This is a genomic window from Paenibacillus albicereus, assembly GCF_012676905.1.
GTDB classification, from domain to species: domain Bacteria; phylum Bacillota; class Bacilli; order Paenibacillales; family Paenibacillaceae; genus Paenibacillus_O; species Paenibacillus_O albicereus.
Genome location: NZ_CP051428.1, coordinates 402,500 through 460,170 on the forward strand (window position 1 = coordinate 402,500; position 57,671 = coordinate 460,170).

46 protein-coding genes and 2 riboswitches (2 of these 48 running past the window's edge) are annotated in these 57,671 nt (G+C 66.8%); of the genes, 29 read left to right on the top strand and 17 right to left on the bottom strand.

Features of this window, described 5'->3' with window-relative positions:
• The 4 genes from HGI30_RS01830 to HGI30_RS01845 form a co-directional block, all read left to right on the top strand.
• A protein-coding gene (locus HGI30_RS01830) for a glycosyl hydrolase (protein ID WP_168906131.1) crosses the window boundary here: on the top strand, positions 1–2,122 show its final stretch. The gene continues 2,174 nt to the left of window position 1, outside the view; the window shows 2,122 of its 4,296 coding nt (coding positions 2,175–4,296); the start codon falls outside the window, past its left edge; its stop codon occupies positions 2,120–2,122.
• A gap of 269 nt (positions 2,123–2,391) precedes the next feature.
• Positions 2,392–3,156 (top strand): SDR family oxidoreductase, encoded by a 765-nt coding sequence (locus HGI30_RS01835; protein WP_168909665.1) that lies wholly within the window; start codon positions 2,392–2,394, stop codon positions 3,154–3,156.
• 390 nt (positions 3,157–3,546) lie between these two features.
• Positions 3,547–3,762 (top strand): DUF6953 family protein, encoded by a 216-nt coding sequence (locus tag HGI30_RS01840; protein ID WP_407945028.1) that lies wholly within the window; start codon positions 3,547–3,549, stop codon positions 3,760–3,762.
• Between the two features lie 304 nt (positions 3,763–4,066).
• Positions 4,067–4,267: a cold-shock protein gene (locus tag HGI30_RS01845; RefSeq protein WP_028599355.1), complete on the top strand. Its 201-nt coding sequence runs from the start codon at positions 4,067–4,069 to the stop codon at positions 4,265–4,267.
• 127 nt (positions 4,268–4,394) lie between these two features.
• Here HGI30_RS01845 and HGI30_RS01850 read toward each other — a convergent pair whose 3' ends face one another.
• From HGI30_RS01850 to HGI30_RS01865, 4 genes are all read right to left on the bottom strand, one after another.
• Positions 4,395–5,528, bottom strand: coding sequence for a Fic family protein (locus tag HGI30_RS01850; RefSeq protein WP_168906132.1), 1,134 nt, complete (start codon positions 5,526–5,528; stop codon positions 4,395–4,397).
• A 69-nt stretch (positions 5,529–5,597) separates the two neighbouring features.
• Positions 5,598–6,395, bottom strand: coding sequence for an energy-coupling factor transporter transmembrane component T family protein (locus tag HGI30_RS01855; protein WP_168906133.1), 798 nt, complete (start codon positions 6,393–6,395; stop codon positions 5,598–5,600).
• Positions 6,392–8,359 (bottom strand): ABC transporter ATP-binding protein, encoded by a 1,968-nt coding sequence (locus HGI30_RS01860; RefSeq protein WP_168906134.1) that lies wholly within the window; start codon positions 8,357–8,359, stop codon positions 6,392–6,394. Before HGI30_RS01860 ends, HGI30_RS01855 begins: the two co-directional genes overlap by 4 nt.
• A 4-nt stretch (positions 8,360–8,363) precedes the next feature.
• On the bottom strand, positions 8,364–8,981 hold the full coding sequence (locus tag HGI30_RS01865; RefSeq protein ID WP_168906135.1) for an ECF transporter S component: 618 nt from the start codon (positions 8,979–8,981) through the stop codon (positions 8,364–8,366).
• Between the two features lie 260 nt (positions 8,982–9,241).
• Positions 9,242–9,351, bottom strand: a riboswitch (TPP riboswitch).
• Between the two features lie 151 nt (positions 9,352–9,502).
• Here HGI30_RS01865 and HGI30_RS01870 point away from each other — a divergent pair.
• Positions 9,503–10,435 carry an aldo/keto reductase gene (locus HGI30_RS01870; RefSeq protein ID WP_168906136.1) on the top strand — a complete coding sequence of 311 codons (933 nt, stop codon included), beginning with the start codon at positions 9,503–9,505 and terminating at the stop codon, positions 10,433–10,435.
• A 314-nt stretch (positions 10,436–10,749) separates the two neighbouring features.
• On the opposite strand, the gene HGI30_RS01875 is transcribed toward HGI30_RS01870, so the two are convergent.
• Positions 10,750–11,217, bottom strand: coding sequence for a VOC family protein (locus HGI30_RS01875; RefSeq protein WP_168909667.1), 468 nt, complete (start codon positions 11,215–11,217; stop codon positions 10,750–10,752).
• Positions 11,218–11,459: 242 nt separating this feature from the next.
• Here HGI30_RS01875 and HGI30_RS01880 point away from each other — a divergent pair, with 242 nt between their 5' ends.
• From HGI30_RS01880 to HGI30_RS01900, 5 genes are all read left to right on the top strand, one after another.
• Entirely contained in the window at positions 11,460–12,113 is a 654-nt protein-coding gene (locus tag HGI30_RS01880; RefSeq protein ID WP_168906137.1) for a helix-turn-helix transcriptional regulator, read from the top strand.
• A complete protein-coding gene (locus tag HGI30_RS01885; protein ID WP_235680287.1) occupies positions 12,103–13,239 on the top strand; it encodes an alanine racemase in 1,137 nt (378 codons plus the stop codon). The genes HGI30_RS01880 and HGI30_RS01885 overlap by 11 nt, the downstream gene beginning before the upstream one ends.
• 16 nt (positions 13,240–13,255) lie before the next feature.
• Positions 13,256–14,887, top strand: a complete 1,632-nt coding sequence (locus tag HGI30_RS01890; RefSeq protein ID WP_168906139.1) for an N-acyl-D-amino-acid deacylase family protein — start codon at positions 13,256–13,258, stop codon at positions 14,885–14,887.
• A 129-nt stretch (positions 14,888–15,016) separates the two neighbouring features.
• Positions 15,017–15,481, top strand: coding sequence for a RidA family protein (locus HGI30_RS01895; RefSeq protein ID WP_168906140.1), 465 nt, complete (start codon positions 15,017–15,019; stop codon positions 15,479–15,481).
• Positions 15,482–15,802: 321 nt separating this feature from the next.
• Positions 15,803–16,549 carry a glucose 1-dehydrogenase gene (locus tag HGI30_RS01900; RefSeq protein WP_168906141.1) on the top strand — a complete coding sequence of 249 codons (747 nt, stop codon included), beginning with the start codon at positions 15,803–15,805 and terminating at the stop codon, positions 16,547–16,549.
• Positions 16,550–16,765: 216 nt separating this feature from the next.
• Here HGI30_RS01900 and HGI30_RS01905 read toward each other — a convergent pair whose 3' ends face one another.
• The gene (locus HGI30_RS01905) at positions 16,766–17,404 is read right to left on the bottom strand and encodes a TetR/AcrR family transcriptional regulator (RefSeq protein ID WP_168906142.1); all 639 of its coding nucleotides are present in this window, start codon (positions 17,402–17,404) and stop codon (positions 16,766–16,768) included.
• A 288-nt stretch (positions 17,405–17,692) separates the two neighbouring features.
• Here HGI30_RS01905 and HGI30_RS23520 point away from each other — a divergent pair, with 288 nt between their 5' ends.
• From HGI30_RS23520 to HGI30_RS01930, 5 genes are all read left to right on the top strand, one after another.
• Positions 17,693–19,036, top strand: coding sequence for a BclA C-terminal domain-containing protein (locus HGI30_RS23520; RefSeq protein ID WP_168906143.1), 1,344 nt, complete (start codon positions 17,693–17,695; stop codon positions 19,034–19,036).
• Positions 19,037–19,223: 187 nt separating this feature from the next.
• Complete coding sequence (locus HGI30_RS01915) at positions 19,224–19,910, top strand: response regulator transcription factor (RefSeq protein WP_168909668.1); 687 nt, start codon at positions 19,224–19,226, stop codon at positions 19,908–19,910.
• Positions 19,907–21,412: a sensor histidine kinase gene (locus HGI30_RS01920; protein ID WP_168906144.1), complete on the top strand. Its 1,506-nt coding sequence runs from the start codon at positions 19,907–19,909 to the stop codon at positions 21,410–21,412. Before HGI30_RS01915 ends, HGI30_RS01920 begins: the two co-directional genes overlap by 4 nt.
• Positions 21,413–21,602: 190 nt before the next feature.
• Positions 21,603–22,184 (top strand): PH domain-containing protein, encoded by a 582-nt coding sequence (locus HGI30_RS01925; RefSeq protein WP_168906145.1) that lies wholly within the window; start codon positions 21,603–21,605, stop codon positions 22,182–22,184.
• Positions 22,174–23,991, top strand: a complete 1,818-nt coding sequence (locus HGI30_RS01930; RefSeq protein ID WP_168906146.1) for a PH domain-containing protein — start codon at positions 22,174–22,176, stop codon at positions 23,989–23,991. Before HGI30_RS01925 ends, HGI30_RS01930 begins: the two co-directional genes overlap by 11 nt.
• Before the next feature lie 156 nt (positions 23,992–24,147).
• On the opposite strand, the gene HGI30_RS01935 is transcribed toward HGI30_RS01930, so the two are convergent.
• Both HGI30_RS01935 and HGI30_RS01940 read right to left on the bottom strand, forming a co-directional pair.
• On the bottom strand, positions 24,148–24,777 hold the full coding sequence (locus HGI30_RS01935; RefSeq protein WP_206109998.1) for a GNAT family N-acetyltransferase: 630 nt from the start codon (positions 24,775–24,777) through the stop codon (positions 24,148–24,150).
• 313 nt (positions 24,778–25,090) lie between these two features.
• Positions 25,091–26,929 (bottom strand): ABC transporter substrate-binding protein, encoded by a 1,839-nt coding sequence (locus HGI30_RS01940; protein ID WP_168906147.1) that lies wholly within the window; start codon positions 26,927–26,929, stop codon positions 25,091–25,093.
• A 126-nt stretch (positions 26,930–27,055) separates the two neighbouring features.
• Between HGI30_RS01940 and HGI30_RS01945 the strand changes: the two genes are divergently transcribed.
• The 3 genes from HGI30_RS01945 (at position 27,056) to HGI30_RS01955 (ending at position 28,889) form a co-directional block, all read left to right on the top strand.
• Positions 27,056–27,232 carry a hypothetical protein gene (locus HGI30_RS01945; RefSeq protein ID WP_168906148.1) on the top strand — a complete coding sequence of 59 codons (177 nt, stop codon included), beginning with the start codon at positions 27,056–27,058 and terminating at the stop codon, positions 27,230–27,232.
• Positions 27,207–27,392 (top strand): hypothetical protein, encoded by a 186-nt coding sequence (locus HGI30_RS01950; protein WP_168906149.1) that lies wholly within the window; start codon positions 27,207–27,209, stop codon positions 27,390–27,392. The genes HGI30_RS01945 and HGI30_RS01950 overlap by 26 nt, the downstream gene beginning before the upstream one ends.
• 303 nt (positions 27,393–27,695) lie before the next feature.
• The gene (locus HGI30_RS01955; protein WP_168906150.1) at positions 27,696–28,889 is read left to right on the top strand and encodes a S8 family serine peptidase; all 1,194 of its coding nucleotides are present in this window, start codon (positions 27,696–27,698) and stop codon (positions 28,887–28,889) included.
• A gap of 149 nt (positions 28,890–29,038) precedes the next feature.
• Here the strand turns inward: HGI30_RS01955 and HGI30_RS01960 are convergent, their stop codons facing one another.
• Positions 29,039–30,469 (bottom strand): MDR family MFS transporter, encoded by a 1,431-nt coding sequence (locus HGI30_RS01960; RefSeq protein ID WP_168906151.1) that lies wholly within the window; start codon positions 30,467–30,469, stop codon positions 29,039–29,041.
• Positions 30,470–30,604: 135 nt separating this feature from the next.
• Here HGI30_RS01960 and HGI30_RS01965 point away from each other — a divergent pair, with 135 nt between their 5' ends.
• Positions 30,605–31,282, top strand: coding sequence for a helix-turn-helix transcriptional regulator (locus HGI30_RS01965; RefSeq protein WP_168906152.1), 678 nt, complete (start codon positions 30,605–30,607; stop codon positions 31,280–31,282).
• Between the two features lie 134 nt (positions 31,283–31,416).
• Here the strand turns inward: HGI30_RS01965 and HGI30_RS01970 are convergent, their stop codons facing one another.
• Positions 31,417–32,670, bottom strand: a complete 1,254-nt coding sequence (locus HGI30_RS01970; protein ID WP_168906153.1) for a mannitol-1-phosphate 5-dehydrogenase — start codon at positions 32,668–32,670, stop codon at positions 31,417–31,419.
• A 61-nt stretch (positions 32,671–32,731) separates the two neighbouring features.
• Positions 32,732–33,391, bottom strand: a complete 660-nt coding sequence (locus tag HGI30_RS01975; protein WP_168906154.1) for an HAD family hydrolase — start codon at positions 33,389–33,391, stop codon at positions 32,732–32,734.
• 146 nt (positions 33,392–33,537) lie between these two features.
• A riboswitch (cyclic di-AMP (ydaO/yuaA leader) is annotated at positions 33,538–33,692 on the bottom strand.
• Positions 33,693–34,370: 678 nt separating this feature from the next.
• Here HGI30_RS01975 and HGI30_RS01980 point away from each other — a divergent pair.
• The 5 genes from HGI30_RS01980 to HGI30_RS02000 all read left to right on the top strand — a co-directional run bounded on the left by HGI30_RS01980 (position 34,371) and on the right by HGI30_RS02000 (position 37,980).
• A complete protein-coding gene (locus HGI30_RS01980; RefSeq protein ID WP_168906155.1) occupies positions 34,371–34,784 on the top strand; it encodes a phage holin, LLH family in 414 nt (137 codons plus the stop codon).
• 137 nt (positions 34,785–34,921) lie between these two features.
• Positions 34,922–35,281, top strand: a complete 360-nt coding sequence (locus HGI30_RS01985; protein ID WP_168906156.1) for a transcriptional repressor — start codon at positions 34,922–34,924, stop codon at positions 35,279–35,281.
• Between the two features lie 213 nt (positions 35,282–35,494).
• Positions 35,495–36,259, top strand: coding sequence for an AraC family transcriptional regulator (locus tag HGI30_RS01990; RefSeq protein ID WP_168906157.1), 765 nt, complete (start codon positions 35,495–35,497; stop codon positions 36,257–36,259).
• Positions 36,260–36,348: 89 nt separating this feature from the next.
• On the top strand, positions 36,349–36,630 hold the full coding sequence (locus HGI30_RS01995) for a GNAT family N-acetyltransferase (protein WP_168906158.1): 282 nt from the start codon (positions 36,349–36,351) through the stop codon (positions 36,628–36,630).
• Between the two features lie 258 nt (positions 36,631–36,888).
• Positions 36,889–37,980, top strand: a complete 1,092-nt coding sequence (locus HGI30_RS02000; protein WP_168906159.1) for a BTAD domain-containing putative transcriptional regulator — start codon at positions 36,889–36,891, stop codon at positions 37,978–37,980.
• Positions 37,981–38,099: 119 nt separating this feature from the next.
• Here HGI30_RS02000 and modB read toward each other — a convergent pair whose 3' ends face one another.
• Positions 38,100–38,798 carry a molybdate ABC transporter permease subunit gene (gene modB, locus HGI30_RS02005; protein WP_206110000.1) on the bottom strand — a complete coding sequence of 233 codons (699 nt, stop codon included), beginning with the start codon at positions 38,796–38,798 and terminating at the stop codon, positions 38,100–38,102.
• Positions 38,795–39,700: a molybdate ABC transporter substrate-binding protein gene (gene modA / locus HGI30_RS02010; RefSeq protein WP_168906160.1), complete on the bottom strand. Its 906-nt coding sequence runs from the start codon at positions 39,698–39,700 to the stop codon at positions 38,795–38,797. The genes modB and modA overlap by 4 nt, the downstream gene beginning before the upstream one ends.
• Positions 39,701–39,849: 149 nt before the next feature.
• On the opposite strand from modA, the gene HGI30_RS02015 reads away from it, so the two are divergent.
• Together HGI30_RS02015 and HGI30_RS02020 are read left to right on the top strand one after the other, a co-directional pair.
• Positions 39,850–40,908: a substrate-binding domain-containing protein gene (locus tag HGI30_RS02015; protein ID WP_168906161.1), complete on the top strand. Its 1,059-nt coding sequence runs from the start codon at positions 39,850–39,852 to the stop codon at positions 40,906–40,908.
• 255 nt (positions 40,909–41,163) lie between these two features.
• The gene (locus HGI30_RS02020) at positions 41,164–42,621 is read left to right on the top strand and encodes an MFS transporter (protein WP_168906162.1); all 1,458 of its coding nucleotides are present in this window, start codon (positions 41,164–41,166) and stop codon (positions 42,619–42,621) included.
• Here HGI30_RS02020 and HGI30_RS02025 read toward each other — a convergent pair.
• The 3 genes from HGI30_RS02025 to HGI30_RS02035 all read right to left on the bottom strand — a co-directional run bounded on the left by HGI30_RS02025 (position 42,608) and on the right by HGI30_RS02035 (position 46,830).
• The gene (locus HGI30_RS02025; RefSeq protein ID WP_168906163.1) at positions 42,608–43,273 is read right to left on the bottom strand and encodes a hypothetical protein; all 666 of its coding nucleotides are present in this window, start codon (positions 43,271–43,273) and stop codon (positions 42,608–42,610) included. The genes HGI30_RS02020 and HGI30_RS02025 overlap by 14 nt on opposite strands.
• A gap of 746 nt (positions 43,274–44,019) precedes the next feature.
• Entirely contained in the window at positions 44,020–45,018 is a 999-nt protein-coding gene (locus tag HGI30_RS02030; protein ID WP_168906164.1) for a TRM11 family SAM-dependent methyltransferase, read from the bottom strand.
• Positions 45,019–45,252: 234 nt separating this feature from the next.
• Entirely contained in the window at positions 45,253–46,830 is a 1,578-nt protein-coding gene (locus HGI30_RS02035; RefSeq protein WP_168906165.1) for a CAP domain-containing protein, read from the bottom strand.
• Positions 46,831–47,917: 1,087 nt separating this feature from the next.
• On the opposite strand from HGI30_RS02035, the gene HGI30_RS02040 reads away from it, so the two are divergent.
• The 3 genes from HGI30_RS02040 (at position 47,918) to HGI30_RS02050 (ending at position 55,826) form a co-directional block, all read left to right on the top strand.
• Positions 47,918–53,368: an S-layer homology domain-containing protein gene (locus tag HGI30_RS02040; protein WP_168906166.1), complete on the top strand. Its 5,451-nt coding sequence runs from the start codon at positions 47,918–47,920 to the stop codon at positions 53,366–53,368.
• Positions 53,369–53,682: 314 nt separating this feature from the next.
• Positions 53,683–54,366, top strand: a complete 684-nt coding sequence (locus HGI30_RS02045) for a response regulator transcription factor (protein WP_168906167.1) — start codon at positions 53,683–53,685, stop codon at positions 54,364–54,366.
• Positions 54,363–55,826, top strand: coding sequence for a HAMP domain-containing sensor histidine kinase (locus HGI30_RS02050; RefSeq protein WP_168906168.1), 1,464 nt, complete (start codon positions 54,363–54,365; stop codon positions 55,824–55,826). The genes HGI30_RS02045 and HGI30_RS02050 overlap by 4 nt, the downstream gene beginning before the upstream one ends.
• A 193-nt stretch (positions 55,827–56,019) precedes the next feature.
• On the opposite strand, the gene HGI30_RS02055 is transcribed toward HGI30_RS02050, so the two are convergent.
• Positions 56,020–57,671: the 3' portion of a family 43 glycosylhydrolase gene (locus HGI30_RS02055; RefSeq protein WP_168906169.1), read on the bottom strand. 826 nt of this gene lie beyond the right edge of the window; the window shows 1,652 of its 2,478 coding nt (coding positions 827–2,478); its start codon lies beyond the right edge, outside the window; its stop codon occupies positions 56,020–56,022.

Sequence of the window (57,671 nt, forward strand, 5' to 3'; positions counted from 1 at the left end):
GAAGATGAAGACATCCGGCAACGCGACGCCGGACTTCTACACCCGGCTGACCGCCGCCCTCCAGTCCGATCCGGACGCCAAGCGGATGGCCTACATGCTCACCTGGGCGAACTTCGGCGATACGTCCACCTACGTCCCGTATCCGCGCGCCGAGGGCGAGCCGAACGAGATGCTGCCGGACTTCATCCGCTTCTACGAGGAGCCGTACACGCTGTTCGCGCAAGGCGTCCGGCATGCCTACGACCGCAGCGTCCAGGCGGCGGAAGAAAAGCCGTTCGTGCATGTCGCCTCGCCGACGAACCAAGCGACGGTCCGCACGTCCAGCTACAAGGTGCGGGTGCGCGTGCTGCACGCGGACGGAGCCCGCGTCGTCATGACGGCGGACGGCATGGCGCAGGAGCAGCCGCTGGCGCTGAATCCGGCGACCGGCTTCTATGAGGGAGACTGGCCGATCGACGGCCGGCTGAACGGCACGGCGGCGAGCGTGACGGTGCGGGTCTACGTGGCGGACGGCAGCCTGCTGCAGGAGGAGCGCAAGACGGTGGCGGTGAAGATTCCGGAAGCGCTGCTGGGCGAGTACACGTTCGACGATGGACTGGAAGGAGCGTCGAGCGGCGGCGGCTGGAAGGCCGAGGTCGGAGAGGCGCAGCGGGCGGAGTGGGACGGAGGAGGCGCGCTCAAGGTCGACGTCGGCGGCCTCGACCCGGCCGAGACGTGGCAGGAGATCAAGCTGCAGCTGAACGGCGCCGCGGCCAAGCTTGGCCTGACGGACATGAGCCAGGTCCGCCGCGTCAAGCTGGATGCGTACATCCCGCTGGAGCTGGGCACGGCGAGCGGCGGCGAGGCGAAGATCCAGGCGTTCGGCATGCTGCCGCCCGACTTCGAGGCGAAATACGGCATGGGCACGACGCAGGTCCGTTTGAACGAGCTGCCGACGGTGACGGTCGGGCAGCAGGTGTACGCGCATTACGCGCCGGAGTTCGACCTGACCGATCTCGCCAAGCTCCAAGCATCGCAGGAGCTGTACGTCTCGCTGGCGGGCAGCGGCCTGTCTGGCGCGGGCAGCATCTATATCGACCGCATCGGCCTGTACAGCATGTTCGTCGACGCCTCGCTCGATCCGGCGTCGGTCGATGACTTCGAGGGCTACATGGGACAGAACGAGGCGCTGGCGACCAAATTCGTCCATGCCGGCGGCGACAGCGCCTCGGCGTCGTTGGATTCCGCGCGCAAGAACGGCGGCGGCTACGGCCTGAAATACAGCTACACGCTCGGCTCGAGCGGCTACGCGGGCATCACCAAGTCGATGGGCGGCGCCGACTGGTCGGGCTCCAACGTCCTCCGGTTCTGGTACCAGCCGGACGGCAAGGGGCAGAAGCTCGTCATGCAGATCAACGCCTCCGGCAAGACCTACGAGTACTACCCGGACACGACGGGCACCGAGCCGCAGCTCGTCGTGGCGCCTTTCCGCGACTTCCAGCCGGCCAACGGCGCGACCGGGACGCTGACGCGGCTGAATCTCAAGAGCGTGAACGCCTTCTCGATCTATACGAACGCGGTGCCGGACGGCCATCAGCTGTCGAGCGCGATGTACTTCGACGACATCCGGGCGCTGACCGATCCGGACGCCGGCACGGTGCCGAGCGGAGAAGGCGGAGCCGGCCTGCCGAAAGGCGTGCTGCAGAACTTCGAGCAGTCGCTCGGCGGCTGGGCAGCGGGCGGGAACGACATCGGCCTCGGGGCGGCTGCGCTTGCTGCCGATGGCGGCGGCCAGGCGCTGGCGGTGACGATCGGCTCCAGCCCGGAGGCCGGCAAGAACGGCGAGATCGCCCGCGTCGGCGCGCTCGATCTGAGCAGCGGCTCCAAGCTGCGGCTGCGCGCCCGCATCGAGGGCGGCAGCGCCTCGGCGCAGCTGTTCCTCAAGCATGGCGGCGGCTGGTCCTGGGCGGCGGCGGACGGCAAGCCGCTGACGAGCGAGTACCAGTGGTACGAGATCGATCTGGACGGCCCGGACAGCTACGGCAAGCCGATCGACAAGTCGTTCCTGCAGGCGATCGGCCTGCAGGTGTACGACGCGACCGGCGGCGGCACGGTGTACGTCGACGACGTGACGCTGGAGTAGCAGCGACCGGAATTTTGCGGCGGACGCCGGATTGCCGCAGGCCGAGCAAGGGTAGGAGCTCCCTTGCTGGAGCCGGCGCGGCAGCAAGTCATGCCAGAAACGGGACGAGGCGGATAGGGATTCCGTCTCGTCCCGTTTTGCTTTTCAGCCGGTACGTCCGCCATCCGCTCCCCCTTCGCGCGGCGATGACACCGCAACATCGCGCTGCGCTTCTCCTGATATAACGGAACAGCAAGGCGACCAACCGAACGAAGGAGAGGATCACGATGATGAACAGGCTGGAAGGAAAGACCGCGCTCGTCACAGGAGCAAGCCGGGGCATCGGCCGTGCGATCGCGCTGCGGCTGGCGAGGGAGGGGGCGCTGACCGTCGTCCATTACGGCAAAAGACGCGAGGAAGCCGAGCGTGTCGTGGAGCAGATCGGCCGCGAAGGCGGCCGTGCGCTGGCCGTCGGCGCCGATCTCGCCACGGTGGGCGGCATCCGGGGAATGTTCGAGCAGCTGGATCGGGACCTGGGGGCGGACACCGGATCCGTCCGGTTCGACATCCTCGTCAACAATGCCGGCATGGGGCTGATCCAAGCGATGCAGGAGACGACGGAGGCATCGTTCGACCAGGTGATGAGCCTGAACGCGAGGAGCCCCTTCTTCGTAGCGCAGCACGCGGTGCCCCGTCTGAACGACGGCGGACGGGTCATCAATCTGTCGTCGTTCGTGACGAAGGCCGCATCGCCGAGCGTGTTCGCCTACAGCATGAGCAAGGGAGCCGTCGATACGTTCACGCTGGCTCTGGCAAAGGAGCTGGCGCCGCGCGGCATTACGGTGAACGCCATCCAGCCAGGCGTCATCGATACCGAGATGAATGCCGTCATGCTTCAGGATACGGGAGGGCGGGCGTATGCCGCCGGCCTGTCCGCCTTCGGCCGCTGGGGCGAGCCGGAGGACGTGGCGGACATCGCCGCGTTCCTCGCTTCTTCCGACAGCCGCTGGGTAACGGGGCAGCTTCTCGACGCGAGCGGCGGCTCCGCTCTGTAGGGGCGCGAACCCTCAGGGAGCGGCACGACTCTCGCGGCACCCGTCCGGTCGGGCCGGCCCGGATGGCTGCCCGGCGCCAACGCTCTCTCGCGCGGCTCTTCCCGATTCAAGCAAGCGTCGCCGATTTCGTGTAGGATGGAGGAAAGAAACCGGCGCGCCCGTCTGTCGGAGCATGGCGGGGCGGTAGAGCGCGCTGCGGGAGGTTGCGGCATGAACGAGAGCAAGAAGGAAGAGGCCGTCGTGAGGCTGGACGGGCTGGCCGTCGTCAGCGGCGATGGGGCAGCCGAGGCTGCGGAAGACTCGGCGGCAGAAGGTCGGGGAGAAGGAACAGGCCAGGAAGGCTCCACGGAGAAAAGTCCGGTTAAGGAAAGCCGGAGCAAAGAAGGCGAGATCGCCGAGTGGATGGTGGAGACGATCCGCGACAGGGGCATGCTCCGCCAGGAGGAGGCGATCGCCCATGTGCGCGCCGTCTACGGCGAGGCGTACGTGTTCGTCAACGAGGCGGGCAACGCCTCGCTGGAGAAGGAGGTCAAGAAGGCGTTCCGCAAGCTCCATCGGGGGCGGATCGCCTGGGACCGGGACGGCTTTTTCTGGGCTTGGACTTAGGTGGAGCCGGGAGGCGGCGCTTGCGGCGAGAGAGGCCACGCAAGCGTCGCCTCCCTTCTTCTGAGCCGCGGGAGCGAAGGGATTCGAGCCGCAGCAAAGGCGGGTGGAGCCGAAGGGGCCGAAGTCAGAAAATTTTTCCTTTTTGCTGGAAGTCCGGTTGCAATTGCTTTCATGGATATGCTACCATAACCGTAATAACCACTCGGCTGAATCTTCATATTGGTTGCGTTATTGCTCAATAACCCTGAATATGTTGCATCTCAGATACAAAGGTTAGATCCCAGCACGGCAGGAGGTGCAACACATGCAAAGAGGTACAGTAAAATGGTTCAACGCCGAAAAAGGCTACGGCTTTATCGAAGTTGAAGGTGGAAGCGATGTATTCGTACACTACTCCGCCATCACGGGCGAAGGCTTCAAGACGCTGGACGAAGGCCAAGCGGTCGAGTTCAACGTTGTTGACGGAAGCCGCGGACCGCAAGCCGAAAACGTCGTGAAGCTGTAAGCTTCCGATTCGGCAAGCGACCCAAAAGGCTGCCTGCTCATCCACGAGATGAGCGGGCAGCCTTTTTTTGCGCTCCTCGTCCGGCCGCAGGCGGCGTACTCGGTCCGGGACGGCCGGTTCGGCAAAGTCAGGCCTCTCCTTTAGTCAGCATATAGCTATGCTGCTTCGGATTTTCCCGAATTTCCTTTGCCAGCTCCTCGTAGGTCTCTGTGAGAATCACGGTGCGGACTCTCTGCGCGTTCGGGTCTCGGGGCTGCAAAAAACCGGATGCAATCCACTGCTTGACCTTTTCACGAGCCGTGCGGTCTCTCATGTCCAGAAGCGTCATGATTTCGGATACGGAGACTTCCTCCTGCTTGAAAATCAGCTGACGGTATACTTTTCTTTGATCCATGTCCAGCCGACGAATCGGCTCAGGTTCTACATGGAGCAGTTCCTTGTTTTTTTCCTGGACAATCTCCGCTGCTTGCGTGAACACCTCGGCCAAACCTTCCATAAAGTACTCCAGCCATTGCGTCACGTCCGCGTCGTGCCTGCCGAAGTAGTAATTATGCGGAAGCCCCATCTGCAAGGCCTGATAATAGTCGCTTAAATTACGATCATAGAATTTCTCGAGCACGAAAATTTTCTTTAATCCAAACTGTCCCCTACGCAAGATATACGTAGCAATCATTCGAGCCGTTCGGCCATTGCCGTCCATGTAAGGGTGGATCGTCAGAAATTGCCACATCGCAATGCCCGCCCGAATTGGTGCAGGGAGCTTATGCGTTTCCGGAGAGTTGAGCCAGGCCACGTAGTCTTCCATGAGCACAGGGACGTCGGAGGGCTCTGGAGCCATATAAAAGCCGGCCTCGTTTCTTCTTCCCACGACGACTTGCTGTTCCCGGTATTCGCTGAGCCTTGGACGGCCGCCACGGCTGATTTTGATGATGGCATGCAGTTTTTTGACCCACTCTTCCGTAATGGGCAATTCTCTTGATTCCGCATCATCTAGGAACTCAAGGGCTTTCATCAGGTTGTAGACTTCCTGTTCTTTCTCGATGTCGCTATGTTTGTAGAAAACGGCTCTTTTTTTGTCATCATCCAGCTCGTTGCCTTCGATGCGGGTCGACAAAAGAACGGTTGTTTCCTTGGCTTCCTTTTGAAGCTGCTCCAAGATATCGACTGGCATAGGAAGCTGTTCGACAATGACGCTGGAACGCTGAATTTCCAATAAGCTGTTCAGCATCCGAATGGTGGTTTGAAAACGAGGATGAAACATGCCATCCCTCCTTGTTTCAATCATACCACAACATTCTTGATTGCCGCTAATTTGCCGCTAATAATTCAATCAAATGACGCTCCGGACCGGCAGCAGCGGCCACTGCTGGCCGAGCTGCCAGGCAAGCAGCGTCGAGGCGAGCACGTAGAGGGCATACCCGGCGTCAGCGGCCGACAGGGAGTAGCGGTAATAGTAGGTGCGGGAGCCGGCGCCGCTGGCGAAGCGCTTGGCTTCCATCGCCGCTGCCGTGCGGTGGGCGCGCCGGATGCACTGCGCGAGCAGCGGAATCGCGTACAGGCGCAAGCGCTCGTACAGGCCGCGCAGGCCTCTTGGCCTGCGGCCGCCGCGTATTTGCAGCGCTTGGCGCAGCGTGACGAACTCCTCCGCGAGCAGCGGCAGCATGTTGAACGCCGCGAGGAAGCTGTAGGCGTACCGCGGCGGCAGGCGCAGCTGCTGCATGAGCGAGTAGAACAGCGCGACGGGCCGCGTCGTCAGCGCGAACGCGAGGCCGACGGCCGCCACCTGCAGCGAGCGGAAGCCGAGATGCAGGCCGCGGTAGAAGCTTTCCTCCGTGATGCGGATCAAGCCGTACTTGAACCAGACGGTCTCGCCGCTGCCGAACATCATCATGCCGGACGCGGAGCTGACGAACAGCAGCAGGAACGGCGAGGCGTACAGCAGCAGCCGCAGCGGCGGATGCCCGGTGAACAGCGCCAGCGGCAGCAGCGCGGCGACGGCGAGCAGCAGCATGACGTTCGGGTCATGCGTCAGCAGCACGAGCACGAACAGCAGCGCCGATACCGCCAGCTTATGCGTCGGATTGACGCGGTGCAGCCACGTCTCGCGGTAGGGAAAGGCCAGGTTCATCGGAACGGCGCTCCTTTCGGAAGGGAAGGACGGGAGAGGGGGGCTGTGACGGAGGAAGTGGGCGGCGAGGCCGTTGGACCGCGACCCGGTCCGGAATCCAGTCCGCGAACCAGTCCGCGAGCCGGCTCGCGGACTGGTTCGCGGTCCGGTCCGTCCCACGGAGGCGGAGCCGGAGCCGAAGCCGGCCGCACTGGAGCGGGAAGCTCCCGCGCGACTCCTTGCTCGACCTGCCAGAGGCGGGTGGCGAAGCGGCGGACGAGCTCGTCGTCATGCGTCACCATGAGGATGGCGCAGCCGCTCCGGCGCAGCTCCTCGAGCTGCTCCATCATCGAGACGGTGCCGGCGGCGTCGAGGCCGAACGTCGGCTCGTCGAGCAGCAGCAGCCGCTGGCCGCTGGCCATCGCGGAAGCGACGCTCAGACGGCGCTTCTGTCCCATCGACAGCTGATACGGGTGGCGCAGCTCCAGCCCGCTCAGCGCGAACCGCCCGAGCAGCTCGCCGGTACGGTCGGCCCGCTCCTGCGGAGCGAGTCCCTCCGGCATGGAGTACGCCAGCTCCTCGGCGACGCTGTCCGTGACGAGCTGGAACTCCGGATTCTGAAAGCAGTACGCCGCCAGCTGCGCCGCCTGCCGGGGCTTGCGCAGCCGGGTATCCGGCACGCCCAAGAGGCGCATCCGCCCTTCGCTGCGGACGAGCCGCATGATGGCGAGCAGCAGCGTGCTCTTGCCGGCGCCGTTGGCTCCGGTGACGGCAATCCAGTCGCCGGCGCAGACGCGCAGGCGGTCGGCCCGCACCTTGACTTCTCGGCCGCGCAGCCCGGCGAAGCCGTCCAGCTCCAGCAGCGGTGTCCGCGCAGCCGTGCAGGCGGCCGCGTGCGGGAGCGTCGCGGCGTGCGGTCCGATCGCCGGCGCAGAGGACGCGGTCCGAACGCTGTCCCGGGCGCTCTCCGCGCCTGCCGGGGGCGGTGCGGGCGGCGAAGCGCCGAGAGCCTTCTCCTCCGCGGACGCTTCTCCGGATGAAGCGGCCGGAGTCGGCCCGCCCCATCCGGAGGCCCGCCGCGCGGCCTCGTCGTCCCAGAAGCCCGGGTACCACACCCCATAGCGGCGCAGATGCTCGCGGCAGTCGCGGAAAATCCGCTCCGGCGGACCGTCCGCCTCCAGCCGGCCGTCCGGCGAGAACAGCAGGATGCGGTCCATGTCGCCGGCGATGAGGTCGATCTTGTGCTCCACGATGAGCACGGTGCGGCCGTCCCAGATGCGGCGCAGCGCGTCCCATACCTGGGCCGTGCCGTCGGCGTCGAGCAGCGCGGTCGGCTCGTCGAGCAGCAGCGCGTCGGGACCGACGGCCAGCATCGAGGCGACGGCGAGCCGCTGCTTCATCCCTTGGGACATCGCCGAGATGGCCGTATGCGGATCGGGCAGGACGAGACCGGCCTGCGCCAGGCACGCCGCGATCCGTCCCGGCATCTCCTGGCGGGGCACGGCTTGGTTTTCCAGCGCGAACGCGATCTCCTCGTCCGCATAAGGCATGCAGAATTGCGCCTCCGGATCCTGAAAGACGTAGCCCGGCCGCTCCGGCACGACGAGCCGCTCGGCCTTGAGCGGAATCGGGATCGCCGAGGGCACGAGGCCGCCGAGCACCTGCAGCAGCGTCGACTTGCCGCAGCCGCTCGGTCCGAGCAGCAGCACCTTCTCGCCGCGCCGGATCGTCACGTCGAGGTCGCGGAACAGCAGCGGCGCGTCCTCGCCGGGGTACTTGAGCCGCAGGCGGATCGCCTCGGCCGCGACCGGTGCGTCCGGGGCGTCCGAGGCGCAGCCTCCGGCAGCCGCTTCAGCTGCTTCCGCCCACCGTGGGGTGCGACCGGCAGCGGCGTTGCGATCAAGCGCCGGGCCCGCAGCCGCTCCGGCTACGCTTATCCGCGCCTCGCTCTGCGAAGCTGCCTCGCGCCTAGTCCTGAAGGGCATCGCCTCAGCCCTCCAGCGCGTCGTAGTCCTTGGCGGAAGCCGGACGCAGCAGGCTCGTCACGCCGGTGCGCTCGAGCGCGCGGGCCAGCGCCCAGGCGAACAGGCCGGCGATGACGATGCTGCCGAGCAGCCGCATCGAGACGAACAGCGCGTAGTTCCAGAACGCGAGCTGGTCGATGTAGCCGTAGTAGCGGTCGATGAAGATCGAGGCGACGGCGGCACCGATGGAGGCGAGCACGGCGACGATCGGACCGGCCTTGCGGTACAGGAACAACGCGAAGAACAGCTCGGCGCCGAGGCCCTGGAACAGGCCGTACCAGAGCGTCGAGATGCCCCACGATCCGCCGAGGAACGCCTCGATCGCGGCGGCGGAGACTTCCGCCAGGATGGCCACGCCGGGCTTGCGGATGAGCAGGAAGGCGAACGTGCCGGCCATGAACCACATGCCGTAGCTGAGCTGCTCGGCGTGCAGGCCGAGCGGCTTGAGGACGTCGTACATCGGGCCCCAGACCTTGTAGACGAGGCCGAAGACGACCGAGATGACGATCGTGACGAGGATGTCGGCGAGAGTGAGGCGATGGCCGGAGCGCGGCCGGCGGCGGGACGGGGTTGCGGTGGACATGGGAGGATCAGCTTCCTTTCGAATGGGGAGTCGATCTCTCACAGCGGCATGATCCCGGGGCGGCTGCCCGCAGGCGGATACGAAAAAAGCCCGCCGGACAGCCGGCGGGCAGATGGAATCGGACAAGCGCGCGTGCGTCCCCTGCGGCGGCGGGCCGCAGGGACTCGGCCGGCCTGCGCGCGGCAGGCCGGTCGGGAAAGGATTGCCCGCCCGAGTGGAGCGGAGGACGGATGTCCTCCGAACGGACGGGGCCTTGCCCGAGTGGCGCGATGCATTCTCTCTACGCTGGCATTACCCAGATCAGATCAATGGTCAGCGGCATGCGGCCGCAGTCTCAGCCCGACTTCATCGAGCCCCCATGCATGCTATGAAAGTGCTCTTACTATACCTTGGAAAATCCGGTTCGGCAATAGGAAAAGAAGCGGCGAGGGCCGACGGGGGCGCGGAAGGGGCCGCGGCCCCAAGCTCGGTTGCATCCGCTTTCCGGGGCGGGTAAGCTGGAGGAAAGGAGGGATTGTTCAATGAACTATCGACGCTTGGGCAAGACGGAGCTGAACGTGTCGGTCGTCGGCATCGGCACCTGGCAATTCGGCGGGGAATGGGGCATGGACTTCTCGCAGGACGAGGTCGACGCGATCCTCGACAAGGGCGCGGAGCTCGGCATCAACCTGATCGACACGGCGGAATGCTACGGGGACCATCTGTCGGAGCAGCTCATCGGGGGGTACTTGAGCCGCCGCAAGCGCGAGGACTGGATCGTCGCCACGAAGTTCGGCCATCATTTCCATGAGCGGTTCAAGCGGACCGACGTGTACGGGGCGGGGGACGTCGTGCGCCAGCTGGACGCCTCGCTGAAGGCGCTGCGGACCGACTACGTGGACCTGTACCAGTTCCATTCGGGCCCGGACGCGGCGTTCGACAACGACGACCTGTGGACGGCGCTGGACAAGCAGGTGCAGGCCGGCAAGATCCGCCATCTGGGCACCTCCATCGGCAGCAACGACAATCTCCACCAGACGGAAGGCTCGACGCGCGTCGGCTCGCAGGCGATCCAGGTCGTCTACAACCGGCTCGACCGCAAGCCGGAGGAGCGCGTCTTTCCCGCCTGTCAGGCGCAGGACCTCGGCGTGCTGGCGCGGGTCCCGCTCGCGAGCGGCTTCCTGAGCGGGAAGTACAAGCCGGGCACATCCTTCGGCGCGACCGACGTGCGCCATCGCCAGGACGCGGAGCTGGTGCGCCGCCGCCTGGAGGAAGTAGAGCGCATCGCCGTGGAAGAGGTGCCGCAGGGCGTCGACATGGCGGCCTGGGCGCTCGCTTGGTGCCTGCGCCATCCGGCGGTGACGTCCGTCATCCCCGGCTGCAAAAATCCGCAGCAGGTGCAGAGCAACGCCGACGCGGTCGCGCTCGTGACGGAGCCGCATCCGCAGGAAGTGCCGGCACCGGCCCGCGCATAGGCGGAACGCGGCTCGGGGCGGTCGGGTCGAAGGAGTTCGGCGATGACGATTGCGTACGGGACGCGGGTTCCCCAAGCTGGCGGCTCCCGAAGGGACAGGCTTGATCCCCCGTAACCAGGCCGCAGGTGAAAAAGAGCCTTCATCCGCACAAGCGGATGAAGGCTCTTTAGCGTCTCCGCTCGCGGAGAGGCTCCTTGCCGAGTACGGCCGTTCCTTCGTGCGACAAGGTTACCGTCAGCGAGCTCGCAGCGCCGCGCCCATGACGAGAGGGCGGATCGCCTGTGCGCTCGCCAGACGACGCCCGGAAGCCCGCTTCAACGCTGGGGTTCTTTGTCCGGCGGCCACGCGGATGCCGGAATTTTGCCCGTATGCTCCCGCCAGTCCTCGGGCACCGCCACGGAGCACATCAGCTCCAGGCTGTTGCCGTCGGGGTCGTCGAAATAGATCGACGCGTTCGCCTGGTGAGGGCGAACGAAAGGGGAAGCGTCCGGCTGCCGCCCGAACGGCACCGGCTCGATGCCGGCCGACTCGAGCCAGGCCGCGCTGCGCAGGAGCCCCTCCCAGTCGGTGCGGAACGCCACGTGCCGGATCGCCGGATGGTAGGGCAGCGCCGCCAGCTCCGGAGCGAGCCATAAGCCGAGCCAGCTGCGTCCTTCCTCGATCCAGAAAAAGATCGTGTCCTCGTCCTCCCAAGCCTGGCGAAGGCCTAAACCGGCATAGAACGCTCGGCTGCGCTCTAGGTCGGACACCGGCAAGTGAGCCTCGTACAAGCCTTCGATCAAGCTCTCCTTCGACGCTTTATCCTTCATTTCATGGATCCCCTTTTCTTTGTTCTTCTTGTCCTCACTTCCTTAGACGCTGAGCGGTGGCGGAAAGTTCCTCTTGCATCCTGACAAACCGTCAGGAAACAGAAAAAAAGTTTGCCCGCTCGATGTCTGTAGGTGTAGGATAGAGAGGACAGGAATGAAGGATAATCGCATTCGGATGACGGAATCCGTCAATCCGGTCGAAGGGAGGAAGGCCGATGCGGACGGTAGCGGCCATGCTGCCGATGCTGACGGAGCTGGCCGAGGGCATCGCCGCGCAGTTCGGCGAGCGCTGCGAGGTCGTCGTGCACGATTGGTCGCGGCCGTACGACAGTACGATTGTTTCCATCGCCAACGGCCACGTCACCGGGCGCAAGGTCGGCGATCCCGGCACGAACCTCGGCCTCGAGGTGATGCGCGGTACGTCGGAGGGCGGCCATCGGCAGAACTACGTCACGCGGACGAAGGACGGGCGGCTGCTGCGCTCGACCTCGATCTACCTCAAGGATGACGAGGGCAAGGGGATCGGCGCGCTCTGCATCAATCTGGACATCTCCGAGCTGATGGCCGCGGAGAAAGTGCTCCAAGGGCTGATCGGCCTGCAGGAGCTGCCCCCGGTCCAGGAGTCGTTCGTGAGCAACGTGAGCGACCTGCTCGATTCGCTCATCCAGGAGGCGGAGGACGCGGTCGGCTGCCCGCCCGCGCTTATGGGGCGCGAGGAGCGCATCCGCTTCGTCTCGCTGCTCGACCGCAAGGGAGCGTTTCTCATCAAGAAGGCGGGCGAGAAGGTGTGCGCCTACCTCGGCATCTCGAAGTACACGCTGTACAGCGATCTGGAGGAAGCGAAGGGGAGCGATGGGGATGGAGCTTAACGAGACGTCGGCAGGAGCAGAGGGGCTGCTTGCGGAAGGCATCGACACGCCATGCGTCGTCATCCGCAGCGAGGCGGTCGACGCCAACATCGCGGCGATGGCCGCCGAGGCGGCGCGGCGCGGCGTGCGGCTGCGGCCGCATGTCAAGACGCACAAGCTGCCGGAGCTGGCGCGCCGGCAGGTCGCCGCAGGCGCCTGCGGCATCACCGCCGCCAAGCTGTCCGAGGCGGAGGTGATGGCGGACGGCGGGATCGGCGACATCTTCGTCGCCTACCCCGTCGTCGGCGCCGCCAAGGCGCGGCGCGCCGCCGAGCTGGCGGGGCGCGTCCGGCTCATCGTCGGCGTGGACAGCCTCGCCGGCGCGCGGCAGCTGTCGGCGGCCGCCGAGGCCGCCGGGCTGGCGCTGGAGGTCCGCCTCGAGATCGAGAGCGGCCTGCAGCGCACGGGCGTGCCGCCCGAGGGGGCGCTTGCGCTCGCGCGGGAGATCGCGGCGATGCCGGGGCTGTCGCTGACCGGCATCTTCACCTACCGCGGCGCGATGCTCGGCGGAGCGCCGACGCTCGACCTGCGGGCGGCCGGCCACGAGGAAGGCCGCCTCATGGCGGGCGTCGCCGAGACGTTGCGCCGGGGCGGCGTCGCGATCCGCGACGTGAGCGTCGGCTCGACGCCGACGGCCGTCTACGCCGCCGAGATCGACGGCGTGACGGAAATCCGGCCCGGCACCTATGTGTTCCAGGACCGGATGCAGACGGCATTCGGCGTCTGCCGGCCGGAGGACTGCGCCGCCGAGGTGTGGGCGACGGTCGTCAGCCGTCCCGCGCCCGACCGCATCGTCATCGACGGCGGCAGCAAGACGTTCGCCACCGACGTGCAGCCGGATAAGCCTCCGCTCCATCTGCAGGGCTTCGGCCGCGTCATCGGGCTGCCGCATGCGGTGTTCGAGCGCATGAACGAGGAGCACGGCGTCATCCGCATCTCGCCCGAGGATACCTGCGAGCCGGGCGACGTGCTGCGCATCGTGCCCAACCATATCTGCAGCACCGTCAACCTGCACGGCAGCGTGTACGTGAGCGGCAAGTCCGGTCTGCGCCGGGTGCCGGTCGCCGCGCGCGGCTGCATCCAATAAGGGAGATGACCATCGCATGCTGGATCTAGTGCTCAAGAACGGCCGCGTCGTCGACGGCAGCGGCAACCCGTGGTACCGGGGCGACGTCGGCGTCAAGGACGGCGTCATCGCCGCCGTCGGCCGCATCGACGAGGAGGCGGCCGAGACGATCGACGTCCGGGGCCAGGTGATCGCGCCCGGCTTCATCGACGGCCATTGCCACTCCGACCTGATGATCCTCGACCATCCGCTCAGCGAGATCAAGCTCAGCCAAGGCGTCACCGCCGAGGTCGTCGGCAACTGCGGCCTCGCGCCGGCGCCGGTATTCCCGGACCGCGAGGAGCTGCTGCGCAGCTACATCTCGCCGGTCATCGGCAGCACGAAGCAGGAATGGCAGTGGAACACCGTGGGCGAATACATGGACTACGTCGGCCGCTCCGCCCCCGCCGAGCATATGGCCACCTACGTCGCGCACGGCGCGCTGCGGATCGCGGTGATGGGCTTCGACAACCGTCCGGCGACGCCGGCGGAGCTGCAGCGCATGAAGGAGCTGCTCGAGGAAGGGCTGCGCGCCGGCGCGATCGGCCTGTCGATCGGCCTGCTGTACTCGCCGGGCAGCTATACCTCCAAGGAGGAGCTGGCCGAGCTGTGCTCGGTGCTGCCGCGCTACGACGGCCTGCTCAGCACCCATATCCGCGGCGAGGGCAACAACCTGCTGCCGTCGGTGCGCGAGGTCATCTGGATCGCGGAGCAGGCGGGCATCCCGCTGCATGTCAGCCATCTCAAGGCCGCCGGCAAAGCCAACTGGGGCAAGGCGCTCGAGGCGATGGAGCTCGTCGAGGACGCCCGCGCCCGCGGCATGGACGTCACCGTCGACGTCTATCCGTACAACGCCGGATCCACGTCGCTCACGACGATCCTGCCCCCATGGGTGCTGGAGGGCGGCATCCCCGGGGCGCTCGAGGCGTTCCGCGACCCGGCGCTGCGCCGCCGCATCCGCGAGGAGCTCGGCCGCGAGCAGGACGACTGGGACAACCTCGTCTGCTCGACCGGCTGGCAGAGCGTCTTCGTCGCTTCCGCGAGCGGAGCGAACGCCGCGCTCGAGGGCAAGCACATCGCCGAGATCGCCGAAGCGCGCGGCGTGCACCCGGCCGACTGCATGATGGACCTGCTGCTGGAGGAGGACGGCCAGGTTCCGATCGTCTACTTCCACATGTCGGATGACGACGTGCGCCACATCATCGGGTACAGCCGCTCGCTCATCGCGTCCGACAGCCTCACCTGCGAGACCGGCATGCCGCATCCGCGCCTGTACGGCACGTTTCCGCGCGTGTTCGCCAAGTATGTGCGCGAGGAGCGCGTGCTGACGCTCGAGGATGCCGTGCGCAAGCTGACGAGCTTCCCGGTGCAGCGGTTCCGCCTCGGCAAGCGCGGCCTGATCGTGCCGGACTACGCGGCCGACCTCGTCGTCTTCGACCCGGACACGATCCGCGACACCGCCACCTACTCCGATCCCAAGCAGCAGCCCGAAGGCATCGGGACCGTCGTCGTCGCCGGCCGCATCGCCATGCAGGACGGCGTGCACACCGGCGCGCGCGGCGGCGGTTTCCTGCGGGCCTCGTCCTGCGCCTGCGGCCATGGGCACGCCCATGGCGGCCCCGGCCGCTGAGGCAGAGGCCGACCGATGCGGCATCGCCTCTGGGCGAAGTGTGCTCGGAGCAGGCGGATCCTTGCTGCGGCCGGCGGTTCCGCGCGGATTCCGCCGGCCTCCCATTCCCAAGAAGAGAGGAACCTACCTATGTCCATCATTGAAAAACGACTTGCCGAGCTCGGCATCACGCTGCCGGAGCTGCCGGCCCCGAAATTCTCCTACATCCCGGTCAACCGGACCGGCAACCTGATCTACACCTCCGGCTTCGACTGCCGCATCGACGGCGTGCTCATGTACGAAGGCAAGGTCGGCTCCGACCTGACGATCGAGCAGGGGCAGGAAGCGGCCCGCCAGGTCGTCATCAACCTGCTGGCCGCCATGAAGGCGCATCTCGGCGACCTTGACCGCGTCGTCAAGATCGTCAAGCTGCTCGGCTTCGTCAACAGCGCGCCGGGCTTCGGCGACCAGCCGTACGTCATGAACGCGGCGTCCGACCTGCTGATCGAAGTGTTCGGCGAGGAGGGCCGCCACGCCCGCAGCGCCATCGGCACGAGCGACCTGCCGTTCCACACGCCGGTCGAGATCGAGCTCATCGCGGAAGTCCGCGACTAGCCGTCCTCGCCGCGCCTGCTGGGATCGCAGGCAACGTGAATGATGCAAGCAGCCGCAGTTGCGGCTGCTTTTTGCTTTTTCCGAAAGGTCTTGCGGCTCTGCTGCCGTCCTGAGTGGTTGAATGTCCAGGATCCATTTCTTTCCTCTGCAAACTTAATGTACATATTGTATATTACTTCACAAAATAGATGAATCGTCGTATACTGGGGATGCAACGGATGAAGCGCTTGCAGAATGCGGCAAGGCGGACCGCTCGAACGGGCCGCTGGCCGAATCTTTGAAGCATGCGGCTTCAAACCGACGGAAAGGGGAACGACAGCAATGGGACGACTGACAGGCAAGACGGCGATCATCACAGGAGCGGCTACAGGCATGGGAGCGGAGGAGGCGCGTCTGTTCGCCCGCGAGGGAGCGCAGGTCGTGCTGACCGACGTGAATCTCGAGGCGATGAACCAGGTCACGGAAGAGATCAAGGCGGCAGGAGGCGAGGCGCTTGCGCTCAAGCATAACGTCGCATCCGAAGAGGAGTGGACGAATGTCGTCGAAGAAACGGTCGCCCGCTTCGGCAAGGTCGACATCCTCGTCAACAACGCCGGCATCTCGGCGCGCACGACGATCGGCAACCTGGACCTGACGGAGTGGCAGCGCGTGCTGGACATCAATCTGACCGGCTGCGTCGTCGGCATGAAGGCGGTCATTCCGGAAATGCAGAAGGTCGGCGCCGGCTCCATCATCAATATCTCCTCTATCGGAGGCATCGTCGGCATGGCCGGCTCCAGCGCCTACACGGCGGCCAAGGGCGGCCTGCGCACGCTCACCAAAGCCGCCGCCGTCGAATACGCCAAGCAGAGCATCCGGGTCAACTCGGTGCATCCCGGCATCATCGTCACGCCGATGACCGAGCCGTCGATGAAGGACGCCATGCCGTATTACCAGACGTTCACCAAGCTGCCGTACTTCGGCAAGCCGGAGGATGTCGCGTACGGCGTGCTGTTCCTCGCTTCGGACGAGTCCCGCTTCATGACCGGCTCCGAGCTCGTCATCGACGGGGGCTGGACGGCGCTGTAATCCTTAGGCGGGGAATGACTCCCCAAATGTGACGCGGAGCGCGTCAGGTCCATGTGCTCGAGCAAGTCTAAAAAGCCGTTTCTTTCCGTCCGTGCGGAAATGAAACGGCTTTTTTGCGCCGCGGCTCGCTGCCGCCGCAGGGGCAGCGCCGCGAAGCCGCCTCGCCCGCCGCAGCCGAAGCGCGGAGCGGGCCGATCCGCCTTGCAAGCGGGCTGCTCAGCCGCCGCCCGGCTTGCCTCGACCGGAACCGGCCCAGGCAGGCAGCTCCCTGTACGGGCCGTGGATCGACAGGTCCATGAGCTGCGCGGCGATTTCCTTTTCGGCATAGGGCATCTGCCGCTCGATCCACCAGATGATGACTTCGACGTAAGCGGCTTCGGTATACTTGAGCGTCACGTCGCGGCGGGCCGTCAGCAGGCGGTCGTCCGGCTGGGCGAACTCAAGTCCTTCGGCGACGAACTGGCGCACGATCTCCACCATGCCCGACGACAGCTCCGGCACGCGCCTGCGGACGAGCAGCGCATGATAGACGTCGTAGCGCTCGGCCAGATGCCGGAACAGCCTCACGAAGCTCGGATGCGGCTCGCCGCTGGCGTAATCGTAGTCCGGAGGCTGGCCGTCCGGATCGAACATGGCGACTCTCAGCTCCTGCAGCAGCTCTCCGATGTACTCGGCGAGCAGCGCCTGCTTGTCCTCATAATGCAGGTAGAAGGTCGCCCGCTTGACCGTCGCCCGGTCGGCCAGCTCCTGCACGGAGAAGCCGTCCAGGCCGCGCTCCTCGGTCAGCTGCACGAGCGCTTCCCGCAGCAGCCGGCGCGTCCGCTGCACGCGGGGGTCGATTTTGGCTGGTTTCATCGTTTCGGCCTCCTTTTCGCGGTCGATCACCTTGTCCCGCTAGTATAGCCGCCGGATCAGAAAAGAGAAAGCGCCGGCCCGCCCCATGAAGCCGGGACGGGCTTCAATCGCCCCGTGGCGGCGACCGGGCGCAGGAAACGGGGGCGGCTTGCCGAACCGCGCGGCTTCTGAACAATCGCGCGGTACCGTGCATATTTATTCATAAATCTATTCGTTTTCAAGACCTTTTTTCCGATAATTTAACTGTATATTTTATAGCTGAATACTTTTTATCAGGAGGTAAGCAGATTGAAAAAAGCAAGCGCATTGCTGGCGGCCCTGCTGCTGGCATCCGCCCTTGGCGGCACGGCATTCGCCGCGAAGGAGGCGAAGAGCGGCATGACGCTCAAGACATCGGTCGAGGTTTCCGGGACGACAACGAGGACGGACGCCATCATCGCGGACGGCGTGCTGTACGTGCCGATCCGCTCCGTAGCGGCGGCGACCGGCTACAAGACGGAGTGGAGCGGCGTAAACAAGGAGGTGCGTCTGGATACGCTGGCAGGCGGCCAGACGGCGACAGCGGTCGATCGGATCGCTCCCTCCCAGCAGCTGGAGCTCAAGCGGCTGGAGATCGCTTTTTACCTCGACGGCAAGCGGACCGCTCTCGTCGATGCGGATGGCAAAGTCGTACAGCCGCTGTTCCAGCAGGACACGCTGTTCCTGCCGATGCGGGCGCTGGCCGATGCGCTCGGCTTGACCGCGTCCTGGAACGCCAAGGAGAAGCGGCTGACGCTCGGTGAATCCGGCGCCGAAGCCGGCTCGCCTGCCGAGGCTCCGGCCAAAGGCGAAAAAGGCGACAAAGGCGACAAGGGAGACACCGGCGCGACAGGTGCGGCAGGCGCGACGGGTGCCACGGGTGCCACGGGTGCGACGGGCGCGACCGGCGCTCAAGGGCCGAAGGGCGAGCCCGGAGACACGGCAGCCGGTCCGAAAGGCGATAAGGGAGACAGAGGAGACGCGGGCGAGCCGGGTGCCAAAGGCGATCAAGGCGATGCGGGCGCCAAGGGAGACAAGGGAGACAAGGGAGACAAAGGCGACACTGGCGCCCAAGGCCCGGCCGGTCCGGCCGGAGCCAAAGGGGATCCGGGCGAAAAGGGAGACAAAGGCGACGCCGGCGCGCCAGGACCTGCAGGTCCGGCCGGCCCGATCGGAGCCCAGGGCATCCAAGGTCCGGCCGGCACGGGCTTGCTGCCCGGCATGTCAGCGTACAACACGATGGGAAGCATGATTGCCGTAGTGCTCGGAGGCACGACGGTTCCGATGCCGACGTTCGTCGCGTCGGACAGCGCGTTCTCCGTAACCGGAGCAGGCCAGAGCTACACCGTGTTTCATTCCGGCTGGTACTACTTGAGCTACAGCATCCGCAGCACGACCGCCGTGATGTCGAGCTCGCGCGTCATGGTGAGCGGATTGGAAAGGCCGGAATTCACCCTCGTCAATCAGCAAAGCCAGTCCCGCTGGCAGGCTTCCGGACTCGTGCGGCTGAATGCCGGCGATATCGTCTCGCTGCAGCTGTTTGGCATGATGGGAACCGTAATCTTGGAATCAGGCCAAGGGGCATCCCTTTCCCTCATCAAAATCGCCGACTGACCGGCAGCGCCGGCGCTGCGATTGGGACGGCTTGCGCGAGCATGGAGCTTCAGCGGCCGGAGACGAGCCTTCGTCTCCGGCTTTTTGCGTTGAACCGCCTCCAGTTGCGCTTGCCCCCCTGCATGAGGCATGATACGGACAGAAGATGCCCCGGCCCGCAGCGGCGCGGGACGCAAGGAGGGACATGATGCGGATCCATGTGCTCGTCGCCGACGACGATCCTCATATCCGCGAGCTGCTGAGGCTCGTGCTGACGAGAGAGGGCTACGCGGTGGCCGAAGCGGCGGACGGGGAGGAAGCGGTCGTCGTGCTGGAGCGGGAGCAGGTTCATCTGGCGGTCGTCGACGTCATGATGCCCCATAAGGACGGGCTGCAGCTGACCGAAGAAATCCGCCGTCACTATGACCTGCCCGTCATCCTGCTGACGGCCCGAGGCGAGATGGCGGACAAGGAAAAGGGCTACTCGGCCGGCACCGACGACTATCTCGTCAAGCCGTTCGAGCCGCAGGAGCTGCTGTTTCGCATTCGGGCGCTGCTGCGCCGCTATCGGATCGCCAGCTCCGAGACGATCGCGCTGGGGCAGGTCGTCATCGACCGCCAGAGCTATGAGGTGACGGCGGGCGACCAGACGTTCACCCTGCCCCTCCGCGAGTTCCAGCTGCTCTCGCAGCTGGCGAGCCAGCCGGGACGCATCCATACGCGAGAGCAGCTCATCTCGCTGCTCTGGGGCGCCGATTACGAGGGGGACAGCCGCACGGTGGACGTCCACATCAAGCGGCTGCGGGAGCGCTTCGAGGCGTACCGCGACGATTTCGCGATCGTCACGATCCGCGGTCTCGGCTATAAGCTGGAGCCGGGAGGTCGCCGCGGATGAGGACGCTATACTTCCGCATCGTGTTCATCTTCGTCCTGATCGCGCTCGTGAGCGGCTTGGGAGGACTTGCCGTGACGAGCTTCTATTATGAAGCGAAGCTCAAGTCGGGCAGCGAGCACGCGATGGAGGCGGCGTCGCGGCAGGTGCGCGAGCTCGACGCGCTCGCCGGAGCGGAGCGCAGGGAAGAGACGCTGCAGGCGGTGGCGGGCCTCAGCTACCAGCTTTATGTCGTGGAGCCGGACGGGTCCGAGCGGGCGTACGGAGCTGCTTTCCGGCACGGGTTCCTCCCGCCGGAGACGGCGGTGCGCGAGGTGCGCTCGGGCGGCGTCTACCCCGGCATGACCGAGGAGGACCGGCGGTTCAAGCTGCTGGCCTACTTCGAAAACAGCGCTCGCAATACGTACGGCTTCCCGCTCTCCCGCCCGGACGGCGGCACGGATGCCGTCTTCATCCGCCCGGATCTGGAAAGCCAGATCGGCGAGGTGCGGATCATCCTCGCCGTGCTGCTCGCCAGCACGTTCGGCCTCAGCCTGCTGCTCATCGCGGCGATGAGCCGGCTGATCGTCGCGCCGGTGAAGCGTCTCACCCGGGCGGTCCAGCGGATGGCGGCCGGCGATTACGACGTGCGTGTCGATACCGCGCGCCGCGACGAGATCGGCGAGCTCGGGCGAAGGTTCACGGCGATGGCGGGCGCGGTGCGCCAGCTCGACCGGATGCGCCAGGAGTTCGTCGCCAACGTCTCGCATGAGTTCCAGTCGCCGCTGACGTCGATCCGCGGCTTCATCCGCACGCTGCTGGACGGCGGGGCGGCCGCGAGGGACGAGGAGACGCGGCGCTACTTGACGATCATCGACGAGGAAAGCCGGCGCCTCAGCTCGATGAGCCGCCAGCTGCTGCTGCTCGCCGACGTGGACCGGCCCGACCGCGCGCTCGACAGACGCTCGTACCGGCTGGACGAGCAGCTGCGCCAGGCGATCCTGCTGCTCGAGTGGCAGTGGACCGCCAAAGAGCTGGAGCTTGATCTGGAGCTGGCGGAGGGGACCCTTGTCGCCGATGAAGGACTGCTGTACGAAGTGTGGCTGAACCTGCTCGGCAATGCGATCAAGTTCAGCCCCCAGGGCGGCGCGCTCCGCGTCGCGATGCGCTTCCGGGAGGGCCGGGAGGCCGCTTGGGAGCGCGGAGAATCGGGCGGACCCTCAGGGGGCAGACGGCTCGAGGTCGTCATCGCGGACGAAGGGCCGGGCATCCCGCCGCTGGAGCTGCCGCATATCTTCGAGCGCTTCCACAAGGCCGACCGGGCGCGCGCGGTCGCTCCGAAAGACGGGACGGCGGCCGCCGCGCCGACCTCTGCGGCTGCCGGGTCGGGCAGCGGCCTCGGCTTGTCGATCGCGCAGCGCATCGTCCGCCTGCACGGCGGAGACATCGAAGCCTTGTCGCAGCCGGGAAAGGGGGCGGCGTTCCGCGTGACGCTGCCTCAAGGAAGCGACGCGCCGCGGAGATGAAGGCGGCATCTGCCGTCTTCCGGGCAAGGGCCGCATCGTCGTCGACTGCGGCCGGCTCCGGGAGGCGGCGCTCCGAGCGTCCAGCCGCTCGGAGCTCCGTCGATCGCAAGCGCGGCAACGGCGCGGCAACCCCGCGGCCGTCCGGCTCGTAGAAGGCGGGATGGACCATCAATCAGGGAGGGCTGTGACCATGGAGCAGGATCAACGACGGCTGGGGACGGACTCCGCAACCAAGCCGGACGACAGGACGGAGACGATGCCGGAGCGGCCGCCCTCGCCGGGCGAGGAGCCGCATGCGGACGAGCCGCTGCAGGCGCTCGATCCCCGGGTCATCCGCGCCCGGCGGCTGGAGGGGGCGATCACGAGCGGCGTCTATGCCGCCATCGTGCTGGCGCTGGCTCTGCTGTCGGCGCGCTTCGGCTGGCCGTGGTGGATCGCGGCCGGCGCAGGCGCGCTCGGACTGGCCGGAGCGGCTCTGGAGCTGCTGTGGCTGCCGAGGCTGCTGCACCGCAGCTGGGGGTACCTCGTGCGGGAGCATGAGATCGAGCTGGCGCATGGCATCTTCATCCGCAAGCGTACGCTCATCCCGGTCGTCCGTATCCAGCATATCGATACGAAGCAAGGTCCCATCCAGAAGCGCTGCGGCATCGCGACGCTGACGATGGCGACCGCAGCAGGCAGCCACGCCATTCCCGGCTTGCCGCAGGAGCAGGCGGAGGCGATGCGAAGCCGGCTGGCGGAGCTGACGAGGAGGGCGGACGATGAAATCTGACGCAGCCGCCGGCCCGGAGCTGCGGCGCGTGCATCCCGCCTCCATGCTGTTTTTTTTGGCCAAGGGAATCAAAGAGATGTACGGCATGCTGCCGCTGCTGCCGCTGCTCGTGCTGTGGGTGCCGAGAGCGACTGGACTGGACGTCAGCCGCGTCGTTCTCGGCGCGCTGCTCGGAGGCCTCGGGCTCGCGGCTCTGCTCGCTGCCGCGTGGCTGCGCTGGCGGCGGTTCGGATACGCCGTGGAGGCGGGATCGATCCGGATCGAGCAGGGGGTATGGAGCCGCCGCACGGTCTGGATCCAGCAGGAGCGTATCCAATCCGTGGACACGAGGCAGAATCTTGCCGAGCGCGCGCTCGGCCTCCTACAGCTCCGCATCGAGACGGCCGGCGGCGGCGAAAAGGCGGAGGCCGTGCTGCCGTCGCTGTCCGCTGCGGAGGCCGCGCGGCTGCAGCGCCTGCTCGGCTATGCGGAAGCCGGGCCCGATGAGGGCGGGGAGGCGGATCGCTGGAACGAGCCGTCCGCCGGCGCCGACGACGGACTCCGTCGGGCAGGCGCTGCGCCGGTGCCCATCGGTGCGCGAGGCGGAGAAGGCGATGCGCCGATCGCCGGAGAGTCGCGAAGCGGAGAAGGCGATGCGCCGATGGCCATCAGTGCGCGAGACGGAGGGGACGATGCGCCCATGCCCGGCGATGCGCGCGTTCTCGGAGACGGCGGGCTCATGGCCGCGCCTGGCGCGGAACGGCAATCGCTGCCGTCGGAATCGGCCGCTCCGGCGGCAGCGCGGAGGACCGGGGAACCGGTCGTCCAGCGGAGAATCCGGCCGAGCGACCTGCTCGGCTATGCGCTCACCTCCTACCGGACCGGCATTGTCTTTCTCTTGCTGGCCGGACTGCTTTCGCGCGCGGCGGACAGCGGCTGGCTGCGAGGGATCGACCTGAGGGACGAGATGGAGCGGCTGTTCGGAGCCTACGCCATCGCGGCCGCGACGGGATTGCTGCTGGTCGCCGCCTGGCTGCTGACCGCGCTGCAGCTCCTCAACTCGAACTGGGGCTTCCGGCTCGAGCGCCGGGGCCGCAAGCTGCATGTCGAGCGCGGCTTGCTGGAGAAGAAGCGGCAGACGATCGACATCTCCCGCATCCAAGCGCTGGAGCTTGCCCAGCCGCTGCTGCACCGGCCGCTCGGCTGGGTGGCGGTGCGGGCGTTCATCGCCGGCAACGCGGATGAAAAGGAGCGGCATCTGCTGCTCTTTCCGGTGCTGAAGCGGGCGGAAGCGGAAGCGTTTCTGCGAGGCTTCGCCCCGGCCTTCGCCCTGCCGGCGGATTGGAGCCGCGTCGAACGCTCCGCCTGGTCGGCCTATGCCGGCTGGCCCGCTCTCTTCGCCCTGCTTCCGGCGGCGGCCGGATGGATCTGGATTCCCGATCCGTACCGCTGGCTTACGGCGCTGGTTCCGGCCGCCGTGCTCGTTTACGGCACGCTGGAGCATCGCCATGCGGCATGGGCGCTGGAGGGCGGGCAGCTGTCGCTGCGCCTCGGAGCGCTCATCCGCTCCGAGCTGCTGCTGCCGGGCGGCCGCATCCAGTGGCACCGCAGGACCCAATCGCCGATGCAGCGGCTCCGGGGCAGGGCGAGCCTGACGGTCAGCATCGCGACCGGCAAAGGCGCGCGCGCGTTCCGGCTGCGACATGCTCCGCATGCGGCCGTGCAGCAGCTGCTGCGGCAGCTGAGCTGGCGGCCGCGGCGCGGGAGCGAATCGACTGCGGCTGCTCAGCGGATGAAGCGCCCTCATGAGGAGCGAATCGAGCACTGATCCGCTTCGCAGCCGGGGAAGGCATCGGTACGTGGTAACTAGAGCACGGATTCGCTCCGCAGCCGCGAAACGCTCCCTCGCAGCTATAAAAGTCTGCTCTCAAAAAAAGCTTGCCCGACCGGACCATCCGTCCGAATCGGGCAAGCTTTTTGCGGTTCAGCGCAGCTCCGCCGGAACAGGCGTCGCCTCGCCTCGCTCCCAGTCGCTGCGCAGCAGGCCGTAGCCGAGCGAATCGTACAGCTGACCCCCTTGCGGCCAGCTTTGCCGGTAGTATCCTTCCCGCACGAACAGCGTGCCCCGGAACGCCGCCTGCATCCCCGCATTGTCGATGCGGGTGTGGCCCTCGATGCGGATGGCCGAAGGCAGTTCCCGGAACACGCAGTCCGCCAGCCAGCCGAGCGTGGCTCGCGCTGCCCCTTGGCGGCGATAGGCCTCGCGGATGCGCAGGTCGAACAGCACCGTCGGATCCTGCGCATCCATGATCTTGATGAAGCCGGCCTTGGCGCCGGCGGCGTCCTCGATCCAGAACGTCCTCGTCTCGTTCCCGTGGTAAGCTCCTTCGTCGAACGCCGCGCGGATCGCCTCGGCCTCCGGCCGCTCCACTCCATGATAGGGCCAGCGCTCGCCGGAGAGCAGTCGGGCGAGCGCTTCGCGCTCTTCCGCCGTTTCTCCTAACGGTACCCAAGACCAACCTTCGCCTGAGGCCGGCTCGACCTCGACCGGGCGCCGATACTCAGCCCCAGCTCCTCGAACCAGCGGTTCAGTCCGCTCCACAGCCGTTCGCACTCGGCATGCAGCTCCTGCGGATCGCTCAGGCGCCCGGACTCGCACCGGGCGGCCAGGGCTTTGCAGAGGCGGGGAAGAACGGCTGAAGCCGATCTTCCCCGCCTCCTCCGAACGATAGGACGTCGAAGAGCCGCTCCGGCTCGCGGCTGGGCGGCTGCATCGACTTCAAAAGCGGGACGCGACGGCAAACGCCGCCGCAGCTCCGATCAGCCATCGGCGGAGCCGATGGCTGCCATCAGAAGCGTTGGATAACGGATGCGAGGCGGCTCGTAGTAGGATCGTAATCAAGGATCAGGCCGGCCGCTCCGCGGGCTTACGGCCGCAGCTCCGCGGCGGCCAGCTCAGGCGCGGCGAGGCAGGTCTCCAGCCAGACGTTCTTGAGGTCGACCCAGCCGAGCCGGTTGAGGCGCACGCCCTGCACGGACGGATGGAGGTAGGTGCTGAGCTGCTGGTGGTGCAGGAAGATGATCGAGCCGTCGTCGCGCAGCTGCTCCTCGACCTGCCTCAGGATCTGCCGGCGTCCGGCCGCGTCCGCTGTCGCCAGGGCGGCATCGATCCGTCCCCGGATCCAGGTCTGCGTATCGTCCGTCAGGAAGTTGCCCAGGATGCAATTGCCGTGCTCGTAGGCCTCGATCTCGCACACCTCGTCCTCGGCGATGACGATGCACCAGATCGTCAGATCGGCTTGGCGAAAGCCGGATTCGCAGGTGATTCCCTCCAGCTCCAGCTCGACGCGGATGCCCCAATCGGCCAGCTTGCGCGTGATCCAGCCTGCCTCGTCCTTGTACTTGGACTGCGCGATCAAGCGGATCGGCGTGCCGTCGTACTCCGCCTCCCGCAGGGCGGCGCGCAGCCGATCCGGCCGGGGCGGCTCGGGGGAGCGCATCGCGCTCGTTTCCGGGAGGAAGCCGTAAGCCGGCAGGATGCTCTTGTCCTTGAGCTCTCCCAGCAGCTCGGACGGATCAAGAATCATGCGCACCGCCCTCCGGAACGCTTCGGACTGATGCGGACCGGGCTTGTTCATGTTCCAGCCGAGCATGGCGCAGCCGTGGTTCACGTTGTGGATGGACGACCATTCCTCCGACGGCGGAGCCGTCTCGGGCTCGTGGTAGAAGCCGTCGCGGATGCGCAGCAGCCCGGGTACGCTCGGCGCGACCGAGGCCGGCTGGCAGCTCTCGGGCAGGACGACCATGTCGACGGCGTCGAGATAAGGGCGGCCGCCATAATACGGCTCATGGGCGCCCAGCTCCAGGCCGCAGGAGGTGTGCTTGAGCAGCCGGAACGGACCGGTGCCGATCGGACGCTTCCAGAACTCCTCCTCCGGCAGGCCCCGCAGCCCTTCCGGCAGCAGCGCGGCGGCGCCGGCGCAGACGAAGCGGTCGAAGATGAAGTTCGGCTTTTCCAGATAGAAGCGCACGACATGGGAGCCTACCGTCTCCACGCTCCGCACGCTGCGCATGAGCCAGCGGTTGAAGCCGTGGCGCAGCCGCTCGAAGGTGAACGCGACATCGCGCGAGTTCAGCTCGGCGCCGTCGTGGAACAGCACCCCCTTGCGCAGGAAGAAGGTCCACACGGTTCCATCTCCGTTCACGCTCCAGTGATGCGCGGCGGCGGGGATGATGCGCTCGTTCTCCTCGCTGTACTGGAGCAGCCGGTCGTACAGCTGGCGCATCACATGCGCGTCCAGCGCATAGTTGAGATGCGAAGGATCCAGGGTGCGCACGCCGTACAGCAGCGGAAAGCGAAGCGTGTCGCGCGGCGGCTGGCCTTGCTGCTGTTCCTTGAGGTAGCCGAACCGTCCATCCAGCCATTGGAGGAACCGTTCCCTCGCGGCCGTGCCGCCGGCGTACTGGCCGATCAGCTCGAAGGCGGCCGGATAGTTGCCCGCCTCGGCTTCCGCCTGGAGCAGCTCCATCAGGTAAGGCTCCTTAGGGTGGCGGAACACGATCCGCGAACGATGGCCGCGTCCGCGTCCGGGAAGCCACTCGATCAGCTGCTCCTCCTGCAGCCGGCGAAGGATGAGCTTGGCGTTGCGGGGGGTGCAGAACAGCGCGGCGGCGATGCCGTCCAGCGTCGCCTCGACGGGCGAGCCGGGTGCCGAATCGCCCGAAAACCGCTCCATGAGGGACAAGTATCGTTCAGTCGCATACATTGAGGTTGGCCTCCTTCTGGCTGGCGGACTGGCAAAAGAGGAAAAGAGTTGAAGTGATTATACGCTTTTTAGCCCTTTTTGCCTAGCGCATACTGGAGTCAGATCAAGCGAACGGAGATGAGGGGCATGTTGGAGATTCAGTATGTGTCGGAGAAGCTGGAGCAGTTCCGCCAGGAGGAGGGCCGGAACGTCAGCCGCAGGGGAGCGCTGCTTCGGCAGCTCGGCGAAAGGACGTTCAGACGATGGAGCCAGATCAATCGGACGGGAGATGAGGACCATGATGGAAGAGCAATATCTGGCTGAGAAGCTGGAGCAGTTCCGGCAGGAGCGGTACCGAAGGCTGGAGCGGCAAGGGATCTGGCGTCTGGACCTGGAACAGGACGCGCCGGCCGGGCGTTCGGGAGAATCCCGGCTCGGAAGGACGCTCATCGCGATCGCTTCGCTGCTGTCCCTGCGCCGCTGAGGCGGCGGGACGGGCGGCGGGCTTTTTTTTATTTTATTCTATTCTTCCCTATGCGGGCCTAAAAGAGGAAAAGAAGGCCGGAGGACAGACTCCTTTTGCGCCGGACGGCAAGGGACGGCTTTTGATGTGGAGCGCCGGGCTCGTGGCGAGCGGGCTTGAACCGGCGGAGCCGGCTCGCCGAGCTTCGGGCCGGCGGCCCGAGCCCTTTTCGCTTGTCCGCCGCAGCGGCCCAAGCCATCGGCTTGACCCCCCCATAAAGTAGTAAGGCAGCGACAAGCTGCGAGCGACAAGGGGGCGGTTCGAATGATGGATTGGCCATGGCTGCCTGCCGTGCTGCTGCCTGTCGCGGCCGGCGCCTGGTGGCTGGCCGGACAGGCCGGGGCTTGGCTGGCGGAACGAAGCATGCCGGAGCATGAGCCGGGCGAGGTGCTGGTGAAGTTCGCCGAGGGGCTTTCGCTGGAGGGCAAGCGCCGTATCCATCGGCGCTGCGGCTGCGAGATCGTCGAGGAGCTGGGACGGACAGGCTTGCAGGTCGTCCGCTCCGCGCAGGGACGGGCGAGCGCGCGGCGGCTCAAGGAGCGCTACGAGCGGCATCCCGGCGTAGAGTTCGCGGAGCCGAACTTCGTCTACCGGACGTGCCTCGTGCCCGATGATCCTTACTACAGCCTGCAGCACGGGCCGAGACAGATCGGCGCGGAGCTGGCGTGGGAGACGACGCGGGGGGACCGGCGCATCATCATCGCCGTGCTCGACACGGGCATCGACTCGGCGCATCCGGACCTGGCGGGCAAGGTGCTGCCTGGAAAGGACTTCGTCGACCCGGACGGAACGGGAGAAGACGGCAACGGCCACGGCACGCATGTGGCCGGCATCGCGGCGGCAGAGGCGGACAACGGCATCGGCATCGCCGGCATCGCGCCGGGCGTCTCGCTGCTGCCGGTGCGCGTGCTGGACGCCTCCGGCAACGGCACGCTGCGGCGCATCGCCGCCGGCATCCGCTATGCGGCCGATCAAGGCGCGCAGGTCATCAACCTCAGCCTCGGCGGTCCGGCGCGCTCCTCGGCGCTGCGGTCGGCGATCCGCTACGCGGTCGCCAAGGGCGCCGTCGTCGTCGCCGCGGCGGGCAATACGGGCTCGTCCGATCCGGTCTATCCCGGCGCATACGACGAGGTGATCGCCGTCGGATCGGTCGATCATCAGGACTTGCCTTCGGCGTTTTCCGCCTACGGGCCGTGGGTGGAGCTCGCCGCTCCCGGCGAGCGGATCGCCTCGACCTACGCCGGAGGACGGTACACGTACTTCAGCGGCACCTCGATGGCCGCTCCGCATGTGGCAGGAGCAGCCGCCCTGCTGGCGAGCCTCGGGTTCACCGGCGAGCAGATCCGCGCCCGGCTGCTGGCGACGGCCGATCGGACGGGAGACGGCGGGCTGTGCTGGGCCCATGGCCGCGTCGATGCCGGACGAGCGGTCGCAGACGACGCTCCGCCGGAGGGCTGAGGCGCCGCATCCGGCGATGGAAGCTCAATCGCGCTGCGGGCTTCGTCGCGGCTCGGTCCATGGGGCCACGGCCGCGCGCAGAAAGAGCCTTTCGAGTCCGACTCGAAAGGCTCTTTCTTTCTTGATCCGGCATCGGCTGCCGCAGGAGATCAGCCGGCGGAAGCGGGCTGGACGGAATTCTGCGCCTGGCCGCCACGCGGCTTGCCGGCAGGCAGCGCGAGCAGCAGCAGCACGTTGAGCGCGGCGAAGCCCGCGATCAGCAGGAAGACGGCATGGAGGCCGCTGCCCAGGTCGGCGGAGGTTCCGCCGGTTTGATAATATCGGTTGAACAGAAGGCCGAACAGCGCCACGCTGATCGTTTGGCCGAACGCGTTCATGAGCGCGTTGGTCGAGGTGGCGACGCCGCGCTGCTCGTACTCGACCGACGTCTGCACGGTGACAAGGATCGGCGTGTTGATGCAGCCGAGGCCGAAGCCGGCGACGGTCAGCAGCGCGACGAGCCAGACGAGCGGGGTGGACGGCTGCAGCAGCAGCAGCATCAGCGCCGCCGACGCGGCGATGATGACGCCTGCGGCCATGAAGCGCTTGGGACCTAGGCGGAACATATATCGGCCCGACAAGTTGGCCGCGAGCGGCCAGGCGATGGACATCGGCATGAGCGCGAAGCCCGAGGCGGTAGCCGAATGCCCCAGCAGCATCTGGATCCACAGCGGAGCGTAGATCGTCAGGCCCGAGCTGACGCCGAACATGACGAAGCCCATCGCGTACGGCACGCCGAGCCGGCGGCTGGCGAGCAGCCGGAGCGGGAGCATCGGGTCCTTGGCCTTGCTTTCGATATAGAGGAACCATCCGAGCACGACGGCCGCGAAGGCCAGCAGTCCGACGATGAGCGGCGAATCCCAGGCATAGGCCTCGCCGCCGGTGAGCAGCGCGAACAGCAGGGCGCTGACCCACAGGGCGAACGTGATCGCCCCGGCGTAATCGACCGACGGCCGGACCGAGCGATCGCGCTCCTCCCGCAGGAACATCCATACGAGCGCGAACGAGACGGCTCCGATCGGCACGTTGATGTAGAAGATCCAGCGCCAGCTGAGGTGGTCGACGAACGTGCCGCCGACGACGGGGCCGATGAGTGCCGCGACGGACCAGACCGAGGCGAAGACGCCCTGGACCTTGCCGCGCTCCTCGCCCGGATACAGATCGCCGGCGATCGTGAAGGCGACCGGAGACAGCGCTCCGGCGCCGATGCCCTGGATGGCGCGGAAGACGATCAGCTGCTCCATCGTGGAGGCGGCGCCGCAGAGGACGGAGCCGAGCACGAAAAAGCCGATGCCGGCGGCAAACACCGGCTTGCGTCCGTACAGATCCGCGAGCTTGCCGAAAATCGGCGTGGTGACGCAGGTCGTCAGCGTATAGATGGAGAAGATCCAGCTCAGCAGCGAGAGGCCGTGCAGCTCCCCTGCGATGCTTTTGGTCGCGGTGGTGACGACCGTCGCGTCGAGCGCTCCGACGAACAGGCCGAGCAGCAGGCCGATCGTGATGATCTTGCGGCCCGGACGGACGGGAAATTCGGTCGGCATGGGCCTCCACTCCTTTACCAATAAGAGAAAAGTCAGAAGGATTGTATCCGGTTCCCTTTGACTTTGTCAACGCTTATCTTTACAATCTAGGAAAAGAGCCGCGCAGGCGGCGAAGAGCGAGGGGAGAGGATACGGATGTCGACGAAAGACAAACAGCCCGAGAGCGCCAGCGCGACCCGGACCCGCAGGCAGATCGTGGATCTCCTGAAGCAGCACGGCCCGCTCGACGCCGCCGCGCTGGCCGGACGGCTCGGCGTCTCCGGCATGGCGGTGCGGCAGCATCTGTACGGACTGGAGAAGGAAGGGCTGATCGACCACCGCGAGGAGCCGCGCGCGATGGGCCGGCCGGCCAAGCTATGGGCGCTGACGTCCGAGGCCAATCGGCTGTTCCCGGCGGGCTACGCGGAGCTGACGATCGGTCTCATGGACTCGGTGCGCGAGACGTTCGGCGAGGAGGGGCTCGAAAAGCTGCTTGCCGTCCGCAACGGCAAGCAGATCGCCCACTATTCCTTGCCTGCGGGCGAGGCGGAGCAAGCGGTGGAGAGCGGATCGCTGCTGGAGGAGAAGCTGCGGCGGCTCGTCGAGCTCCGCACGGCGGAGGGCTATATGGCCGAGTACGAGCGGGAGCCGGACGGGACGTACGTCTTCACCGAGAAGCATTGCCCGATCTGCGACGCGGCCCAGGCTTGCGCCAGCCTGTGCCGGTTCGAGACCGGCATGATTCGCGGCGTGCTCGGCGAGGGCGTCGAGGTCGAGCGGACCGAGCATCTGCTGAGCGGCGGCCGACGCTGCGTGTACCGCATCGCGCCCTGAGCACGGGACAGCCAAGGGCAATAAAGTCCAAGCCGAAAAAGCTTCTCCATTCAGCCTGAAGGGCGATTGGAGAAGCTTTTTGGGCATGATTCGGGCCTCCGTAGAATCGGGGGCAAGCCGCCGCCTTGGCGGGGTTACCGCCCGAGCCGGTCGTAAGCGGCGCAGACGGATCGCACAAGATCGTGCGTCCGCGGCAGGCCGAGCTTGCGGCTGAGCGCTCCTTCCAGTCCGTCCCGGCGGAGGAGGCGCTCCAGCTCGACCGATTCGGCATCGAGCGGATGGCGATAAGCGAGCGCGGCGGCGATCGCCTCCTGCAGCGCGGGCATCTCCAAGCCGAGCTCGTGTCCGAGCAGCAGCGGTCGGACGAGGCGGTCGCCCTGCCCCAGCTTGCGCCGCGGCGAGCGGGCGATGCGGCTGATCTTGTCGGAGAGAGCGGGATTGGCGAAGCGCTGGAGCGTCTCCTCAATATAGGCCTCATGCTCGGCGGCGTCGAAGCCGTGGCGGCGGGCAAGCATCGTTCCGGTCTCCCGGAGCGCCTCCCGCACCTTGGACCGAACCGGCTCGCTGGCGAGCGCCTCCTGGATCGTGCGGAATCCGGCCAGGTAGCCGAAATAGGCGGCGGCGCAGTGGCCGGTGTTGACGGTGAACAGCTTGCGCTCCATCCATGGGTCGAGATCGCCCACGTAGCGGACGCCGCGGATGCGCCGCATCGGCTCCGCCCCGCCCTTTTCGACGATCCATTCCGAAAAGGGCTCGACGCGCACCGCGAGCGGATCCGGCTGCTTCTGAGCCGGGACGATGCGGTCGACCATCGAATCCGGAAAGGCCAGCTGCCGCTCGGCCGGCTCGCGAAGCCGTTCGGGCAAGTGCCGGAAGACGAGCCGCTTGAGCTGGCTGCTCGCCCGGATGCCGTTCTCGCAGGCGATGATCGGCAGCGGCCGGCCGACGGGCTTCGCCAGCCGGCTTTCCAGCGCCTTGGCCAGCACCTTGGCGATGGAGGGCAGCGCGGACAGGCCGACGGCCGTCGTAATCAGCTCCGCCGTCTCGATGGCATCGGCCAGCTCCTTCTCTTTGCCGATCGCCACGGCGCCGACCGGTCCGACCGTCTCGCGCCTCCCGGCTTCGTCGGCATATTCGACCTCGTAGGCGCGATGCTCCCGCAGCAGGCGGATCTGCTCCGGATTCCGCGCGGCGAATACGATTTCGTAACCGGCTCTGGCCAGCGTGACGCCGACGAGGCCGCGGCCGATGTTGCCGGCTCCGAAGTGGACGGCCTTGGGCCGCGCGGGGGCAGGTTCCCGCACGGGGGACGAGTGGCTTGCCGGCTCGGCTCCGACTCGCCCGGCCGCGAGCTCCTGCATCGCCAGATTCGGTTGTGCTGCATTCAAGATAGACGCTCCCCTTTCGAATCGAATCTTGTCTCTTTGCAATCGAATTCGGAATATTCGGTTAAATCATGACGTGGCGGTTGAAGTCGATTTGCTCCAGCGAGTCGGCTCGATGCGTGCAGGGGCCGAACTCCAGGCTGCGCGTGATGGCGTTGGGCGTGACGACGCAGCGGATGCCGGCGGCGTGAGCGGCTTTGGCGCCGTTCGGCGAGTCCTCGATCGCGACCGTTTCCTCCGGCCGCACGCCGAGCGCTGCCATCGTCTGCAGGTAGAGCGCGGGATGAGGCTTGACATGCTCCACGTCGTCCGCGGTGCGGATCGCTTCGAAGTAGTCCGTCAGACCGAGCTGGCCGAGGAACCGGAGCACCCATTCGCGCTTGGAGCTGGAGGCGAGGCCGATGCGCAGTCCTTGGCGCCGGGCCTCGTCGAGGTAATGCTGGACGCCGGGACGAATCGCTTCCTGCCGCATCAGCTCGTCGTGGCGGCGGTGGATCGCCTCGCGGAACTCGGTTCGGTCGATCGGCAGGCCGAGATCGGTCATGAGGTATTCATAGGGATTGAAGCGGTGCAGGCTCGTGCCGATGCAGCCGGAGTACATCTCCAGCGTCAAGTGCACGCCATGCTCTTTGTAGGCATCATGGAAAGCGGTGTACCAGGCGGTTTCGGTGTCGATGATCGTTCCGTCGAAATCGAAAATGACGGCTTTGGTCGTTTGGTTCATGGATCTGCGCCCTTTCATCGTGGAATCGGGCAGCCGAGACGGAAAGCGGGGGGCCAGCGCCCTCGCGGAAGGGAAGGCCTGGAGATGAGGATAACGCAAAGAGGCCCATTGCGAGGCAATCGGGCCATGGAAGCTCACGCTGAAGGATGACCCATCTCAGGCTGACGAGGTTAGCTGACGGACTCGGGTGGATGGTACCCTACGGATCGGCGCGGCTTGATGCCGCCCGAATCGATTCGCCCCTGAATAGTGGTTTCCCCGCTTCCCGGAATCGCTGCCGGGAACTAAGCACTGGAGCTATCGTAACGTGCCCCGATTCAATTGTAAAGGGCGGCAGCCGCCCGCCGAAGCCGGTTGAAAGCAGGAGCGGAGCACCGGCCGCAAGCGAGGGAGGACGGGGGAGACAAGCGTGTCCGAGCGCGCTCGGAGGCCCGTCTCCGCTTGCGGGAGCCAGGTGGCGGGAGCGCAGGCGAGGCGGCCATGATAGCGCTCTCGGACACGCGCGGGCAACAGGGGGCTCCGGCGGTCCGTTCGGCACCCGGGCGGGCGTAGCCTAGGATGGCGCCGGCAGGGATGGAAACCGGAGGAAAAAGAGGGCGGAAAAAAATTTTTCGTCGCGAATGGGACCGCTTCCGCGCTGGGGTTGACGAAGGAGCCGCGCCTTTACTATACTGATCGAGCGGGAACAAATGTTCTCGTCCCATTCATTCTATCGTCATCCTGGAAGCGTTCTTTCGATATCGGGCACAAAGAAGGGAAACGGGAGGGAAAGGCCTAATTCTAGGTACAGGAGCGAGTTGCACCAAGGGCCGCGGCCGGCTGCTTCTGACTGCGCGATCGCGGTTATGGCATGGTATCCCCTTCGCTTCGCTGCGAAGGGAGGAGAGGAGGAGATCGCCTTTCCGGCCGGAGCCGGAGAGCCAGAAACGAGCCCGCCCTGCTGGGGGCAGACACCTTGAGGAGCAAAGGAGAACGGTTCATGTTGGATATCGAAGAATGGCCTGTCTGGGCGGCTTTTGCAGAGGATGCGATGACCGCATTGCTGGCGCTTGCCGTCATCGTCGCGGCGCCGATCCTGTGCCGCCGCGGCGTCGCGTACCTGTCGGTAAAAGCCGGGGAGCATCAGCGCGTGCTGCTGCACCGCATCGCCGAGGAGGCCGCGGCGCTCGCGGAGTCCGCTTATCCGAACGGCGGAGGGCCGCAAAAGCTGGCGATGGCCATGAAGTACGCGCAGGAGCAGCTGCGGCTCCTCGGCATCCGGCTGGGCCAGGAAGCGCTGCGCGCCTCGATCGAGAAGGCCGTCCTGGACTACAATGCCATGATCAAGCCATGGGAGGGCATTCCGGCTTCGGCCGTCATCCGCAGCCCCTATGGGGAGGGCGTGAGCCAGTAGAGGAGCGGGCGGGACCAAATGGCGCGGGAAACGGCGCGGGAAGGCACGGGCGCAGAAAAGCGGGCATTGCAAAGCTCTCTGGAGTTAATTATAATCATTATTAAATAGAATTAATTCGTGAAGGGAGTGGGTCTGTCATGGCCATCGCGCCGACCCGACGCAATGCCGCTCCGTCGCCCTTGTCTCCTGCCGCCCCGTCCTCTTGCCGCTTGCAGGAAGCTGTCGCTCAGATCGAAGCAAGAGGCATCCGCCTCAATCCCCAGCGCTACGCGCTGCTCGAATATATCTATACCGCCGACACGTCGGCCACGGTGGAGCAGCTGGTCCGCGAGCTGCAAGCGTCCGGACACGGACATGGCCGCGGCGCGGGAGCGACCGCCGTCTACAGTCAGCTGCGCGTATTCGAGCGGATGGGACTCGTGCGCGAGACCCGTCGGGACGGCGAGGTTCCTCGCTACGGACCGGCGCTCGCCCGCAACTCCCGTCCGGCCGTCTGACGGATCAAAGCTTTCCCAGTCCGCTGCTCGTCTTTGGAGCAGCGGCTTTTTTTCATGCTTCCGGAACAGCGCTGCACTTAATTGACAATGAGAATCATTTTCACTAAGATGGAGAAACACCATGCGCTGTGACCGCGCTTAGGCAGGACATTCTTCAGACAAGGACGGTGGATGACAATGGGCGCAGGAGAGAAGCAGGCTGGACAGAGGGACTTGCCAATTCCGCGAGGGCTGGACGAAATCTGGTTCAAGCTGCGGGATGCGGCGCCGTTCGCGGCGGCGGGGCCAAGCCCGGTGCGGCCGGAGTGGCGATCGGACTTCCGGCTCGTCGCCGTGACGGGCGGGCAGGGAATGCTGGCGGCTGGAGACCGCGCCGTGCCCTTGCACAGCGGCGTCGTCTACATCAGTCCCCCCGGAGAAAACCTCCGCGCCGACGTCGTCTCCGCTTATCGGCTGGAAATGTACGTGTTCCGGTTCCAGGCGCTGACGTCGGACGAGTCGGATGGCGGCGCCGTGCCGCTGCCGCGCCATGCGACGGCGATTCCGCTGTCGGGGGAGCCGCTGCCTTACCCGGCGGCGGCGCTCGTGTCGCTGTGCAAGACGGTCTGCGCCTGCCGGAGCAGCCTCGATCCGCTGGAGCGGTTCCGCGGGCAGACCGTCTTCGAGGATTTGCTGCATCGCCTGTTCAAGGAAGCGCTGAGCGGTACGGAGCAGCAGCTCGATGCGGCGCTGGAGACGGTCCGGACCTATATCGAGCAGCATTACGAAAAGGACGTGACGGTCAAGCGGCTGGCGGAGATGTCCCGCATCAGCCCCCGCCACTTAATGCGCCTGTTCAAGGAAAGCTACGGCATGACGATCGGCGAGTACACGAAGGAGCTGCGCCGTGCGGGAAAGCGGCCGGCGGGCCTGCTCGCGCGCAGCACGCTCGCGGAGCGCTACCAGCTGCCGGAAGCGGCGGGCCACCGGTTCGGCTGAAGCCGGCTGACTAAGACAGCCCTGGATCGGGTATGACAATAGCAGAAGGCAGGAGCCGAAAGCGCGCCGCCGCAAAGGAGGAGTCGTCCATGGCCGCAACCGAGCCGGAAAAATCAGGGAATGGATACGTCATCCGCGAGGGCGGGGAGCCGATCGGAGAAATCACCTACGCCCCGTCGGACGGCGGCAAGGTATGGATCGTCGACCACACGTACGTATCGCCCTCGCATCGGGGCCAGAACCTGGCCTCGAGCCTGCTGCAAGCCGTCGTCGACGAGGCGCGCCGCGAAGGCGTCAAGATCGAGCCGGCCTGCTCGTACGCGGCCGCTCAGTTCAAGCGGCGCAAGGATTACGCCGATCTGCTCGCCTAGCGCGAGGAAGGGACGCAGCCGGACCGGCTTTTCGGGTCCGGCTTTTTCCCCTGTGCAACCATCGGCGCCGGCTGCGCGTCTACTTAGTGGAATCTCCCAGTATCCGCAATCGCCCCCAGCTATGGTATAATAGACGGGATATGGTCCCGGCAGCGGCCGGAAGCCTGGCTTCCGCCAGCTTGGAGCGCTGCGTCTGGGGAAGCAGAGAGGAAGGAATTCGACATGCAAAATCAAACTTCCCCGCAAGAAGCAGGGACATTGAAACCAGGAATCGAGAACCTGTTCTCCATCATAATCGGCGAAATCGACAAAAAGACTGAAAACGGTCTCTCCGGCGAAGAAGGCGACGCCCTGAAGGGCCTGCTGGAGGAAGCGCGCCAAGCGATCGCGGGCGAAGACTATGCCGCGGCCGAGAGTCATCTGGGCGGCATCGTGGAGCGCGAGCCCGAGCTGGGCGCGGCTCAGGCGGCCGTGCTGTACGCGCTCATCGCCCAGGACAAGTGGGAAGCGGTCGAGGCGCAGGAAAAGGTGCTGCTGCAGACGGCTGCCAACGCCGAGGAGCAGGCGGACGTCCAGGCGATGATCGCCAACCTGCTCGGAGAGCTCGGCCACTACGGCCGTGTCGTCGAGCGTCTCGAGGCGCTCGTCGCCGAGCATCCGGAGCGCAAGGCGGACTTCGCTGCCCTGCTGTCGGCGGCCTACATCCGGACGGGCCGCGAGGCGGACGCCTGGCGCATCGTCGAGGAGGCGCTCCCGGCCGAAGGCGAGGAGGGGCCGGCCCATCTGCCGCTGCTCGTCGCTCAGATCAACCGCGTCATCGACCTCAAGAAATGGGACCGCTGGTCCAAGATCCAGACGCGCGTCCGCCGCTTCCTGAAGTCGCTGGAGCAGGGCGACGACCTCGTGCGCGCCCGCATCGTGCTGCTGCTCGAGTGCCAGTCCTACATGCAGGCGGGACGCTTCCGCGAGGCTGAGCTGTTCGCCGAGCTCGTCTACGGCATGGACAGCAAGAGCGAGGAGATTCGCGAGCTGCGCAAGCAGATGCAGGAGATGCACGCTCTCTCCAAGGAGCTCGAGAAGCTGCAGAAGGACACGGCCGTCCATCCGGCCATCGTCATTCGCAACATGGAATGGTACTACGGCGAGTTCAACGAGGAGGCGGCTGCCGGCCTTCGCGCCCAGCTGCCGGCCGAGGTGCTGAGCCGCCTGGACGCCGAGCCGGAGAAGCTCATGAACGGCATCCTGCAGCTGCGTTTCCGCTATCCGGCATTCTACCGCCGCTACCAGGAAGAGTGGCAGGAAGTATACAAGCAAAAGCAAGCCGAGCTGGCTCAGCCAAGCGGCAGCTAAGAGGAGCGGGGCGAGCGTTCGCCCTCCCGCAATCCAAAAGGGACAAAGCCATGCGAATGGCTTTGTCCCTTTTTTGGGCGGATCGGAATGCGCACGGAGGGCCTTGGCCAAGGCGGAGCCTAACGGTGCTCTCGGATGGAATCACGGGAGCGGCTGCCCCCGGTCACGAGCAGCAGCACGAAGGAGAAGGCGACGATCGCGATCGTCCATGCCCAGGCCATGGAGGTCTGGCCGCTGTCTACGGCGACATAAATGGCGGTCGGCACCGTTTGCGTCACGCCCGGAATGTTGCCGGCGATCATGAGCGTCGCTCCGAACTCGCCGAGGCTGCGGGCGAAGCCGAGCACGAAGGCGGCGAGCAGGGACCGGTACGCCAGCGGCAGCGCGACGAATCGCAGCACCTGGAGCTCGCTCGCTCCGGCGGAGCGGGCGGCTTGCTCCAGGTCTTGGTCGATGGAGGCGAAGCCCGTTTTCATCGTCTGGTAGACCAGCGGAAACGATACGACGACGGAAGCCAGGACGCCGGCCCACCAGGTGAAGACGAGCGGCGAGGAGAAGACGGCCTCGATCAGCCGTCCCGCCCAGCTGCGGCGGCCGAATCCGACGAGCAGCACGAAGCCGACGACGGTCGGCGGCAGCACGAGCGGCAGCAGGAACGCCGTTTCGACCAGCAGCTTGCCGCGCAGCCGCGTCCGTGACATCCAGCGCGCGGCGGCCGTGCCGAGGACGAGGGCGGCGATCGAGGCGAGCAGCGCGATGCGCAGCGACAGCAGAACGGGAGGCCAGAAGGCCTCCCAATCGACCGAGGACACGCTCATGGCGATTCGGAGAACCCGTAGCGGAGAAAAACGTCCATGGCTTCCGAAGAGCGGAGGTACTCATAGAATGCGGCCGCTTCTTCGGGATGCTTGGTCTCGGCGAGCACGGCCGCCGGATAGAGGATCGGCGAATACGAAGCGGGTTCTGCCTTCAGCGCCAACGTGGCCCGGTCCGAGCCGAGCGCGTCGGTCTCGTAGACGAAGCCGGCCTCCGCATTGCCCGTCTCGACCATCTGCAGCACGGCCTTGACGTCCTTCGCCTGCACGAGCTTATCCTCCAGCGCGTCCCAGAGCCCGGAGTTGTCCAGCGCCTGCTTGGCGTACTGGCCGGCCGGCACGCTTTCGGGAATGCCGACGGCGATGCGGGAGTAGGCCTTGTCCGTGAGATCGTCCAGGCTGCTCGGGGCCAGCTGGCTGTCCCGGGAGACGACGAGCACCAGCTTGTTCGCCAGCAGATCGGCCGAATGGGCGGCGTCGACGAGCTTGGCATCGGCCAGAGCCTTCATGTTTTTGCCCGAGGCGGAGATGAAGAGATCGACGGGAGCGCCTTGCTCGATCTGCTTTTGCAGCGTGCCGGATGCGCCGAAATTGAAGTTGAGCTCAAGGGTCGGATGCGCGGCCTCAAAGGAGGTCTCGATCTCCCCGAGCGCCTCGGTCAGGCTGGCGGCGGCGGAGACGGTGAGCCGGACACGCTCGGAGCCCGCCGGGGAAGGCTGCGCGCCTGGCTCCGCGCTCGGCTTGACGCCGGCGGACGATGCCGGAGAATCGGGGGAGACAGCTCCCGCATTCGCGCGGTCGGAGTCGGAGGCCTGGCCGCAGCCGGCAAGCAGCAGCGCCAAGGCGAGCAGCAGGAAGCAGGCGTTTGGAAGGAACGGGAACACGGAACGGCGGTGTCTTGGCATCGGTGGATTCTCCTCTGATTCGTATGATTTCGTTATATCTAGCTATAATTAGTATGATTATATAGAGGAGAGACACGGTTGTAAATGAGCCGATCCGATGTATGGTACACTGAAGATCGACATTAACGCGAAAGCCGGGGAGATGCCGCATGCCGGATGAATCCTATACGACGGAAGAAATAGCCCGACTGCTGAAAATATCCAAGCTGACCGTCTACGACCTGATTAAAAAAGGGGCGCTGCCCGCGTATCGAGTCGGCAAGCAGATGCGCGTAGACGCCTCCGACCTGGAAGCCTACAAGCGGAGGGCCAAGGAGCGGGAGGCGGGGGGCGGAGCGGCGTCGAGCCGGTCCGGGGACAAGACGATCGCGAAGCGCGGCCCGACGGCAGCGGCGAATGCCGGGCGCGATCGCTCCGCAGCGCGCCGAGGGGCGGGCCTGACGGCGGATTCCGCCGCAAGCGAGGACAGCGGCTTGGAAGCTGTCCGACCGACGGCGGGCGCGCCGGCTCGGCCGGTCGTCTTGACCGGGCAGGATCCCGGCATGGACCTGCTGGCCGCTCATTTGTCCCGAGCGGGGTTCCGCGCGCTCCGGTCGCATAAGGGGAGCCTGGACAGCCTCATCGATCTGTATCAAGGAGCCTCGGATGTCGTCAGCACCCATCTCTGGGACGGAGACACCGATACGTATAATCTGCCTTACATCCGCAAGCTGCTTGTCGGCGCGCCTCTGCTGGCGGTCAATCTGCTCGTCCGTCCGGCGGGGCTGTACGTCGCGCAAGGGAACCCGCTGGGACTGACGGGCTGGAGCGATCTGGGCCGGCCGGCCTTGCGCATCGTCAATCGGGAGCGCGGCGCCGGTGCGAGGGTGCTGCTGGACGAGCAGCTTCGGCTGCATGGACTCGCTGCCGCCGGCATTGCCGGGTATGACCGCTGCGTCAACAGCCATATGGAGGTCGCCGCGGCCGTCGCTTCCGGGGAAGCCGATGCCGGAGTGGGCATGGCCAAGGCGGCGGAGCTCGTCAGCGGAATCGATTTTGTGCCGCTCATTCAGGAGCGGTACGATCTCGTCGTCCTGCGGACGAAAGCGAACGAGCGGCTGCTGGAGGAGCTGCTTGGAGTGCTGGGGCAGCCGGCATTCCGCAAGGAGCTCGGCGCCATCACGGGCTGCGACGTGAGCCGGACCGGAACGGTCTGGCTGGAGACTTGAGCGGGATCGTCGGGCGAGACTTGAGCGGTAAAAGCAGGGCAAAGGCTGTCCGGCCGTCTGGAATGACGGCCGGGCAGTTTTTTCGTTTCGGGATGAATCTCGCGGGCTGAAGCAGCTCGTAGGCAAGCCATGCCGAATGAAATGGGAATTGACAGCGAGAGCCGGCCTTCCGTATGATGACTTTATAAAGAAAAGTATTTATAAAGTTCAAGCTTGGACCGAACCTGCGGTTCAGCTGAAAAGGAGCCGGCTATCATGAACCAACCTCGGTTATTCCGCTGGCTTTGGGCGGGGCAGAGCTTATCCAATCTGGGCGACACGCTCTATCTGCTGGCGATCGTGACGATCGTCTACGAGCTGACCGGCTCGGCGCTGTTCTCCTCGCTCGTGCCGCTCGCGCGCGTGGCGGGCCAGCTCGCTTGCGGCATCGCCGCGCCGATCGTAATGGACCGCTGGCCGCTGACGAGGCTCATCCAGCTGTCCCAGCTGCTGCAGGTGCTGCTGTTCCTCGTGCTCCTGCTGGCTGTGCGAGGGCTGGACGAGGCCGGGATCGGCGGCGTGCTTGCCCTGATCGGGCTGCTTAGCTTCACCGACGGAATTACGACGCCGGTGCGCAACGCGCTGGTGCCCCGCTATGTCGGCAAAAAGGAGCTGCTGCGCGCGAACGGCCTCATGTCCACGACCGACCAGATCGTCATGATGGCCGGATGGGCGGCCGGAGGCGTCATCGTCGCCTGGCTGGGAGCGACGCCGGTCTTGAACGCGACGCTCGCCATCTATGCCGCTGCGCTGTTCATGACGCTTCGCCTGCGCGAGCCGGCAGGCGAGGGAACAGGAGAAGCCGCGGATGCGGCCGAAGACGGAGCGTCGGCCCGTGGCGCTGAAGCTGACAACGATGGAACGACAACCGATAAAGCGAGGCTCGACGGGAGCGGGAAGACATTCGCTGCGGGCGCCGGCGGCTCGGAGGCGGAAAGCCGACCAGGCGGCGCATGGGCATCGGTCCAGGAGGGCTGGCGGAATATTTGGCGCAATCCGGTGCTGCGGCTCATCTTTTGGATCGAGACGATCGAGGGAACGGTGAGCGCGACGTGGATCGGAGCGCTGCTGCTCGTCTATGCGACGGAGCAGCTCGGCTCCGGCACCGAATGGTACGGGTTCATCAACGCCGGGTACTTCGCCGGCTGCATCGCGGGCGGGCTGCTCGTCGTCGCCTTCACGCGGCGGCTGTCCCGCTGGCCGGCGCTGTCGATCGCGGCGGGCGCGGGCCTGATGGGGCTGTTCACGCTCGCCTTCGCTTGGACGACGGCTCCGCTGCTGGCGCTGGCGCTCGTCGTGCTGATGGGGCCGCCGCAGCAGCTGCGGGAGGTGACGAGGCGGACGGTATTCCAAAAGGTCTGTCCGCCGGAGCAGCTGCCCAAGGTGATGAGCGCGGAGAACACGCTCGTCTACTCGCTGTTCGGCCTGTCCGTCGTGCTGCTGTCCTGGATGGCGGACCGCTGGGGAGTCGGAGCCGTCTACACGATGTCCGGCCTGTTCTATCTGACGACCGCGATCCTTACGGCGCTGTTCCGACGGCGCATCGACGCGGCCTCCCGCGCAGCGGACGCGGCGGAAGCGGCCTCCGAAAGACTGTCGCAAGCGGCTGGCAGGCAGCCGCTGGATCGAAGCTCCGGGGCCGACGCAGGCGTCGAGCCGCTCACCCGGCCGTGACGCCGTAGCCGGCCAGCCGGCGGCGCGCTTGCTCGGCGATGCCGGAATACTGCCGCTCGAGCTCGGCGATCGCCCGCCACTGGGCGAGCAGCTGCGAGCCGCTGCCGAGCATGGAGCCGAGCGCGCGGTCGACGAGCGCGGCGTCGCTCTTGCGGGCGGCGGCCGAGAAGTCCCGGAGCGCGTCTCGCAGCGCCGACTCGGGGATGCGGGCGGCAGCCTTGCGGACGCGCAGCGTGTCGTTCACCGGCTCCAGGCCGGCGAGGATGCGGCGGACGTCGGCAATCTTGGCCGAGCGGGCGCGGCGCAGCTCCGCGAGCTGCTCTTCCTGCAGGCGCACGGCCTGGCGGGCGAGCTGCACGCCGGATTTCATCAGGTCGGCCTGCAGCCGCAGCGCCTTGGCCGTCTCCTTGCTGCCGGCATTGCGGCTGCGCTGGCCGAGCGCCGTGTAGCCGGCGTAGAGCGGCTCATACACGCCCTTGGCCTTGGCCACGCGCGCCTGCTGGGCGCGGATCGCCTCGTCGTCGATGGCGGCCGCGGCCTGGCGCACCGCCGTCGCCAGCTTGGCCGCCGCCGCGTGCGCGTCCTGCGCCTGCTTGCGGACGGCTGCAAGCTCCTGGAGCTGGCTCGCATACTGCCGCATGCGGTCGTTCATCCGCTTGGCCGCCTCCGGCGAAGCTTGGGACGCGGTCTTTTCGAAGGCGGCCTGAGCGCTCGGGCTGACCTCGATCGAGGAGGCAACGGCCGGAGCGGCAGGAAGCAAAAGCAGGAGCAGAAGAAGCAGCAGAGGCGAAGCGAAGCCGCTCCGACCAAGACGGCTCGAACGGCCCGCCGCGTGTGCGGCCGACGCAGGAGATAGCGGCGCGAGAGCAGGGAAAGGAGTTGTCGGATCCAGGGCAAGGGATGACGGAGACGAGGCAGAGGCAAGTGCAGAGGTCGGCGGATTCAGGACAAGGGAAGAAGCAGACGAGGCAGAGGCAGACGCAGAGGTCAGCGAATTCAGGGCAAGGGATGACGGCGACGAGGCAGATGCAGAGGTCAGAGGGATGCGGGACGGGGGAAAAGAAGGAGCAGGCGTGATAAAGACGGGACGGCGGACGCGGCTCGGACGGGCGGCGCCGCGCCTCGGGCGGACGGCAGAGAACAGCGACATAGACGGAAGCCTCCTTTTGAAATTGCTCCAAGCAGGGCGAACCGGCATTCGCCGTCCTCTGACGGCTAAGCAAGATCCATTCCGAGAAGGACAAGATTTGCAGAGCGATCCGCTCCGCCTCTCTTGTCTCCCGACGCAAAAAGCACCGCAGCAAAAAGGCTCGAGATGAGCCCAATGCTGCGGTGCTTCCGCATGCTTGGAGCGTACGTATGTTCGTAATTACACTATATCAAGCCCGGCGGAGGCTGTCAACCGTCGGCAAGGCAAAGATGGAACAGCCGGACGAAATTCCCTTTGGTGAGCCGCGCGGTCGCCTCGATGCGGAAGCCCGCTTCCTGGAGGATCGCTTCGATCGGCTCGGTCGTCACGACGACGGCGCGGCCGGTCAGCCGCCGCAGCGCGATCAGCATGCCGAGCTGCTCCTCCGGCGGGGACACGGAACAGAGATTGTAAGGCATGTCGAGCACGCCGGCGTCGAACGCTCCGCTCAGCCCGCGCATGTCGCCGATGGAGACGAGCTCCTCGGCATGCCCGAAATGGCGCAGGTTCTCCCGCGCTCCGACGGCGGCGAGCGGGTTGAGGTCGTTGCCGCGGCAGGAAAAGCCGAGCGAGAGCGCCTCCAGCAGCACGGTGCCGATGCCGCAGCACGGATCGACGAGCGAGCTGCCCGCCGGCTCTCCCGGAGCGGCGATGTTGACGGCGGCGCGCGCGGCTCGCGTCGGCAGCGCGGTCGAATACTGGCGCGGCTTGTCCTGGTGCCGCAGCCAGAGCGGCTCCGCCTCGGCCAGCTCGCCGGCCAGCCAGCGGCCTTCGTGCCGGGTGAGTCCGTAGACGACATCCGGCCGCTTCAGCTCCGGCTCGCCGGTGACGGCGAGGCCGAGGGCTCGTTCCAGCTCGAGGCGGCGGCGGTCGGGATGCTGGTCCAGCGCCCCCGTTTTCACATAGCGGGCTCGAAACAGGCGCTCTCCCGGCGAAAGGACGGCTCCGGCGGCCTCCAGAAGCTCCGGCTCGGATGCGGCCTCGGCGCGGATGTCCAGACGCTGCTTGAGGAACGGGCTGCGGCTCGGATCGAGGCGGCGGGCATGGCGGAAGGCGCGGCTGTCCGGCGTCATGAGGAAGCCGGGGAACAGGCACGAGAGCTCGAGCGCGCACAGCTCGGCCTCGGACTCGTGGCACGCATAGATGTAGAGATAGTCGCGGACGCTGGCCGTGAAGCCGTCGCCGGGACGGAATTCGGTTGGATTCATAAGCCGTTCCTTTGCACAGGTGTCGTTCGGGGCGAAGGGCCGCCGATGCTTCATTGTACCTTGCCGGGGGGCGGGGAGGCCAGCGGGAGACGGTCGGACGAGAGCATACGGGCGAAGCGGCGGGGACAGGAGAAGAGCTGCGGAAAAGCGAGAGCGGCGCATAGGAGCTTGAACAAGCGAAAGAAACACCCGCGGCCCATCGGGGCGGCGGGTGTTGGGCATGGCCGTGAAGGCTCACGGCTTGTAGAAATTCTGCGTGTAGCGATTGTCGTAGACGCCTACGCCGAGCCGCGTGTAGCCGTCGGAAAGCATCGCTTTGCGGTGGCCGGAGGAGTTGAGCCAGCCGTTATGCGCCTCGATGGCGGAGCGGTAGCCGTAGGCGATGTTCTCGGCGGCGGCGGTGTAGCGGATGCCCTCGGCCTTCATCCGGTCGAACGGGCTCAGCCCGTCCGGATTGGAATGGCTGAAATAATCGCGCTTCGCCATGTCGGTGCTGTGCTTGCGGGCCGCGAGCGCGGCCGTGTCGTCCCAGGCGAGGGCGCCCACGCCGCGCTTGACGCGCAAGGCGTTGGTCAGATCGAACACCTGCCGCTCGTAGCCGGAAGCGAGCGCCTCGGCGGCCGGCTCGGCCCCGGACGGGGAGCCGGCGACGACGAGCACGGCGTCGAGCTTGCCCTCGTCGAGCGTATCGAGGAAGAGCGTCGTGCGGATGCCGCCGGAGACGAAGGAGTGCGTCTTGGCCGAGGCGGCCGGCTGTTGGCCGCTCGCCTGCTGGAGAGCGGCGGAGCTCATGCCCGGGCGGAGCGTCTTCCACAGGCCGCCGCCGTCCTCGTAGGCCGCCGGGGAGCCGGAGTAGAGGGCGACGACCTTGCCGCCGCTGATGCCGGCTTGCATGTAGCGGCTGTAGTCCTTGTTGTAGACGTACCAAGTGAAGCCTCCGAGCGCCGGGTCCTTGCGGTCCGGCGCCCCGAGCGCCTGCAGCAGCGCCGCTTCGCCGTCGCCGAGCTGGATGCCGCGCAGCTGCGGGCCGGGCGCGGCCGTCGCCGGGGACGGCGAGGCCGATGGTGCCGGCGAGGCGGACGGCGTCGGCGAAGCCGAAGGAGAAGCGGACGGGGCAGGCGAAGCGGACGGAGAAACGGACGGCGCCGGCGAAGCCGAAGGAGAAGCGGACGGGCCAGGCGACACGGGAGGCTGCGCCGCCGGGTAGGCGCGGAGCATCCGGCGGAGGAGGGCGACCGCCTCCGCTCGGGTCAGCGTGCTGCCGCTCTCGTAGCCGGCAGCGGTCGACGCCGTGCGCCCGCTCGCGATGCCTTCCGCGAGCAGCCAGGCCACGGCGTCGGCTTCGCCTCCGGAGCGCCCGGCGACGGAGGCCAGCAGCCGCGCGGCTTCGCCACGCGTATAGCGGGCGGCCGGCTGCGCGGCATGGAACGCGGCCCAGCCTTCGGCGGCGGCCGCGGCGTAATACGGCGAGTGCCAGGCCGCGCCGGAGGCTGCGCCCACGGCAGGCGCCGCGCCGTAGGCGCGCGCCGCCAGGGCGAGGAATTCCGGCTCGCTGAGCGCAGCCGAGGGCCGGAAGCGGCCGTTGCCGTCGCCTTGGGCGAAGCCGGCGTCGACGGCCCAGGCGATGTCCCCGGCGGCCCAATGCTTGGCGGGGACATCGGCGAAGCCGGCGCCTCGCGCGGCGGCAGGCGAAGGCGCCGCGATGGAGCCGGCGAGCAGGGACGCGGCCAACAGGGCGGATGCCGCGATCGGGACGGGGCGTCTATGCGGCGCGAAGTCCGCGGGACGGACTGATGGACGGTGGAGGAACATGCAAGGATGACTTCCTTTCTCATGTAAATCTAGAGTAGATGCTGTAGGCTATTCCGCCCAATTGGACGCTACAGGAAAGCGGAGGTTGTGGCCATTCCCCGAAATGCTCCGGAAGTCCTGGATGCAAGCCGCAGAAACGAGAGGGAGAACGAGAGCCGTCTCGGACCCCTTCATCGCAGCTCCGGAGGCGGCGGAGGTCGAGTGAGAGTAGTCCGGACCCCGTCATCGCAGCTTCGGAGGCGGCGGAGGTCGAGTGAGAGTAGTCCGGCCCCCTTCATCGCAGCTCCGGAGGCGGTAGAAGTAGAGTGAGAGTAGTCCGGACCCCTTCATCGCAGCTCCGGAGGCGGCGGAAGTAGAGTGAGAGTAGTCCGGACCCCCTCATCGCGGCGTCGGAGGCGGCGGAGGTCGAGGGAGGGTAGTCCGGACCCCGTCATCGCAGCGTCGGACGCGGCGGAGGTCGAGTGAGAGTAGTCCGGACCCCGTCATCGCGGCGTCGGACGCGGCGGAGGTCGAGTGAGAGTAGTCCGGACCCCTTCATCGCGGCGTCGGAGGCGGCGGAGGTCGAGTGAGAGTAGTCCGGACCCCTTTATCGCGGCGTCGGAGGCGGCGGAGGTCGAGTGAGAGTAGTCCGGACCCCTTCATCGCAGCGTCGGAGGCGGCGGAGGTCGAGGGAGGGTAGTCCGGACCCCGTCATCGCGGCGTCGGAGGCGGTAGAAGTCGAGTGAGAGTAGTCCGGACCCCGTCATCGCAGCTCCGGAGGCGGCGGAGGTCGAGGGAGGGTAGTCCGGACCCCGTCATCGCAGCTTCGGAGGCGGTAGAGGTCGAGTGAGAGTAGTCCGGACCCCGTCATCGCGGCGTCGGAGGCGGCGGAGGTCGAGCGAGAGCCATCCGGTCCCCTTCATCGCCGCCTGTCCATTTCTGCTGAGCCGATTCCCCGAATAACGAATTTACCGTTTCTCCATCTGCCTCTGATGCCCGGATAACAAACGTTCTTTAGCCTAGTAAAGATGGGTTCGGAAATGAGAGACATCGGATCGCGGACAGGCGGAGTGGACAGGCCTGCTGCGACAAGAGGAGGAACAGGCAGATGCCGAATGAAGAAAAGCGCCGGGGGCTCCAGGCTGAGGGATGGATGACGGAACAAACGCCGGCGTCCGCCAGCGGGACTAGCCTCGGAATCGAAGAGGCCGCTGGCGGGAAGGCAGTTGGCTCCGCTTCGGACGTTCACGCCCGCCGGCAGGACGGTCAGCGCCAGCCGAATGAGCAATTCTCCCGGCAGGACAAGCTGCCCGGCCGGCTGCATGTGCAGCGCCGTCTGCGCGACATGCAGCGACGCCTGCGGAACATGCCGTGGCGCAAATGGCTCGCCGGCGGACTCGCCGCCAGCCTCATCGCGGGCGTGCTGCCCGTCGCCGGCCCGCTGCCGGAAGCGGCGGCGGCCCCGGCTCCGAACGGCGGCTCGCTGTCGCCGGTCATCGTGACGGAGATCGTGCCGGACCATGTCGGGACGGACGTGTACGAATTTTTTGAGCTTCACAACGGAAGCGCCGCTCCGCAGGACGTGACGGACGCGCTGTATTACCGGTATACGGCCAGCAGCTCGCCGGATCTGAAGTTCAGCCTCCCGGCGAATACCGTGCTTGCCCCCGGCGAGACGAAAGTGTTCTGGAACAATACGGAGAAGAAGGCGGTCGCTTCGTTCAATGACTTCTACAGGACGGAGCTGGCGGAGAGCCAGGTCGTCTCCTTGCCGACCCAGACCGGTGGCTTCTCGGCGTTCGCCAATGACGGCAACCGCGCCGTCGTCGTCAAGAGCGAAGGCCAGGACAAGGCGATTGCCGCTTATGTAAAGGCTGACATCAGCAGCAGCGGTACGACCCTCGGCGTCCACTATCAAGCCTCCCGCACCGCCGAGCAAGGCAAATACGCCGTGCTGGCCGTGCCGACGCCGGGCTCGGTCGAGGCGGGCCAGCTGCTTGCGCCGCCGCCTGCCGTCGTGCAGGGCCAGCCGGTCGTCGCGCATGAGCCGGCCGCGTCCGCCAAGGGCGGACAAGCGCTGCCGATCGTCGTTCAGGTGGCGGACGGCGACGGCCAGCCGCTTCCGACGGCAGCCGCGACCGTCTATTACCGCACGGTCAACCAGTCCGTGTACAAAAGCGTCGCGCTGCGCTCCACGGACGGAGGCACGGCGTATGCCGGCAGCATTCCGGCGGCGGCCGTCGCCGAGGAGTCGCTGCTTTATTACATCCAGGCGGACAACGGCGGAGCCAAGGACACGACGCCGACGGCCGTCGTGCCGATCGATCTGCCGGAGCTCGATCCCGATCGGGTGCCGCCGCTGCTCGTCACCGAGGTGACGCCGGACACGGCGAACATAGGCGGCTCCGACGGATACGAGTTCATCGAAATCTACAATAATACGGATCGCGATCTTGATTTTGGCGACTACAAGCTCTATTACCGCTACCCGGACAAAGGGCCGGAAGCCGACGTCGTCTGGGCGAGCGATCCGGAGCAGGTGACGATCCCGGCGCGGAGCGCCATCGTGCTGTGGATCATCAACGGAGCGAACGGCTCGGCGACGGCCGCCCAGTTCAACGCGAACTTCGGCAGCTCGCTGGTCGAAGGGCAGAGCCTGTTCCGCGTGCACAGCGCCGGCATGGCCAACGGCTCGCCGCGCGCGCTCGTCGTCGGCACGAACGCGCGTGTCGACCTCGCGGTCGCTTCCTATGAGGGAGCGGACGTCAAGACGGACAAAGGCATCCAATACCGCTACCCGACGCTCGGCGGCAAGGATATGCTGAACCTCGGTCCGGCCGCGGCCAGATCGACTCCAGGAAGCGTAGAGGCGTGGCAGCTGCCCGCCCGTCCGGTCCATGTGGCGGAAGACGCGGCCGCTCCGGCGCTGCTCGACCGCACCGGCGTCGCCGAGGCGGACGCGGCCCAGGATCTCGACATCCGGCTCGAGGCGGAGGACGAGAGCGGCATTAAGTCCGTCCAGCTCCAGTACCGTACCGACAAGAGCGATTGGGCGAGCTTTTACCTGACGCGCGATTACAACGACACGTACTATCACTACCTCGTCCCGGCGGCCGACCTGATCGGCAAAAGCTACGTCGAGTACAAGGCCGTCGCCTCCGACGGCCAGAACCGGACGGAGCTGCCGGCCGTGCGCGTGCCGGTGAAGGACGGCCGCGACAAGTCGCCGCTGCGCCTGAACGTGGCCGAAGGCCAGTTCATCCGGGGCATCCATGCGCTCAAGGGCACGGCGGAGCAGCATGCGCCGGGCGAGCTGCAGCTGGCGCTGGACGGCAGGACGGTGACGGAGGGCGTGTACGCCTCGCTGGAGCAGGACGCCTATCTGGCGTTCGACGCGAGCGGCGTCGACTACTATTTCAAGAACGCGGTGACGATCGGTCAGGAGATCCTCTATACGTTCATGGATCCGATCCCGTCGTGGCGCACGCTGCTCTACCCGATCGGCCAGGAGCGGCTGAAGGCCGGCGACAACGGCATCTGGATCCGCGCCGGCTCCAAGTCCGGTCCTTTCGACGACCGCACGGAGGAAAACAAGGACGACTTCCAGATCCGCAACGTGCGCCTGATTCTGGCGGACGGGACGGTCGTCTACGATCCGGCCTTTGCGGACCGGAGCAAGGTCATTGACATGGGCGACTCCGCCGGCAAGCATGTCGGACTGGAGTTCAAGTTCCCGCTGCTCGCCGAGCAGCTGCGCTCCCGGACATACGCCTGGGATACGACGACGGCGGCGGACGGAGGGCATGAGATCGGCCTGACGGGACCGGGAGGGCTGTCGCTTGCCCGCCGCGTCGTCGTGGACAACACGGCTCCGGCGATCGCGCCGACCGTCGAGGAGGGCAAGACGTACCGCGGCGCCTTCACGATCGACGCGGCCGTCACGGATGCGCTCTCCGGCGTGAAGGCCGGTTCGGTCGCGGCGACGCTGGACGGCAAGCCGGCGAAGCTGCCTTACGCAGCGACCAGCTCTGCGCTGGGCGGCGGCGAGCATGCGCTCGTCGTCGCGGCCGAGGACAACGCCGGCAACCGGATGGAGCGGACGGTCCGCTTCCTCGTGCCGGACGAGAACCCGCTGGCGCCGGAGCTCGTCGCTCCGCTGCAAGGCGCGGACGTCTCCGGCTCCTCGGCGGAGCTGGCCGTGCGGGTCGTCGACCCGACGGGCGACGAGCTGAGCGTCGGCTTCTATCAGGGCTTCAAGCATAGCGCGGAGCGGAAGGAATCGTTCCGGGCGTTCACCGGCCAGGCGGCCGTCGAGCCGCCTCCGGTGCTGAAGCCGGACGGCGAGCGCGAGCTCACGGCGGAAGAGTACGCCCGGATCGCGTCGGAAGACGGCGACAAGCTGGTCAACGACAGCACGGACGCTTTCCCGTACCACCGCTTCGAGATCAAGCTGGACGCGGCGGTGAAGCCGCAGGACGAGGTCCGTCTGGCATGGAAGGGCAGCTCGCTCGCGGGCCGGAAGGTGACGCTGTACGCATGGAGCGCGTCTGCGGCCAAGTGGGAGCGTCTGGCGCAGAACGTGCCGGCGGACGAGCAGTCGTTCGAGCTGAGCGCTTCGGTGGAGGCGGGCGATTACGCCGTCGACGGCGTCGTGCACGCGCTCGTGCAGGACGAGATCGCTGCCGCCCCGGCAGCCGCAAGCGCGGACGGTCAGAAGGGCGGAGCTGCCGCCGCCTCCTCGGAGCGGGGCTATGACTTCTCCTTCGTCTGGATGTCGGATACGCAGTATTATTCCGAGAGCTGGCCTTTCATCTATGAGGGCAATACGAAGTGGGTGCTGGACAACCGCGATGCGATGGACATCAAGTACGTCATCCATACCGGCGACATCGTGGACAAGTCGTACAAGCCCGAGCAGTGGGAGAACGCCCAGCGGGCGATGAAGCCGTTCGACGACGCGGGCATGCCGTACGGCGTGCTGGCGGGCAACCATGACGTCGGCCACCAGACCGGCGACTATACGGAGTACGGCAAGAACTACGGCGAGGACCGCTTCAAGGACAAGCCTTACTACGGCGGCTCCTACGAGAACAACCGCGGCCATTACGACCTGATCTCCGCCGGCGGCCAGGACTTCATCATCGTGTACATGGGCTGGGGCATCGGCAAGGAGCAGATCCAGTGGATCGACGACGTGCTGCAGCAGCATCCGGAGCGCAAGGCGATCCTCGCCTTCCACGAGTACCTGCTCGTCTCCGGCAACCGCGCCCCGATCGCCGACGAGATCTACGAGCATGTCGTGACGAAGAACAAGAACGTGTTCGCGGTGCTGTCGGGCCACTACCATGACGCCGAGACGAAGATCGACGAGATCGACGACGACGGCGACGGCGTGCCGGACCGCAAGGTCTACCAGATGCTCGCCGACTACCAGGGCGCCGAGATGGGCGGCCTCGGCTACATCCGGCTGATGCAGTTCAATCTCGCGGCGAACCGCGTGGACATCAAGACGTACTCGCCGTACTTGGACGATTACAACTATTACGACACCGACGTGCATGGCAGCAAGGACGAGTTCAGCCTCGAGCTGAACCTCGCCCCCATGGTCAAGCGGGTCGCGACCGACTCGATGACCGCGAGCGTGTATACGCAGACGCCGATCGGCTCTGTGCAAAAGACCGCGAGCGGCGACACGGCGCGCGCGGCATGGACCGGCCTGACGGACGGGCTGCAGGAGTGGTATGCCGTCGCCCGCGACGAGCATAGCGGCTACGCGCGCTCCGACATCTGGAGCTTCGCGGCGAAGGGCGGCGCGACTCCGACGCCGACGCCGAGCGCAGAGCCGACGCCGACGCCGAGCGCAGAGCCGACGCCGACGCCGGATACGGGCACGGGTCCTGGGCCGATCGCGACGCCGACGCCGAGCCCGGGCCCGACGGCGAGCCCTTCGCCTAGCACGGCTCCGTCTCCGTCGCCGAGCGCCAGCCCGGCTCCGACGGCAAGTCCCGCGCCGCAGTTCAGCGACGTCAAGCCGGGCCACTGGGCGGTTGGCGCCATCAGCCGCGCGGCTGCGCTCGGCATCGTGACCGGCGACGCGGACGGACGCTTCCGTCCGGACGCCGGCGTCAGCCGCGCCGAGCTGGCGGCGATGCTCGGCCGCGCCCTCGGCTGGACGGACAGCGGCAACGCGGGCCGCTTCGCCGATGCGGCGAAGATCCCGGCGTATGCCCGAGGCTACGCCGCCCAATCGGCAGCGACCGGCATCATCGGCGGCTATGCGGACGGCACCTTCGGGCCGCAGCGCACGCTGACGCGCGCCGAGCTCGCCGCCGTCCTGGCCCGCGCCGCCGGGCTGCAGGCGCCGGCCGGCGCCAAGCCGGACTTTGCCGATGCGGCTCAGGTTCCAGCCTGGGCGAAGCCGTATGTGGCAGCGGTGCAGGACGCCGGCCTCATGAACGGCATCGGCGGCGGCCAGTTCGCGCCGGCTCAGCCGGTGACGCGCGCCCAGGCGGCCGCGGCGCTGATCGGGCTGATCGATCTGCAGGCGAACCGCGGATAAAAAGCAGAAGTCAGATACGGCCTTCCCTGGAACCGGGAAGGCCGTATTTCTATTTCCGGCATCCGATCCCTTTTCATGCGGCGGCGCGAAACGAGAATCATGCGGCGAACGGAGCGGGCCGGCGAGCGCTGTAGAGATGCGGACTGCCTTATGCTTTTAAACGAATTTTAACTATCGCAGCGCCTGCGGGAAAGACTATGATAAAAGGATCATTGCCCAGTCGATTCTCGGAGCGGGAGGCGCGGGTCGGCGCGAAAGGCGGAAAGCCAACGAGTGAAGCAGGCTCGGACCAAACGAAGCGGAGGAGGTATCGCATGAACGGAAAAGCGAGGCTGCTGTACATCGAGGACGACCCGGAGATCGGCGGCTGGCTGGCGCGCGATCTGCGGGAGCGCGGCTACGAGGTGGAGTGGCGGCAAAGCGGCGAAGGAGCGGAGACGCTCGCGGAGGCGGCCGACATGGCGATCCTCGACGTCATGCTGCCGGGCCTGGACGGCTTCACGGTCGGCCAGAAGCTCAAGCGGAGCTGCCCCGGCCTGCCCATCCTCATGCTGTCCGCCCGTTCGGCCGTCGAGGACAAGCTGCAGGGACTGCGCTTCGCCGACGACTACATGACGAAGCCGTTTCACCCGGAGGAGCTGGCCGCCCGCATCGAGGTGCTGCTGCGCCGCTTCGGCAAGGGCGAGGACCAGCCGGTGCGGCTCGGGCATCTGCTCGTGCGCCCGCGCGAGCTGACCGTCACCGACGGGGAGAGCGGGGAGGAGATCGCGCTGACGCCGAAGCAGCTGCAGATCCTGCTTTTCCTGCTGCGACACCCCGGACGCATCCTGACGAAAGAGCAGATATACGAGTCGGTGTGGGGAGAGCCGTACCTCGAGGGGGACAAGACGGTCATGGTGCACATCCGGTACCTGCGCGAACGCATCGAAAAGGACCCCGCCAACCCGACGCTGGTCGAGACGGTGCGCGGCATCGGCTATCGGGCGAGGCCGTCATGAGCCGCCTGCTCCAGTCGCTGCGCCGGCCGTCGCTGCTCCTGCGCTACGGCGGCATCGTGCTGTCGGCGATCGTCATGCTGCCGCTGCTGCTCATGCTCGTCGGGGTCGTGACGATGAGCTCGCTCGAATGGCTGTTTCCGCGGTCCGAGCCGTCCATCTATTCGGACACGACGAAGCTGCGCCTCGCCTGGGAGGCGGAGGCGGCCGCGATGGGCGGGGCAAGCGACGAGGAGGCGGCCGCCCGCCTGACGGCCTGGAAAGAGCGCTACCCTCGCTCTTATGTATTCCGGGTCGACGCAGCTGGCCGCCTGCGTGACGCCATGCCGAAGCGCAAGGATGTGCCGGAAGCCTGGTCCCCGGCCTTTACGGTCGAATATATGAAGGACGCGGTCAGCGGCGACCGCTACACGGTCGTCAGCTTCGTCGGCTCCTCGCGCGCGGAGGGGTTCGTCGCGCTGGAGGTGCCGCGCTATTTGACGCTGCCTTACTCGCAGCGGATGGACCGCGTGAGCGGCGGCGTCTACGCGGGCGGCGTGCTGCTCATGCTCGGCCTGTTCCTGCTCGTGTCGATGCTGTTTTTCCTGCGCATCCGCCGCCGCCTCGTGCGCCTGCAGGCCGCGATGGAGCGTCCGTCGGCCGGCGGCCTGCCGGAGCCGGTCGAGCTGTCGGGCTCCGACGAGATCGGGCGGCTCGAGGGCAGCTTCAACGGCATGGTGCGCCAGCTCGAGGACGCCCGCCGCCGCGAGCGGCAGGAGGAGGAGCTGCGGCGGGATCTCATCGCCCGTCTGTCCCATGACCTGCGCACGCCGCTCACTGTGCTGCGGGCCCATGCGCATACGCTCGCCAAGGAGCCGCTCGGACCCTCCGGCCGCGAGTCGCTGGCGCTCATGACGGGCAAGCTCGACTATCTCTCGGAAATGATGGAGAATCTCTTTTCCTACAATCTTCTGTCCGCCGGCAAGTACCCGTACCGTCCCGAGCGGCTCGACGCCGCCCGGCTCGTCCGCACGCAGCTGGCCGCCTGGTACCCGGCCTTCGAGCAGGCCGGCCTCGAGCTGGAGTCCGATCTGCCGGAGCAGCCGCTCTGGTGGACGGCCGATCCGCGCTGGCTGGAGCGCGTGCTCGACAACCTGCTGCTCAATGTGCTGCGCCACGCCGCCTCCGGCGGCTGGTGCGCCGTGCGCTTGACGGCGGAGGCGGGCGGCACGCTGCGCATCGAGGATCGCGGCCCCGGCATGGACGCTCCGTCCCCGGCCAAAGGGAGCGGGCTTGGCCTCGCGATCGCGGAGCTGATGCTGCACGAGCAGGGGCTGAGCCGGACGGTCCGGTCGTCGCCGGAGGGTACGGTCGTGGAGATTCGGCAGGCGGCTCGATCCGGCGCGGACGAAGCTGCGGGTCGCCTAACGGATGGAGGCGCGAAACGAGCCGGCGCGGTGAACGGCGGAGCGGAGCGGGTCTAGCGAGGGAAGCCGCAGCTCGGCTCGTCCCCATCTCGCAAGGTCTCCGCTGCCTTCGCGCGGCATGCCGGGCTTGCAGGCACGAAGTCCTCGGGAACGATCGGTTTTAAGCGCACGAAAAGCCCGGCCGGGTTCTTGATCCCGGCCGGGCTTTTTTCTGTCCACGCCGCTTTTCGTCGGCTGAGGCCCGCTGTACTTACGGCGAAACCTTGACGTTGTCGAAGCGGGTCTCGTTCTGCATGGAGCGCAGCCCGGCCTTGCCGTGCAGGAAGGCGGACGGGCTGTTGTCCGTGTACGTCAGCTTGGGCGCGTTCATGTCCCCGACGTAGACGCGGATGACCGGTCCGCTGACGGTCGCCTTCACCTTTTGCCAGGCTCCGGACGCAATCGTCATCGGCGCGTAAGCGAGCTGCTGCCAGCCGTAGTTCATCTTGCCGAGATAGACCCCGTCCGGCTTGATGAAGGCATAGTAGCCCTGCACGTAGTCGGGGTTGTTCGCCAGAACGGTGCCGTTGGACGGGTTGTTGACCCGCGTCAGGATGCCGGCGTCGCCGGTCGTGCCGACCAGCTTGATGTCCGCCTCGACGGAGTAGTCCGACCACAGCGAGGAGCCGATGACCGTCTTGGCGAAGCCGCTTCCCGCCGCCGCCAGCTCGCCGCCCGCGACGGACCAGCTGCCCTCGAAGCGCGTCCAGCCGTTGTCGTTGCCGTCGCCGAAGTCGTCCGTCAAGGCGCTCGGAGCCTGTCCCCGCTCGAACGTCAGGCTGCTGAAATCGAACTCGCCCTGGACCGTCTCGATCTTCAGCTCATGGTAGCCCGCCGTCAGGTACAGCCCTTTCTTGGCGACGTTGATCCACTTCTCCCAGTCGCCGCTGCCGCCCGCCTGCACGACGCCGGTCAGATCGGTCGCCCCGTCCCAGATGCGGAAGCTGACGGAAGGGAACGTCGTGGCGAGGCGGGCGGTCACGTCGTACAGGCCGGTCTCGGCGACGTTGACCCGGTACGTGAGCCATTCGCCCGGCTGGTTCCAGCCGACGACCTCCTTGCCCTCGGCCGCGGAGGAGCGGATGTCGACGCCGTCGCTCCGGTAGGCGCCGCCGGTATTGCCGGCCGTCAGGTCATGGTAGCCGGCTCCTTCCCCGCCCTTGCGGTAATGGACCGCCTCGATCGTGCCCGGCAGCGGCTTGTAGGCGTTCCAGACGCTGCTGCCTTGGACGTCGTTGCTGAACGCCGCATAGCCGAAGTCGGCATGGGCGTCGAGCGTCGAGTAGCCGATCCGGCCGCCGCCGAGCCCGGCGACGGAGCGCGTCTGCTTCTTCATGCCGTCCACGTAGATGGAAAAGGCCGCGCCGCGCTTCTCCACGCGGATCTGATGCCACTTCGTATAGTCGTACCCGGCGGGCAGGGCCGAGTATTGCCAGCCTTGCGACACGCCGCCGACGACGAAGTTCGTCTCCAGCCGGTTCAGCTTGCGGTTCAGCACGGCGGTGCCGTAGTTGTTCTCATCCGTGTAGGAGAATACCGACCCGTACAGCGGATTCGCGCTCGTGCCCATCTTGATCTGCTTGGCGTGGAACTCGGCCGTGTAGTCGGCTTCCGTCGAGGCGGCCGTCACCTGGCGATGCCAGACGGAGGTGCCGATCGTGTCCTGCCACATCAGCTCCTGGTTGTAGATGCCCCACGTTCCGCCGCCGACGTTGCTCCAGCCGGAGCCGATGGCCGTCCGCGCGAAGCGGTCCTCGAACGCCGGCGCGGCCGGATTCGGCTGGGCGGCGGTCGTCGGGCCGAGCACGGTCATCCGGCCGCCGTTCCAGGCAATGCGGTCGAGGTTCATCTTGCGGCCGGGAT

Bases quoted from the DNA above. Each gene is read 5' to 3' on its own strand.
- HGI30_RS01835 (WP_168909665.1), top strand. From the start codon at position 2,392: ATGAACAGGCTGGAAGGAAAGACCGCGCTCGTCACAGGAGCAAGCCGG.
- HGI30_RS01845 (WP_028599355.1), top strand. From the start codon at position 4,067: ATGCAAAGAGGTACAGTAAAATGGTTCAACGCCGAAAAAGGCTACGGC.
- HGI30_RS01850 (WP_168906132.1), bottom strand. From the start codon at position 5,528: ATGTTTCATCCTCGTTTTCAAACCACCATTCGGATGCTGAACAGCTTA.
- HGI30_RS01855 (WP_168906133.1), bottom strand. From the start codon at position 6,395: ATGAACCTGGCCTTTCCCTACCGCGAGACGTGGCTGCACCGCGTCAAT.
- HGI30_RS01860 (WP_168906134.1), bottom strand. From the start codon at position 8,359: ATGCCCTTCAGGACTAGGCGCGAGGCAGCTTCGCAGAGCGAGGCGCGG.
- HGI30_RS01865 (WP_168906135.1), bottom strand. From the start codon at position 8,981: ATGTCCACCGCAACCCCGTCCCGCCGCCGGCCGCGCTCCGGCCATCGC.
- HGI30_RS01870 (WP_168906136.1), top strand. From the start codon at position 9,503: ATGAACTATCGACGCTTGGGCAAGACGGAGCTGAACGTGTCGGTCGTC.
- HGI30_RS01880 (WP_168906137.1), top strand. From the start codon at position 11,460: ATGCGGACGGTAGCGGCCATGCTGCCGATGCTGACGGAGCTGGCCGAG.
- HGI30_RS01885 (WP_235680287.1), top strand. From the start codon at position 12,103: ATGGAGCTTAACGAGACGTCGGCAGGAGCAGAGGGGCTGCTTGCGGAA.
- HGI30_RS01890 (WP_168906139.1), top strand. From the start codon at position 13,256: ATGCTGGATCTAGTGCTCAAGAACGGCCGCGTCGTCGACGGCAGCGGC.
- HGI30_RS01895 (WP_168906140.1), top strand. From the start codon at position 15,017: ATGTCCATCATTGAAAAACGACTTGCCGAGCTCGGCATCACGCTGCCG.
- HGI30_RS01900 (WP_168906141.1), top strand. From the start codon at position 15,803: ATGGGACGACTGACAGGCAAGACGGCGATCATCACAGGAGCGGCTACA.
- HGI30_RS01905 (WP_168906142.1), bottom strand. From the start codon at position 17,404: ATGAAACCAGCCAAAATCGACCCCCGCGTGCAGCGGACGCGCCGGCTG.
- HGI30_RS01915 (WP_168909668.1), top strand. From the start codon at position 19,224: ATGCGGATCCATGTGCTCGTCGCCGACGACGATCCTCATATCCGCGAG.
- HGI30_RS01920 (WP_168906144.1), top strand. From the start codon at position 19,907: ATGAGGACGCTATACTTCCGCATCGTGTTCATCTTCGTCCTGATCGCG.
- HGI30_RS01925 (WP_168906145.1), top strand. From the start codon at position 21,603: ATGGAGCAGGATCAACGACGGCTGGGGACGGACTCCGCAACCAAGCCG.
- HGI30_RS01930 (WP_168906146.1), top strand. From the start codon at position 22,174: ATGAAATCTGACGCAGCCGCCGGCCCGGAGCTGCGGCGCGTGCATCCC.
- HGI30_RS01940 (WP_168906147.1), bottom strand. From the start codon at position 26,929: ATGTATGCGACTGAACGATACTTGTCCCTCATGGAGCGGTTTTCGGGC.
- HGI30_RS01945 (WP_168906148.1), top strand. From the start codon at position 27,056: ATGTTGGAGATTCAGTATGTGTCGGAGAAGCTGGAGCAGTTCCGCCAG.
- HGI30_RS01950 (WP_168906149.1), top strand. From the start codon at position 27,207: ATGATGGAAGAGCAATATCTGGCTGAGAAGCTGGAGCAGTTCCGGCAG.
- HGI30_RS01955 (WP_168906150.1), top strand. From the start codon at position 27,696: ATGATGGATTGGCCATGGCTGCCTGCCGTGCTGCTGCCTGTCGCGGCC.
- HGI30_RS01960 (WP_168906151.1), bottom strand. From the start codon at position 30,469: ATGCCGACCGAATTTCCCGTCCGTCCGGGCCGCAAGATCATCACGATC.
- HGI30_RS01965 (WP_168906152.1), top strand. From the start codon at position 30,605: ATGTCGACGAAAGACAAACAGCCCGAGAGCGCCAGCGCGACCCGGACC.
- HGI30_RS01975 (WP_168906154.1), bottom strand. From the start codon at position 33,391: ATGAACCAAACGACCAAAGCCGTCATTTTCGATTTCGACGGAACGATC.
- HGI30_RS01980 (WP_168906155.1), top strand. From the start codon at position 34,371: ATGTTGGATATCGAAGAATGGCCTGTCTGGGCGGCTTTTGCAGAGGAT.
- HGI30_RS01985 (WP_168906156.1), top strand. From the start codon at position 34,922: ATGGCCATCGCGCCGACCCGACGCAATGCCGCTCCGTCGCCCTTGTCT.
- HGI30_RS01995 (WP_168906158.1), top strand. From the start codon at position 36,349: ATGGCCGCAACCGAGCCGGAAAAATCAGGGAATGGATACGTCATCCGC.
- modB (WP_206110000.1), bottom strand. From the start codon at position 38,798: ATGAGCGTGTCCTCGGTCGATTGGGAGGCCTTCTGGCCTCCCGTTCTG.
- modA (WP_168906160.1), bottom strand. From the start codon at position 39,700: ATGCCAAGACACCGCCGTTCCGTGTTCCCGTTCCTTCCAAACGCCTGC.
- HGI30_RS02015 (WP_168906161.1), top strand. From the start codon at position 39,850: ATGCCGGATGAATCCTATACGACGGAAGAAATAGCCCGACTGCTGAAA.
- HGI30_RS02020 (WP_168906162.1), top strand. From the start codon at position 41,164: ATGAACCAACCTCGGTTATTCCGCTGGCTTTGGGCGGGGCAGAGCTTA.
- HGI30_RS02025 (WP_168906163.1), bottom strand. From the start codon at position 43,273: ATGAACGACCGCATGCGGCAGTATGCGAGCCAGCTCCAGGAGCTTGCA.
- HGI30_RS02030 (WP_168906164.1), bottom strand. From the start codon at position 45,018: ATGAATCCAACCGAATTCCGTCCCGGCGACGGCTTCACGGCCAGCGTC.
- HGI30_RS02035 (WP_168906165.1), bottom strand. From the start codon at position 46,830: ATGTTCCTCCACCGTCCATCAGTCCGTCCCGCGGACTTCGCGCCGCAT.
- HGI30_RS02040 (WP_168906166.1), top strand. From the start codon at position 47,918: ATGCCGAATGAAGAAAAGCGCCGGGGGCTCCAGGCTGAGGGATGGATG.
- HGI30_RS02045 (WP_168906167.1), top strand. From the start codon at position 53,683: ATGAACGGAAAAGCGAGGCTGCTGTACATCGAGGACGACCCGGAGATC.
- HGI30_RS02050 (WP_168906168.1), top strand. From the start codon at position 54,363: ATGAGCCGCCTGCTCCAGTCGCTGCGCCGGCCGTCGCTGCTCCTGCGC.